The following is a 57671-nucleotide window of genomic DNA, read 5'->3' as shown; positions in this document are numbered from 1 at the left end:
TTGGTATAAAAGGCATAACATAAAATGACAAACGACACGGCTAGAAATAGGAACATCCCCCAAGACAGTGGTCTCGCGGTGTTCATTAGCATTGTGTTGTTTTTGGCTGCGCCATACAAAGGTAAAACGCTTAATAATAATGCCAAACCCAATGATAGGATCATGGCAAAATGGCCGACCTCAACGATCATTCATATGCTCCTTTTTTTTGGTCTTCCGAATATTGCAAAGGCTCATGGGTTTTCTTCATGGCTTCAGCAACTTCAGATGGCATATATTCTTCATCATGCTTTGCAAGTACTTCGAAAGCTTCGATGGTTGTTGCATCTTTTAATACACCTTGAGCGACAATACCTTGCCCTTCACGAAAAAGATCAGGGAGAATACCATCGTAAGTGATGGTAACTTTTGGACCAATATCTGCTAAATCAAAACTTACGCGTAAAGATTCTTGGTCACGTTTCACTGATCCGACAACAACCATCCCGCCAATACGTAGACGCTGCCCTACTTCAGGTTTCTTACCATCTTTACCATTTACAAGCTCAGTCGGTGTGTAGAACAAATCCATGTTCTGGTTAAGTGCATAGACCATTAAACCAATTGTCGCACTGATACCAAAAAAGATTGCTAGTACTATGCCTAACCTCTTTTTACGTCTCGGATTCATAGAGTGTTCTCCATATTTTTTGCTGCATCAATTCGCTCTTGGCGATCAATTTTTGCTTGTACTTCAGTGAGTAGCTGTTTTCCACGACGAATACTTACAATCATAAGAATAAACATCGATAAAAAGGTAATTCCAAACGCGCTCCAGACATACGAGGCATAGCCTCCCATTGCAAAGAAATCACTCAGAGATTCAAAATACATAATAATCTACCTTACTGTGCTTTTTCAGCGGCGAGTTTACGGACCCAAGGTCTATGGCTTTCTTTACTTATAATCTCGTTGCGGAAACGAATCATAGTCAGTGCACCAAAGAAGAAGGCAAAACCAAAGATATTAAGTAGTAATGGCCATAACATATCAGATGAAATTGAAGGCTGATCAAACTTGGTAATAGTTGCGCCTTGGTGAAGCGTATTCCACCATTCAACTGAGAAATGAATAATTGGTAGGTTAATCACACCAACGATCGCAAGGATGCCTGCCGCTTTGGCAGCTGTTTTTTGATCATCAAATGCGTGGTGTAAAGCAATCACACCAAGATATAAGAATAAAAGAATAAGTTCAGAAGTTAGCCGTGCATCCCATACCCACCATGCGCCCCACATTGGTTTACCCCAAACAGCACCTGTTAGTAATGCAATAAAGGTAAACACTGCACCGATAGGTGCCATCGCAAGAGCGGCCATATCAGAGAGGCGAACTTGCCAAACAAGTCCTATAAATGCTGCAATTGCCATAGACATATACACGCCCATAGACCAAATGGCAGAAGGAACATGGATATAAATGATTCTAAAGCTATCGCCTTGTTGATAGTCCGAAGGAGCAAATGCTAAGCCCCAAACAGTACCTACAGACAGGCACAATAACGCTAGAATTGAAAACCATGGCAAAAGTTTACCAGCGAGCTGGTATGAAGCCTCTGCTTTGGCGTAGGGATGTAGCCATTTCCACATTATATGTTCTCACTCTTACTTCATATTGCTCACAACAACTATTAGCTGTGATTATTATTATTTTGTATTTGCTTGTTTACCGGACTCTATGAGTCAAATAATTGTAATAAGTTCACTATCCAGAAATTAATTCACACTGACTCTCAGAGCTGCGCTGATCGCAAATGGAGTTAGAGTCATCGCCCCCATAAACATTGCCCCTAAAATGGCAAGCTGCCCATCATAAGCTACACCTAAAGCTGCAGCATCTATCGCTGATGTAGCAAAAATAAGTATAGGTATATAAAGAGGAAGTATTAACAGGCTTAATAACACCCCCCCTTTTTGCAAACCTACAGTTAAGGCAACGCCAATTGCACCAATAAAGCTTAATGCAGGTGTACCAACCAATAAAGTTAAGACAACGGCTAACCAGGTATCGAAGTCTAACGATAGGAGCACAGCCAGTAATGGACTAATTAAAATCAAGGGTAACCCAGTCAATAACCAGTGCGCTATGACTTTGGACAAGACGACCAACTGCAACGGGATGGGCATGAGCATCATTTGCTCAAGCGCTCCATCTTGGAAATCATCGCGAAATAGCCTCTCTAAAGACAATAAAGCTGACAATAAAGCTGCCACCCATACAATACCGGCAGCGATACGCGCCAGTAAGTTTGGCTCAGGACCAATACTTAAAGGGAATAAGGTAATGACAATAATAAAAAACCACAGAGGGTTAAAAATATCAGCTTGACGACGAAATGCGATAAGTAGCTCGCGTCGAATAATTGTAGTCATTGAAGAAACCATATTACTCACCCAGCTTAATTTTTCGAAGTTTAGGGCTATCTGCAAACATATCTTGGTGGGTTGTTAATAAAACAATACCACCGTTATCGGAATGTTTAGAAAAAAGTGATTCCAAAACTTTTACACCCTGTTTGTCGATTGCTGTAAGTGGCTCATCCAAAATCCAAAGCATTTGATTGCTTAGCCACAAACGTGCGAGAGCAACGCGTCGTTGCTGTCCTGCGGATAACTGTCCTGCTGGTACATCTTCTCTTCCAGCTAAACCCACTTGAGCCAATGCTCCATAGATATCATCTTTTGTTGCATTGACATTATGGATAGATTGGTAAAAACGTAAGTTTTCAAATGCACTTAGCTCACGCTTTACTCCAGTTTGATGCCCTAAAAACAATAGATTTTGATGATAAGAATCTCGATTAGACTGAATTGATTCACCTTCCCAATAAATTGAACCTTCATCTCGGTCACCTAAGCCCGCAATTATCCTGAGAAGTGTTGTTTTTCCCGTGCCATTCCTTCCTTCAACTTGAACAAGTTCACCCGATTTCAGTTGAAAAGAAAGTGATTCAAAAAGAACCCTTTCATCACGAATTGCAGTTAAGTTGGTGACTTCTAACATAGGTATTTTGGTCTAATCTGTAGGTAAATTGGATCTTATAATAAGTGGGCTATAGTAACACAGCACTCAAGGGACAAAATAGGACTAGGTCTTTACGAAACAACAATCTCGGTAAGAAACTGTAACTACACCATCACAATTTACATATTTTCTCTTATTTAAAGTAATTACTACTGATACATAGACTTATAAACATCGTTCTATAAATAGAGTGTAACAAAAACAAAAAAAGAAGCCGAAGCTTCTTAATTTTAGAGTTGTTATAGGTTCGAGAACACTAGCGTCGTTGCGATTTTCTTCTATCTTGGTGATGAGATCTTTCATGATTCGATGAAGGATCGCTGCGTAACGGTGGAACCTTTTCTTTTCCTGCTAGCTTGTTCTGTAATGACATCATCAATTCAGCTTCAGCTTTTGGTAATTCACATTCCTCAATAAGCTCATTGATACCAGCGCCAAGTTGTACCATCTTAGTCGCTCTTGTATAAAGCCGACCGTCAGTGTCTACATGTTCAAGCTCTACAATTCGTTCGCTAAGATGTTTAATAACATCTTCTTGCTCTGTCACTTTTTGACCTAAACCAATAACAACAGAACGAACTTCTAAAAGTTGTTTACTTGATTTTTGAAGTTCTTTCTCAAGATTACGAACGTGCAGTCGAGATTGATCTACTTGTTTCTGAATAACATTTTTCACACGGGTCAATAACCCGATAAGAAGTAAGCTAATCAACCCTGCTCCAATCAGTAATAAAGCAGGGCTTATTTGAAATGCATCAAACATTATAGGTGAGCCATCTCATCCCATTCGTCTTCGCTTAATAATTTGTTAAGGTCGACTAGAATAAGTAGTTTGCCGTCTCGGTTGCTCACACCTTGGATGAACTTAGCACTTTCATCAGTACCCACACTTGGCGTTGTATCGATTTCAGAAGAACGCAAGTACACCACTTCAGCTACGCTATCCACCAGAATACCAATAACTTGACGCTCAGATTCAATCACAATAATACGAGTATTATCAGTGATCTCACCTTGCATTAGACCAAATCGAGAGCGAGTATCAATAACTGTGACAACATTACCACGCAGGTTGATAATCCCTAGTACATAGTCAGGAGCGCCAGGTACAGGAGCAATTTCGCTATAACGTAATACTTCACGAACTTGCATTACATTGATGCCGTAAGTTTCCTCTTCTAGTTGAAAAGTTACCCACTGAAGCACTTCATCATTACCTTGATCTTTTCTTACTTCAACTTCGTTCATCTTTAATCCTCTTAATGTCGTGCCCGACTTATTTTTTTAATCTAATGCTTTTACATCAAGCCCTGCATTAAGCATAGCTATTAATGCTTCAACGTGAATCAAAGCACACATTTTTTCCTTCACCATACCAGCGAGCCATGGTCGTTTACCTGCCATTTCTCGCCAGCGTACTTTGTCTGCATTCAGTAGTTCGGTACCTTTGAGCTCAGTACTTGCTAAGCCCCATAAGCTTTCACCAAGCATAACGATGTATTGGTACTTTTCTTTGTACTCATCATCCGTTAATTTTTCTGGCATTACCCATTTTGCAGTATCAACTACATCAAGCTGATTATCTTTATTGGTCTGAAGACCAAGATACCACTTAGGTCTACCAATCAAATGACTCACATCACCAAGTTGATGAATACCACCTAATTCATCTAGTGGGACCGCAAAAGTGACACCATTTACATCAAAATAGAGCACTTGAAAATCTTCACTTCGTATTGTGCTTTTCCAAGTATCTAAATCACTGCCACCACTTTCAGTCTGTAATTCAGTTTCAGGTAGGCTTGGTGCTTCAATTTCTTTTTCTTCAATAACCGTAGTATCTTCAGCTATTGATGCTGCCGCAGATAGAGCTTGTTTAGCCCATAACGCTTCATCCGATATTCTTTCTTCAATTTCTGGTTCTGGTTCTGGTTCTGGTATATCCCAGCCTTGAATTTCTTCTTCAACAATCGCAGTATCATTAACAGGAATAGATTCTGGAACTGCTTCTTCCGCCTGCAAAGCTATCTGCTGAGTATTTCTATCCATGACTTCATCGAGGTTTAATTCTTCCACGATGTTAGTCGATTCCAATTGACTTAGAAGCTTTTGGACATCTTCTAAGTTTGGAACTTCAAATTCTTGAGCCCTAAGTTCAGCATACGTTGAAAACGTTTTAGGCTGAGGTTGTGGCTCTGGCTCTGGCTCTGGCTCTGGCTCTGGCTCTGGCTCTGGCTCTGCAGATGATAAATCACTCGCCTGATTAATCAGCGGATTTTCTTCATCAAATTCAGGCGTTTCATCTAATAGCGCAGTAAAGTAATCATCTAGAGCTTGTTCGCCAGATAAACTGTTAGTGATGCTCATTTATCGCCAACCTCTCAAGGTAAATAAGCAATTGTTTATACGCAAAAACACCACGGCTACCGGATGCAAAATGAGAAGCGGGGAGCCTTTTCAAACTTGCATCTCTAAATTTCGTATCTATTGGTACAGCTGATGTCCAAACTTGGTCTGGATATTCTTGCTTTAACTGAGTCAGTGTTTGTAAAGAAGCCTTCGTTCGCTTGTCATACATAGTCGGCACAATAGTTACCTGAAAAGGTGACTTTCGAGATTTCTGCATAATGGTAAGCGTTCTGATCATTCGCTCTAAGCCTTTTAATGCTAAGAATTCTGTTTGAACAGGGATCAAAATTCTGTCACTGGCTGCCAAAGCATTAACCATCATCACACCCAAAACCGGCGGACAGTCAATTAACACATAATCATATTCACCTTGCAGTGCTGTGATTGCTCTTTTTAGAATCAACCCCATACCGCTACGATTCCCCATGACACGATCAAGTGTGGCAAGTGACATATGCGCAGGAATAATATCGATCCCTTCAACTTCTGTTTTTAAAGTAAGTGGTTTAACACTTTGCTTCGAAAATTCACGAAGTTGAAAAAGATCAAATAAACTGGCTTCAACCGTATCTGAATCATAACCCAGATACGTGGTTAGTGATGCATGAGGGTCGGTATCCACAAGTAACACTCGGTGCCCTTTTTGACTAAGTAAGCCAGCTAAAGTAACCGTTGTTGTGGTTTTTCCAACACCACCTTTTTGGTTTGCAACACTCCAAACTATCATGTGCTATACCTACGATAATCCAACTTCGACAAGCATTCTTTCAGCAATTCGCTCTAATGGTAGATCTTCTGTTGAGATCCCCGCTTTCGCGACAGCTTGAGGCATACCGTAAACAACACAGCTTTCTTCATCTTGTGCCCAGATTGTTGCACCTGCCGATTTAAGCATGCGAGCACCTTCTCTGCCGTCTGCACCCATGCCTGTAAGCACCATAGATAAGACCTTATCACCGTATATTTTCGCTGCAGAACCAAATGTCACATCAACACAAGGTTTATAGTTCATTCGCTCCCCACCATCTAGAATGCGAAGACGTGAAGAACCAGCTCTGCCATCAATCATCATTTGTTTGCCGCCTGGAGCTAAATAGGCAACACCAGGCTTTAACACATCACCATCTTGCGCTTCTTTCACTTCGATTTTGCATAAAGTGTTCAAACGGCTAGCAAAAGCGGCAGTAAAGGTAGCCGGCATATGCTGAATTAGCACAATGGGATGAGGGTAATTAGCAGGTAAACGAGTCAGAATTTTTTGTAACGCAACAGGACCGCCAGTTGATGTCCCAATTGCAGTTAATTGATACTTTTTACCTGATGCTCGATATTTAGCTTTAACCACTGATGCTGGTTTTGCCGTTGTCGCTGTTTGGCGAACAGGCGCTGATGCAGTAGGAGCTGGACGAATTGGAGCTCGGCGCATCAATCCACGTTTAGAAGCGATTTCTAGAACTCGCTGCTGAAGTAAAACAACCGCATCGTCCCTATTTCGGGCAATATCTTCAAACTTCTTAGGTAAGAAATCTAGAGCACCCGCGTCTAATGCATCTAACGTTGCTTTAGCACCGTCGTGAGTCAGTGAAGAAAACATCAAAATCGGAGTTGGGCAAGCAGCCATAATTTCACGGACAGCAGTTATGCCATCCATAACAGGCATCTCAATATCCATAGTAATCACATCAGGTTTGAGCTGCTTTGCTTTTTCTACTGCTTCTTTACCATTTACTGCAACATCTAGAACTTCTAGGCGAGCCTCTGAATTAATGATCTCACTTACGCGACGGCGAAAAAAGCTCGAATCATCAACGACTAATACTTTAATCGCCATAGTCTATCCTTAATTAAATTCTTGAAGCAGCTGCATACTGCTTTAGTAGATCAGGCACGTCTAAAATCAATGCAATGTGCCCATCACTTGTAATTGTCGCACCTGCCATACCTGGCGTTCCTTGCAACAAGTTATCTAAAGGTTTGATAACCACTTCTTCTTGTCCAATCAAGGTATCAACCACAAAACCTACACGTTGACTGCCAAGTTGCACAATAACAACATGCCCATGTCCCTTACGTAGTTCAATAGTGCCAGCTTGCGGCGCTAACCAATTCTGTAGATAAAATAGTGGGATTGACTTGTCTCTAACAATAATAGTCAATTGCCCATCAACCACATTGGTGCGGCTTAAATCTAGATGGAAAATTTCATTTACAGATGCAAGTGGTAGTGCAAATGGGTGACCCGCAACACCAACCATTAACGTAGGTAAAATTGCTAACGTTAGAGGTACTTTGATTGTAATCTTGGTCCCTTTACCCAGCTCTGAATCGATATCAATAGAGCCATTTAGAGTATTGATTGCTGTTTTAACAACATCCATACCAACACCACGACCTGAGATATCTGAAATCTTTTCTTTACTAGAGAAGCCTGGAGCAAAAATTAAGTTGAAGCACTCTTTGTTTGATAAACGCGAAGCCGCGTCTTCATCCATAATCCCTCGTTTGACCGCAATCCCACGTAATACATCTGGGTCCATACCACCACCATCGTCAACGATAGCCAGTTCAATATGGTCACCCTCTTGAGAAGCTGAAAGGATTACTTTACCAGTACGAGACTTACCAACAGACAAACGGTCTTCTGGCATTTCAATTCCGTGGTCAACCGAGTTACGAACCAAGTGAATAAGTGGATCGGCAAGAGCTTCTACTAAGTTCTTATCTAAATCAGTTTCCTCTCCACGCATTTCAAGAACGATGTCTTTTTTCAAGCTACGTGCTAGATCACGTACAACGCGAGGGAATCGACCAAATACTTTCTTGATTGGTTGCATACGCGTTTTCATTACCGCGCCTTGCAAATCAGCTGTTACTACATCTAGGTTAGAAACGGCTTTCGCCATTTCTTCATCATTACTATTTAGCCCTAAGCTCACTAGACGATTTCGTACTAGAACAAGCTCACCGACCATATTCATAATGGTATCAAGTGTTGAGGTGTCAACACGAACGGTAGCATCCGCTTGAGGCTTCTTAGTTGCCGGAGCCTTCGCTTCTTGTTTTGCTGGGGCTTTCGCTACTGGTTCAGCTTTAGCTGCCGGTTTAGGGACAGGTGCTGGCGCAGGAGGCGGTGTTGGTATAGAAGCTGCTGGTGCAGAAGGAGCAGGTGCGGCTGCCGGTTTGGTTGCAGCATCCAATTCTTCAACAGATGGGCCATTACCCGAACCGTGTAATTGGTCAAGTAAGCTTTCAAATTCAGCATCCGTCATTAGATCGTCACCAGCAAATGCAGAAGTAGCTGGCGGCGGTGTAACTGGCGGTGGCGGAGGTGGCGGTGTGACATCATTAGACGTCGGGCTATTGCCGGTGCCATGCAACTCATCAAGCAACTTTTCAAACTCATCGTCTGTAATATCACCTGAATCAGACATCGCTGATACTGGAGCAGGTGCAACAGGGGCTGAATCAGCTGCTGCGGCATTTGGAGCGCCACCTTTACCATGAAGTTCGTCTAGTAATTTCTCAAACTCATCTTCAGAGATTTCATCAACTGAAGATGCGCTAATATCTGTTGCTTGTACAACAGGCTGAACTGGCTCAGGAGCTGAAACTGGGATTTCAGGAATTTCAACAGGCGCGTCAGCAGATTCTGGTTTGCATAAGCGATGAAGCTCATCAAGTAACTCTTGAGTAGCAGGAACCAAAGGCTCTCTATCTTGCACAGCTTGAAATTGAACGTTAATAGTATCAAGTGCCTGAAGCATCGTATCCATTAAACCAGCGGTTACACTGCGTTGACCATTTCGCAAAATGTCGAAGATGTTCTCAGCACCGTGACAAGTATCAACCAGCTCCGTCAATGCTAAGAACCCAGCGCCACCTTTCACCGTGTGGAAACCACGGAAAATTGCGTTTAATAAATCTTTATCATCAGGGTTATTTTCTAATTCTACTAACTGTTCTGATAGTAATTCTAGAATCTCTCCAGCTTCGACTAAAAAGTCCTGAAGAATGTCTTCATCTAATTCGTAGCTCATACGTTACCTTTAAAATCCGAGACTGGATAACAAATCATCGACTTCATCTTGCGATGCAACCGCATCTTCACGTTCTTCAGGGTTTAGAATTGGCCCCTCAGCTTCGATGGATGCTTTTTTCTCTGCATCGGTATTCTGTTCTGATTGATTTGCCCCAAAGACAGTAAGGATCTCAACTAAGCGACCTTCGACTTCATTCACTAAGGTAATCACTTTAGTAATGATCTGCCCTGTTAAATCTTGGAAGTCTTGTGCCATTAAGATTTCGGTTAATTGCCCACGTAGTTCGGTACTATCACCTTCTACTTGAACCAACAACCCATCAATGCGGTGACATAGAGCTTTGAATTTCGCAAGCTCAATTCGACCGTGCATCAGTTCATTCCATTGCGGCCTAACTTGGAGTAAGCACTCATGAAGGTTGTCTGCAATTGGCATACAACGATCGACAGCATCCATCGTTTTGTTGGCAGCAATCTCTGTCTTATCTATGACGTATTGAAGGCGATCCCTTGCGTCAGGGATTTCGTCATTCGCGATAACACTCATGCGATCGTCAAAGTTAAATTGAGTTAATGAGTCATGTAGATCACGAGTAAGCGTACCAATCTCTTGAAGCATTGGATTATCTTGAAGGGTCGTATTATCACTATCTTCATAAATGCTTTTAACAAGAGAGTCAGCTTCTTGCTGCTCGTGATTTTCAAGCAACTGCACCAGTTTTTTTGCTTGTTCTAATGAAATCATCCTGATCAGGCCTTTCTCCGCATGTTTCTTACGCTTCTTAAATAAGCCCACATAAATGGCTGTTTGCAATTAATTAGGAAGCGCCTTGAAAACAAGTATTCCGTGCTTATAAACGCTCGAAAATCTTGTCTAGTTTTTCTTTTAGAGTTGCAGCTGTAAATGGTTTAACAATGTAACCATTTACGCCAGCTTGTGCTGCTTCAATAATTTGCTCACGTTTTGCTTCAGCAGTGATCATCAGAACAGGCAAGTGCTTAAGTTCAGCATCAGCACGAACGTGCTTCAATAGGTCGATTCCTTGCATTCCTGGCATATTCCAGTCAGTTACTACGAAATCGAACTCACCTTTTTTAAGCATTGGTAGCGCAGTTAAACCATCATCCGCTTCTTGAGTGTTATTAAAGCCCAAGTCACGTAATAAGTTTTTAACAATACGGCGCATCGTTGAAAAGTCATCAACAATGAGAATTTTCATGTTTTTGTTCAAAATTGCCTCCACTGAGTAGAACCAGTGTTGTTAGTCGTTCTGAGTCCATGCACTTAGTTTAGTGCGTAGACGCTGCATAGATTGGCTTAATATTTGGCTGACACGAGATTCGCTGACACCTAATACTTCCCCAATCTCCTTCAAGTTTAATTCTTCATCATAGTAGAGCGAAAGTACTAAACCTTCACGCTCTGGAAGTTGTTTTATCGAATCAATTAATGCTTGGCGGAATGACTCATCGGCAACACCTTGAAAAGGAGTATTATCATGTGAGTCATCATTAGGAGATATCGCGTCGTCCGACACCCCTAAATCTTCTATTCCAACCAATCTTGAACAATTGATGTCAGTAAGTGCACTGTGGTATTGCTCAAGTGAAAGTCCCATATGCTTAGCCACTTCGGCGTCACTAGGGTCACGGTTGAGTACACTTTCAAGCTCTGAGATCGCGCTGCTAATTTCGCGATTATTTTTATGTACGGATCTCGGAACCCAATCTCCACGGCGGATGTCATCAAGCATCGCACCACGAATTCTTATACCGGCGTAAGTTTCAAAACTCGCGCCCTTTGAGCCATCATAATTTTGTTGAGCTTCAATCAAGCCTATCATTCCAGCTTGAATTAAATCATCAACTAATACGTTAGGCGGTAATCGCCCTAATAAATGATGAGCGATACGTTTAACCAACACAGAGTACTTCTCAAAAAAAGCCTGCTGGCTATTGAGGTTTGCATGCTGATCATAAGTAAGCGCTTTATTCACCAAACGGTTCCTCTAAGAATTCATTACGATTTAGCAATCTTTCTACAAAAAACTCCAAATGACCACTAGGTGTTTTTGGAATTGGCCAAGTTAAGGCTTTATTGGCTAAAGAGCTAATTGCCAAAGCAGCTGGCGAACGAGGGAACGCATCCACTACGATCTTTTGTCTCTTAACTGCTTGTCGTACTTTATCATCTAAAGGAATACATGCTACGAGTTCGAGGCTCACATTCAAGAAGCGCTCTGTGACCAAGGTCAACTTTGCAAATAATTCTCGACCCTCGCGGTAGCTTCTGACCATATTTGCAACAACTTTGAAGCGCTGCACCTGATGTTCTCGGCTTAATAGCTTAATTAAAGCATAGGCATCAGTAATAGATGTAGGTTCATCACAAACAACAATAACAACATCTTGAGCGGCTCTTGAAAAGCTCACTACCATATCAGATATACCAGCAGCCGTATCAATTAATAAGATGTCCATTTCATCTTCTAATGAACCAAATGCACGAATAAGACCAACGTGTTGAGCGTGAGAAAGTTCAGTCATACTCTGTGCGCCAGAAGTCGCAGGTATGATTCGAATACCATGAGGACCTTCAACAATTGCGTCTTTTAGCTCACATTCACCAGCCAGTACATGCCCTAAGTTACGTTTGGAACGAATACCTAGCATGACATCTACATTCGCTAATCCTAAATCAGCATCCAAAACCATAACCTTTTTACCTTGACGAGCCATACAAATGGCAAGCCCTAAGGTTACATTCGATTTACCGACACCGCCTTTACCACCTGTAACCGCAATTACTTTAGTAAGTGAAGGCTTTGTTAAGCGACGGAGGCCGCTAGCTTGATCATGTATCATATTTTGAGTCATATTTGTCCGCCGCCTAGAGTCCTTCGGAATCACTGTTCCAGTAATGAGGTTCATTCTCTGTTGATTTTTCAAGCAAGTCGTTAGCCTTAGCAATCATGTACTTTGGCTGTGCTATCACAATATCTTCAGGAACTCGTTGGCCATTTGCTATGTAAGCAACTGGTAATGCATTTTGAATTACTACACTGATGAATTCACCCAAACTCAATGATTCATCAAGTTTAGTCATAATGCATCCCGAAAGAGGAATGCGTCTAAAATGTTCAATTGTCTCTTGCAATACTTTGCGTTGGGCTGTAGCAGGGAGAACTAGGTAACTATGAATCACAGATCCACTCTCTTGCATTAGCGTATCTAACTGTTCCGATAAACGAACATCTCGCTGCCCCATACCTGCTGTATCGACTAAAATCAGTCGTCGATTACGTAGCTGATATATTACATCGGCTAACTCACTGGAATCTTTAGCAACTCTTACAGGACAACCCATAATTCTGCCATAAATTGATAATTGTTCATGAGCACCGATACGGTAAGTATCTGTTGTAACCAACGCGACGTTGTCTGAGCCATACTCCATAGCTGCACGCGCAGCTAATTTTGCAACTGTCGTCGTTTTACCTACTCCAGTAGGTCCAAGCAAGGCAACAATGCCACCTCGCTTCAAAATATCTTTTTGAGTAACCGTTATTTGGTCTGCAACTAGTGAAAGCAAAGCCTTCCACGCTCGGGCCGGTTTTGTATCTTCGGGAATATAGCAGGCCATTTGGTCTGCAAGCTCAGAAGACACACCCATGCGTTCTAATCGTTTGATCAACATTGCTCTTAAAGGTTCACGGCGTTCGACTTCTTGCCACATCAGTCCGGAAACTTGATGCTCTAATAAACGGCGAATAGACGTCATTTCTTCTCGCATCGTTTCCATCTCGGTATCAGAGCTTTTTTGTGGGCTTGATTCACGACCTCGGTCGTAACGAGTAGGATCAAGTCGTGGAGCGGGACGCTCAACACGACGATCTTCAGAGATAAGCTTTGCCAACCCTGATTCATGACCGAAAGCGCCGTCAACATTGTGCGAACTCTTAGCCTGTCGATTTAGAAGAGCTGAAAGTGAATCTTCATTCTCCGCTTTATGCTCTTGTGTTTCATCCGCCCCGTTACTGTATTGCTTTAGCATATTGGCAAATCGTTTTGTCATCGAACGACCTGCTTCTGAGTTCGCATTCAAGCTCACTCTGTCATCTTCTAATGAACGACGTGCAGCAGTAGCTGCGGATGAAGACATTTGTGTGTATTGAGCTTGCTGCTTCTGAGGCTGAGTTAAACGTGGGTTTGAGGAGGAATTACCCGCTTCACCATCAATAGCCGCTACTATTTCAACCCCACCAGCGACTTTTTTGTTTGACATGATCACAGCTTCCGAGCCAAGTTCTTCTTTAACTTGGAGGAGCGCCGTTCTCATATCTTTGGCAAAAAACCGTTTAATTTTCAATTCAATAATCCGTATTGTTTAGGGGATCTAATTACCGACAGCTTGCACTATTCGTATCTGTTTTTCGTCTGGTATTTCTTGATAAGAAAGTACCCTTAAGCTAGGGATCGTATTCTTAACAAATTTGGCGAGTGTAGAGCGTAATACCCCAGAAGTAAGTAGCACCGCTGGTTCGCCTTTCAATTCTTGTTCTTGTGTTGCTTGGCTAAGTGATGTTTGCAACCTTTCAGCAAGACCCGGCTCTATACCAGCCGATTCACCACCCGACGCCTGCATGGTTTGATGCAAGATTTGTTCCAACTCAGGTATTAGAGTAATTACTGGCAATTCTGGCTCTATACCATTGATTTCTTGAACAATTAATCGTTTCAAAGAAATTCTCACAGCAGCTGTAAGTATGTCAGGTTCTTGACTCTTGCTTGAATACTCTGACAACGTCTGCACAATCGTTCTTATATCTCTTATAGGTATAGCTTCATTTAACAAGTTTTGTAGGACCTTAACCACAACTCCTAACTGCAATTGGTCAGGAACAAAGCCTTCTACAAGCTTAGGTGTCGAGCGACTCAGCATTTCGAGTAAGTTCTGAACTTCTTCATGTCCAATCAACTGAGAAGCATTATTCGTCAATAATTGACTTAGATGTGTAGCTAGAACTGTTGAGGAATCTACAACCGTATAACCAAGAGCTTGTGCATGCTCTCGTTGCTCTTCACGAATCCAAACAGCTTCCAGACCAAAAGCGGGGTCAATCGTCGGTTCACCGTCAATCATGCCATAGACTTGACCTGGGTTAATTGCGAGTTCTTGATCCGGTCTGATCTCTGCTTCCCCAACGGCTACGCCCATCAAAGTAATTCGGTAACTGTTTGGCGTTAATTCCAGATTGTCTCGTATATGTACGGCAGGGATTAGGAAGCCAAAATCTTGCGAGAGTTTTTTTCTAACCCCTTTAACTCGTTCCAACAATTCACCACCTTGGTCTCGATCAACAAGTGGAATCAGTCTATAACCGACCTCAAGCCCTATGATATCGACAGGTTGAACGTCGTCCCAAGAGAGTTCTTTCTGGGAGGCTGCTTCACCACCTCCTTCAACCGCTGCGGGTAAACTCGGCTCTTTTTCTGCTTTTTTCTGTTTTCTATCTATCATGTAAGCACAACCACCCGCGATCGCAGCAAGGCTTAAGAATGAAAAATGTGGCATTCCAGGTACAATACCCATCACACCTAAGATAGCAGCGGTGATCATTAAAGCTTTAGGGTTATCAAACAGTTGGAAAACTAACTGCTGCCCCATATCTTCATCGGTATTCTGACGAGTTACCATCATCGCAGCAGCGATAGAAAGAAGTAGCGATGGAATTTGAGCAACAAGGCCGTCACCAATAGTCAGCAAAGTATAGATTTCGATTGCTTCTCTAAAACCTAAATCAAACTGAACCATACCGATACTCAACCCACCAATGATGTTGATGAATAGAATCAAGATACCGGCAATCGCATCACCTTTTACAAATTTTGATGCACCATCCATTGAGCCGTAGAAGTCAGCCTCTTTGGTTACTTCAAAACGACGAGTACGCGCTTGTTCTTGGTCGATAAGCCCAGCATTTAAATCGGCATCAATCGCCATTTGTTTACCAGGTAACGCATCTAGCGTGAAACGAGCACTTACTTCTGAGATACGACCAGCACCTTTGGTTACAACCATAAAGTTAATAATCATTAAGATTAAAAACACGACTAAACCAACTGCGTAGTTACCACCGATAACCACATTACCGAAGGCTTCGATAACGTTACCTGCAGCGTCGCCCCCTTCATGACCATGGAGCAATACCACACGTGTAGAAGCAACGTTTAACGCTAGCCTTAACAGAGTTGCAATTAAAAGTACGGTAGGGAAAGCGGCAAAATCTAATGGTCTACGGGTATAAACCGTCACTAAAAGCACAACCATTGAAAGAGCAATATTGAAGGTAAAAAACATATCCAACAGAAAAGCTGGGATAGGTAATACAACCATCGCGAGTGTTGAAAGCACCATAACAGGCGCGCCAATTGCTGGCATCGCTCGGTTAGGGATGTTGGGAAGCTTATTCGCAAACGGTAAAGAAAACTTCATAAGTTATAGCTACGTCTCGGTTAATTCGGTTAAGAGCACATTTGAGATGTCTTGCTCATGTGTGAGGCTGAAAAGAAGTGCTCATAGGTATAGCAATCTCTATACCACTGTTTTCGTCAATTTAACGGCGCTGAGTTTATATTAAAAAACGAAACGAATGAATTAAGTATTTCATTCCTATCCAATATAGCTATTAATGACAAAGCAATTAGTGACGTAAATCAGGAGGTATAGGCAAGTTAGTATCTTGTAATTTAGGGCGCTGACCACCTTTCTTTCTGTATTGTTTTAGTTGGAAAACATAGGCCAGTATTTGTGCCACTGCCGTGAACAATCCATCTGGAATTTCTTGTTCCAGCTCTGTCGTATGATACAGAGCTCGGGCTAAAGGAGGTGCCGGGACAATATATATATCATGCTCTCTAGCGACTTCTCTTATCTTCATCGCCATATGGTCAACACCTTTGGCAACAACAACTGGTGCTCGGTCTTTATCTTGCTTATAACGAAGCGCGACAGAAAAGTGCTCTGGGTTAGTGACGATCACATCAGCTTCAGGCACATCTGCCATCATTCGTCTTTGAGCCGCTTCACGCTGGAGCATACGAATACGCCCTTTTACTTCCGGCTTACCTTCCGTATCTTTGAATTCATCTTTCACTTCTTGCTTTGTCATTTTCAATTGATCGGCATGCTGCCAAATTTGAAATGGAATATCGATAGCGACCACTATCAATAAAGAGCAACTAATCAATAAAATGAAATTAAGTAAGATATCCAGAGCATGGATAATATTCTGCGGATAAACATCCAAACTCAATTGCATCAGATCAGCCTGAGAGGCTTGAATAAGATAAATCGCAACACCAGATACAAGCGCCACTTTTAATATGGATTTTAAGAGCTCAACCCAACTTTGCAGACCAAACATACGTTTAATGCCACTGAGTGGATTCAACTTAGATGCTTTCGGCATAGCGGCTTGCATTGAAAAGTTAATACCACCTACGCCAGCTGCACCAATGACAGCAGCAACAAAGAGTGTCATTAGAATAAGGAAAAGTGGGAAAAGTAGATTAACCATCGCCCCACCTGCAATTTCTAGCAATTTTGTGACATCAAAAATCTCTTCTCGACTCAGCGAAAACAAACGCCCCATCATTTCTAATAGCGCTTTTGCCATGGATTCGCCAAACCACATCAATGCAATTGCACCAACGATAAGTACTGAAGCTGACGCTAATTCTTTTGACCTTGCAACCTGCCCTTTCTCTTTTGCCTGTTGCAAGCGTTTGGGCGTGGCGTCTTCTGTGCGTTCTTGACCGTCTGACTCTGCCAATTCAGCCTCCTAACAATTCAACCGGATCAAGCGACAAATTTGTTGCTCACCCTGCATCCAGAATAGCTCATAGTGACTATATAAGCCGCCTAAAATATACCAGCACAGTAATAAACCTACTAACAATGCAAATGAAAAGCCTAACGCAAAAATATTTAGCTGAGGCGCGGCACGAGTCATAACACCAAACGATAAGTTAATGGTCAGTAGAGCAATAATGCCAGAAAGAGACATAGCCAAAGCCGTTTTGAACATAATGCCAAGCCAGCCAGCCAGCTCACGAAAATCAACCGCAGTCAAAGAACCACTACCAATTGGTAGAGTTGTAAAGCTGAAAATAACCAGCTGCAGCATTTTCAAATGACCGTCAGTAGCCAAGAAAAACATCGTCGCGAGGAACATGAATAATTGACCTAAAACGGGCGTATTTTGCCCGTTTGCTGGGTCAACCATAGAGGCAAAACCCAAACTTGATTGCATACCAAGAATTTGACCAAGCATAACAAAAGTTTGAATCATGAACTGGGTAACAAAGCCCATAGCCACACCAATGACTACTTGCTCAAAGAGCGTTAAAAAGCCTTTAAACGAAAGTAATTCAATTTCTTGAGGTACAGCAGGAATCGCAGGCATCACAGCAAAGGTTATGGCTAAACCTAAATAAAGTCGGATTCTTGGGGAAACAAAACGAGCTCCTGTCACCGTCATAACCATCAGCATTGCTGAGATGCGAGTATAAGGCCAAAAGTAATTTGCCAGCCAGTCGAGAACAACCGTAGTTGGGTATTCCATTCGCTAGTACAGAACCTGAGGTAAGCGTTCGATAAGTTCGAAGAAAAACTCCATCATCATTTGCGTCATCCAATGGGCAAACATCATGAGGGCAAGCAAAGTCACGATTAAACGAGGTAAGAAGCTTAATGTTTGTTCATTGATTGACGTTGCAGCTTGGAAGATTGCAACGATCAAACCAATCAATAAGCTTGGAATAATGATTGCGCACACCATGACAAGAACCATCCATAGTGCGTCTTGAAAGAGGTCGACAAATATCTCTGGATTCATAAATACTCCAGCTACAAGGCGAAGCTACCGGCGAGCGTGGATAATATGAGGTTCCAACCGTCCACCAGCACGAATAGCATTAATTTAAATGGCAAGGATACAATCATAGGGGAAAGCATCATCATACCCATAGCCATCAACACTGAGGCCACCACCAAGTCGATAATCAAAAACGGCAAGAACAGCATAAAGCCTATTTGAAATGCGGTTTTAAGTTCGGAAGTAATGAATGCCGGAATGAGCACCGCCATTGATACATCTTCTGGGTTCGTAACTTCAGCACCAGATATTTGCACAAAGGTTTCCAAGTCTTTTATTCGGGTTTGCTTCAACATGAAGGCTTTGATCGGCTCTTGAGCCACGTCAAATGCTTGCCTTGCTGAGATTTGTTCATTCAAATAGGGCTGAACAGCTTGCTCATTTACCTGATTAATCACAGGTGACATGATGAAAAAGGTTAAGAATATGGCGATGCCAATAATAACTTGGTTTGAAGGCGTTTGTTGCAAACCCATTGCCTGACGCAAAATCGACATCACAACAACAATACGAGTGAAAGATGTCATCAAAATAACCATGGCAGGCAAAAAGCCGAGCATCGTCATTAACGCCAGTATTTGCAGGTTTATGGAGTAATCTTCGCCACCTTGCGCATTCGTCGTCATTGTGAATGCAGGAATACCCGCGCCATTACCACTAATACTGGATGTTGATAAGGTTTGAGAATTAGCTTGAGTCTGGTTAAGAGCATTGACGGTTATCGAACTTGCTCCCGCTGTATTCGCTGGGATTGGAGTCTCTAACTCAGATTGAGCAAAAGCCGATGCCGAAAATAAAATCGACATCCACAATGAAAATTGCAGAATCAGTGCTTTGGCACGGTTACTTTTTAGCATCTTTCTTTAATAGCTGGGAAAGCTGGCTTGAAAACGCGCTTTTTTCCAGCATCTCCTGTGTGAGAGGTTTATCAAGCTTAGAAATCAATTGAATTGAATGAGCTGTAATGCCGACAAGAAATTGCTCTTCTCCTGCCTGAACAATCGCAATGCGCTCTTTAGTTCCAACAGCAATTTGTCTAACAATAGACAAACCTTGCTGATTCGTCATTGTCGGGACTTGCATACGTTTAAGTAACCAAGCAAGAAACAATATGAAGACAATAACGAAAAGTAGCGACCCAAATGTGGTCGCTAAGTCTAAAGAGTCAGCACTGGCAGCAAAAGTAGCTGGAGAGATTGATACCATCAAACTGCCAATAAGCACACGAAGACTCATGTGCTTAAAACGAGGCTGAATGCTCATTAACGCAGTTTCTTAATGCGTTCAGTCTGGCTAATTACATCCGTTAAACGGATACCAAACTTATCATTGACGACAACGACTTCGCCATGGGCAATCAAAGTACCATTAACCATTACATCCAATGACTCACCTGCAATACGGTCCAATTCAACAACAGAACCTTGGTTCAATTGAAGAAGATTACGAATGCTGATTTGAGAGCGTCCAACTTCCATCGAGATGGTGACTGGAATATCCATAATGGTATCCAGTTTACGACGTTCATCTTCAGAAATTGGGGTCGAAGAATCTGTTAGTTCATCAAGGGGCGCTGCTAGTACATCATCCACATCAATTGAAGGTGCTGCTGGGTCTTCACCAAGTGCGGCGGCCCATTCGTCTGCTAGCTTTTGGTCTTCACTAGGTTCCATTACAAATTCCTATTTAATCTTGCTTTATTCTTCAGTTTCTTCATCGCCATCAAGGTCAGACATTATATCTTTGCCAAGGAATGCGAGATCTGTTTTCACTACATGCGGTCTTTGAATTTTTTCAGAAACTTGAACCGCTAATTTTTCACCTGAACGCCCCATTTTTACACGGTAAGTCGGCAGTTCCTCAACAAACATGGTGGCATGTTCCGGCATGTCAATTGGAATAACATCCCCAGGGATCAACTCCATTAAATCTCTTAATGAAATATCACGTTCAAGTAAATTCACTCGAAAATTAACCGGAACATCCATGATTTCATCGCGAAGTGCACTACTCCAACGCACATCAGTTTCCATTTTGTCCGACTGGACACCAGCATCCAGAAGTTCACGAATAGGTTCAACCATGGAGTAAGGCATCACAACGTGAAAGTCGCCTCCACCACCGTCTACTTCGATATGGAATGAGCTAACTACAATCACTTCCGTAGGGCTAACAATGTTCGCCATGCTTGGGTTAACTTCTGAATCTAAGTATTCAAATTCAACCCCCATTACTGGAGACCATGCTTCTTTGTAATCTTCAAATACGATTTTCAGTAAAAGCTGGATAATACGTCTTTCTGTCGGCGTGAATTCACGCCCTTCGATTTTTGCGTGAAATCGCCCATCACCACCGAAGAAGTTCTCAACCAAGATGAAAACTAAACGAGCCTCCATGGTGATCAAAGCGGTACCTTTCAAAGGTCTAAAGCGCACCATATTTAAACTAGTGGGTACATATAATGTATTTTGATATTCACCAAACTTCATCATTTGTACGCCATTGATCGAAACCTCGGCTGTTTTACGCAACATATTAAATAAGCTGATTCGCATGTGTCGTGCAAAACGTTCATTAATAAGTTCAAGCGTAGGCATTCGACCACGAACAATGCGGTCTTGAGAAGAGAAGTCGAAGTTAACGGCATTTTCGTCTTCGGGTTCTAATATATCATCAACTTCATCAACGTCATCGACACCATGTAAGAGTGCATCAATTTCGTCTTGGCTTAATAAATCGGTCACGAGTTACCTATTGAATAACAAAATCAGTGAATAACACTTTTTCTATAACAGGCTTGCCTACCGCTTGGGTTAAGCTTGCTTTAATATCTTCAGTTGCTTTATCACGCAGCTCTATGCGACCTGTTGGCGAACGAAGTTGGTCAACCGTGGCAGAGGCAAATGTAGCAAGCAACGTACTTTCTACTAGTGGAGAGTGGTATTTAGCCATTTCTTCATTTTCACTACCGCGCACCATAAGCTGAGCTTTGATCTGAACTAAGCGATCTTTAGAATCTCCAGATACATTAAATAAAAATGGCTGAGGAATATTTACGTAAGCGACAGGTTCTGTTGCAGCAACGACAACTTCTTCTGTTGCATTTTCTTCACTTGAAGAATCATCAGAGCCCATTAAGAAAAATGCTGCACCACCGCCACCAACAAGTAGTACGACAACAGCTATTATGATAATGAGTAGTTTACTCTTCCCTTTTGGTGCATCTGCTTGTTGTTCATCTGCCATGATATTCTCTAAAGTAGTAATCGTTGATCTGTATGCGCTTCTTAACAAAGACATTTGTTAGTTTAAGCATAATAGCTAATTCCATCACGCTTTGATGCGACATTCAATTCAAGATTGACATCAGACTCAAGGTTTTCTCCACCTTGACCATCATTTGTGCGGTTACCGCCTGATTGTTGATCGTTTCCACCGCTGTTATATCTGTCTTGACCTTGCCCGGAACTTTGCTGCTGTACTGATGATTCAGCCAACTGTAAACCTTGCTGGGCAAGCATCTCTCTTAAACGAGGTAATGTTTGCTCGATGATATCTCTAGCTTGCTGGTTCGCAACCGTGAAATGAACGTTGGCAATATCATTGTTCATCGTCATTCGGATTTGCATGCGACCCAATTCAGGTGGGTCAAGTCGAATATCTAAGTTCTTCAAATTCTTCGACATCATCATTTGAACCTTTTCAGCAACCTGTTCATTAGCCAGTTCTTTCGTTAGCTGAAGTGGCGCTTGTTGAGCAGCTTGAATTTCAGCTCTTGTAGGTGCGGTACTTGGCATACCTTGCTGACCAGAAGCCGCTGCAATTTGCTGCGCTAGTGTTCCTTCTTTACCATCATCTTTCTGAGTGGTTTTAGATAAACCGGCCAGTGCGGCACCACTAATGCCCGCTTTTAAAACTGCCTCTGAAGGTGATGATTTTGCTGCACTTAATGCCGCATCAGGAACTGCACTGAACGGAGTTGTTTGAGCAAATGCTGCTGTATTATCTAGGCTTGTAGACGCAACTGATGCTGAAGATGCTGCCATCGTTTTATCCGCGGCTGAGGCATTTTGTGCTAGCGCTTGCTGAACGGAAGCTGCAACACCGGTTTGAGCCGTTTTTGTCGCAATTGAATTTTCCGAACTCGCTTTATTTTCAGCCGTAACTTTTACGTCAGTTGCCGAGCTTCCCCAAGCGATAGCGTTGGTCGGGAGTTCACTTTCAGCAGCTGCCGCAGCACTATCATTATTTGGGCTCCCCACTACTTGATAATATGATTCTTGGCTAAGAATACCTTTTTGATAAGCTTCAGTATAAAGCTGTTTTGCTTGCGCTGTTACAGTTACAAGTTGCTCATTCAACGCTTGAAGGTCTTGTGTTGCTTTCTCTAACAATACTTGCTCTTCAGCTACTAATTCAGTTCCACTCGCTTGTTTAACTTGTAATTCATTAACCACAGCTTCTGCCATACTAATTTGGGCATTCAGTTGATTAATTGCCTGAGTATGCTGCTCAACTTCTATAACTAACTGCGCATCACTTTCAGATAATTCAGGAGTTCTTCCTGACTGCATCATATTCGCGGTCAGTGCTGCTGAGCTGCTTAAATTTGAAGTTTGGTTAAGTTCCGCATTCACTTTTTCATTCTGTAAGCTGGCTTCAAGCTGTTGTATTGTCACGCCCTGATTAAGTAATTGCTGTACCTGTTGATCACTTAATGAAGAGACAGGCGCTCCTTGTGTCAGCTTCATGATTGCTTTTTCATTCGCTTCTACCGCTAACTGCTCCTCGGATTTAACAAGTATCTGGTCTGAGTTTGTTGAAGGAATAGTACTAAGGGGTACACCTGCCGTTCCAGCAACAGATGCAGCCTCGCCAGCACTAGAAGAACTAATAACTTGTGAGTTAGTCATAGCTTGTGGGTTCAACATAGCTTGCGCATCTAACTTACCTAATGCCGTTATAGGTACTGATACTCCCCCACCTTCAGAGCTGACTTGAGGCAAAGCCTTGCCGTTCGCTTGCGGCTGAAGTGTCTTATTCGCTTCATCGAGCTGACCAAGTAATTTATTACCTTCATTCATCGCAGCAGAGGCTTTCACCGCAGTTTCCGCTTTGATGCTTTCGCCTTGCCCTTGAGTTGTATATTTACTTAAAGGAGAAACTGAACCTTGACCTGATTTGGTCTTAGAGTCTGATTCCCCTTTAGAGTCAGATACAACTTTAGAATCTTTGCCAACAAGGCTTTCATCTACTTCGCCTTTAGTTATTTCAGAGGTCTTCAGTGCTTTATTATCAGAGGTAACCTGCTGGTTAGATGAATCTAATGCTGCTTGAGATTTAACATCACCCTTACCCAGTTCAGATTCATCATTATTTTTAGCCTGTTTAAGCAATGTTTCTTCAGATTCATCCGAAGTAAGCTGTTGTTCGCCTTTATTTTTACTACTTCCAACACCTTCAGGTTCACTTGAAGTTTGTTCGCTTTGTTTTCCTTTGGAAGCATCTGAAGCCACTTTTTCAGAGCTATCGTCTGATACTTTGCTTTCTGATTGGTTTTTTACAGATTCTACATCTGATTTAGAGCTTGTTTCCTTCGATGAAAAAGCCTCTTTGAGTGTTTCAAAGAAACCTTTAGAACTGCCACTTTCTTCTGTTTTTATATCAGCAGCATTCGACTCTAATAATGAAGAGGTTTTATGACTCGTCGAACTTGAAGGAAGGCTTATATTCATATGTCTGGCTCTATCTATTCGCGTCACTGCTAACAATTAAGTAAAGCAATGAAAAGAAAGTCGGACGCATTTAAAGTAAGAGGTAAATGCGTGTATCAAAGATAGATAAAGCAAGAAATACGCCAGAAGTTAAACAAAATGAATGTGTAGGAAGGAAGTTGGACAGAACGTCATAAAAAACGAATTCTAAAAATTGTTACGGCGACGGCTATAAAGCAATGTAGAAAACTCATCCATCTGCTTCTGTTCACGTTGGTCTTGCTGTTTCGCTTTTTCTTTCTGTTTTTTTTCAAGTAACCACTCATAAGATTTACGCTGCTTACGTAATTCCATCCAATACTCTTGGCAGTTATCAACTTGGTTTTTAAAGTGACCTTCAGCCTGTCTTTGCTTAGATAAGGTTTCATCTAACTGCGTTAGAAACCGATTCAAGTGACCATATTGACTTGCTGTTAACCCTGATTTACCACGATCAACAAGTTGCTGACAATAATCGAGACGGTATTGCTCGATTTGAGAAACTTGTTTGTAATAATCTTGAAGCTCAGAGTTCGCTTTATTCAAAGCAAGCACGGCTTGATTTTCTTTGTCTTTCGCTTGTTCTAATAAAAACTCTAAAGCATTATCCATTGTCTACTACCCTCCTAATACATGCTTTAACATATTGACGCACATATCATAAGGTACGGTTTCTTTCATTTTTTGCTGTAAGTAATCATCAAGACGTGGCTTCAGTGTAAATGCACTATCTATCGCTTGATCGGTTCCAGGCTTATAAGCGCCGATAGAAACAAGATCTTGGTTTTTACGGCATATTGAGAGAACTTGCCTCACAGCTTTTGACATCATGACGTGTTCTTCTGTTGTTATCTGAGGCATAACACGACTCACCGACTTCTCGACATCAATAGCAGGGTAATGACCTGCATCAGCCATTTCACGCGAAAGAACAATGTGACCATCCAAGATTGCTCGTGATGCATCAGCGATTGGATCTTGTAAATCATCACCTTCAGTTAACACCGTAAAGAAAGCCGTTATTGAACCTTGTTCATCACTACCATTGCCCGCTCTTTCAACCAGAGCCGGCAACTTTGCAAATACAGAAGGCGGATAACCTTTCGTTGCCGGTGGCTCGCCAACGGATAATGCAATCTCACGCTGCGCTTGTGCAAAACGAGTGAGTGAATCCATCAGCAATAAAACATCTAAACCTTGGTCTCTAAAATATTCTGCAACTGTTAAAGCGGTTTGACAGCCTTTCAATCGCATTAATGGTGATGAGTCAGCAGGGGCTGCGACCACCACAGAACGCTTACGTCCATCTTCACCTAAGATTTCTTCAATAAATTCTTTTACTTCTCGACCACGCTCACCAATCAAGCCTACAACAACAACTTGCGCGGTAGTGCCTCGTGTCATCATTCCTAGAGTCACAGACTTACCAACACCGGACCCAGCAAACAAACCAATCCGTTGCCCTTTACCAACAGTGAGCAATCCATTAATTGCCTTCAGCCCCACGTCAAGAGGTTCTGAAATAGGCTTTCTAGACAATGGATTAATAGGGTCTGAGTTAAATGACGCTCTGTGCTCCGTATAAATAGCACCTAAACCGTCTAGCGGGTTACCAACACCATCTATCACTCGTCCAAGTAGTTCCATACCAACAGGAATACCACTTTCAGCGGTTACAGGCGTCACACGTGCTCCGGGCAAAATACCGGTAATTTGCTCACTCGGCATCAGGTAAAGGTTATCACCAGAGAAACCAACCACTTCAGCTTCCATTTCTCCTGACATGGTTTCCACCAGACACAAGCTACCTATAGGTGCTTTACACCCAGTAGCTTCTAGCGTTAAGCCAACAACTCTCACTAAACGACCAGATGCGATAGGACGTGATTTAAGACCTTGAACTTTGTATTGGCTTAAGCGTTCGGCTAATTCAAGCATTACTCATGACCTTGATGACGGTTAGAGCCGCAGAAACTTTGGATAACGCTACGTACACGCTCTTCCATCCGGTAATTTACACTGGATTCTCCCGCTTCGATTTGTACATCTCCACGGTTTAATGCTGGCTCTGAAACCAGAGTCCAATTACGAGTATCAAGCTCACTTTCACCATAAGCAGAACGTATGATTTGTACATCTTCAGGGTTTAGTTTCAAGGTAATAGCATGCCCAGAAACAGGCAATGACTCGACAGATTCTTTCACGGTATCAAGAATAATTTGAGGGTTAGTCTGCACTTCAATATGCACAACTTCTTTAACCAAAGTTAATACCATATCCACCAATTGCTTTTCTACTTGAGCATTCATCAGCTCTAATGGCTGAGCAAACTGATTGGCTAGCCCCATAAAAATAGCAACTTGCTGTTGTATGTATTCTTGACCAGCGGTCACACCTTCAAGTTTTCCTGCTTCATTACCTTCAGCGTGACCTGCAGTAAAACCTTCTTCTTTACCCTTTTCAAAGCCTTGCTTAAAGCCAGCTTCTTGACCTTGCTGCATACCTTCTTGATAAGCACCTTGCTTAATCAATTCAATCTGCTCTTCCGTTAATATCAGCTCTTCATCTTCAATAGCTTCATCAACAGTCGGCATCCAGCTTGGGTCATAGTTAAAAGCTGTCTCTTTGGCATTTTTGTTGGCATCAGAGGTGTAGTCAGGTAGCCCCCACTTTTGAGGCTGTGCCACTGTGTTATCTTCATCTGGACGAAGGAAGCCGCGTTTTCGCTCACCTGACATATGAATACCTATATAGAAATGAAATGTGCTTAACTTATATCAAGCAATTGTGTGAAAAAATTGGTGTCGTTCAATACTCATTAAGTGAATTGGAATTACTTCATTCAATACAACAAGTATGGTTGTTCTGTATCTTCATAAAAAGAAAAGCCCCAACATGTGGGGCTTTGAGGTTTCTAAACTTATAGGAACTCGTCGGCACCACCAGACAGCATAATTTCCCCGCTGTCTGCCATTTTCCTCGCGATTCCAAGAATCTCTTTCTGCGCCGCCTCTACATCAGAGACTTTAACTGGAGGCATTGCCTCAATATCATCACGCATCATATCGGCTGCACGTTTAGACATGTTCTTGAAGATCTTCTCACGCAACCCATCATCTGCACCTTTAAGTGCTTTTTGAAGGACATCTTGAGGCACATCACGCAGCAATTTCTGAACACCCTGATCGTCCACTTCAATAAGGTTTTCAAAGACAAACATAAGGTCTTGAATTTGAGTCGCCATATCTTCGTCTTGATCGCGGATTTGATCCATCAACACGCCTTCAACGTTGTTGTCCATGTAGTTCATGATTTCAGCAGCCGCTTTCAGACCACCAATTTTCGCGGCTTGAGCACCAGCTTGACCAGCAAACTGTTTCTCCATGATTTCATTCAGTTCAGCAAGAGCTGATGGCTGAACTTCTTCTAAGTTCGCAATACGCATCATCAAATCTAAACGAACACGTTCAGGGAATTGAGATAAAATTTCAGCCGACTGATCGGACTCTAAGTAAGATAAAACAATGGTTTGGATCTGCGGGTGCTCATTAATGATAATGCTTGCCACCTGACGCGGGTCCATCCATTTCAATGAATCAAGACCTTTCGACCCTGTTCCAAGTAGGATCTGATCAACAAGGTTATTTGCTTTATCTTCACCTAATGCAGCCACCAATGCATTACGCATAAAGTCTTCGCTGCCCATACCAATATTTGTGTATTTTTGAATATCGTCCAGAAAAGCTCGGTGAACAGCACCCACTTTTTCTTGCGATAAGTCAGCAGCACGAGCCATCGCACTACCTACACGCTGAACTTGTTTCGGTTCAAGGTGACGAATAATGCCAGCTGCATCTTCTTCATTAAGACTCAGTAATAAAATCGCTGCGCGCTCATCACCCAATATTGAGGCGATATCGACACTTCCCGCTTCAACGACTTCACCGCCTTCCGCTTGTTCAACAATTTCGTTAGCCATCTGCCATCCAATTCTTAACTACTTGAGCCGCTAGCTCTGGTTCATTTGCTACAAGTGCTCTAACTGCTTTCAGAACATCTTCATCTTTATGCAAGTTTGGTAAATCGATGCTTGAGCCAAATTCAAATAGCTCACCACCTTCAATATCACCGCCAATTAAGCTCGTTTCTCCATCGGCACCAATTGGCATGCCATCAGGACCGTACATTTCATCGTCTTCATCGTCTGCTGGGTTAAGCAGTTTCTTCATAGCAGGACGAACCAGAACTAGAATCACAACGATGATGACTAAGGCACTCGCAAACCAACGAACCCAGTCATTAAAGTTTGGATGCTCCCAAATTGGAACATCAGCAATAATTTCAGATTCCATTGGTGCAAATTGCACGCTTAGTACATTAAGTAAGTCACCACGCCCTTCGCTGAAACCAACAGTTCCAATTAACACCTGTTTAATTGCATTAATTTCGCTGTCACTTAGTGGTGTATGGACTACCGCACCAGTATCTGGGTTTATGGATTGACGATCTTTAATGGCAACCGAAACTGTTTGGCGGTTTACCGTGCCACTTTGCTTACGTTCATGGCTAATTGTAGTATCCAGCTCGAAGTTTCGTGTAGCTTCTTTATGTACTGAACCTTGTCCCATTGCCGAGCCATCTTTCATTTGCGCGACATCTTGCGGGATAGAAGCATCAGCCGGAGGCTGGTTACTTAACGCACCAGGTACACCACCTACAGTGCTTCCATTATTGTAATCTTCTAGCGTGTATTCACTTCGTGTTGCAGGGGTTGTTGGATCAAAACGTTTTCTCGTTTGTTCCACCGCACTGAAATCGAGCTCAATATCTACTTGGGCGGTATAGTTTCCGAAACCTAGAATAGGGATAAGCACGGAATCAATTTTCTCGCGCAGCGCCTGCTCCTGATTTCGTTCCAGTTCATGCTCTTTACGGCGAGCCGAAGAAACTGGGTCTTGAGAACCAGAACTCAATAAACGTCCATGCTGATCAGTGACAGTAATGCGAGAAGTTTTCATACCAGGAACAGCACTTGCTACCATATCCACAACAGAATCAACTTCCTGCTGCTTTAGGTTAGTACCTGTTTTTAATGTTAAAAAAACAGATGCTGAAGCTTCTTGATTATGACGAACAAAAACACTTTGTTTCGGTAATGCTAATAGGACTTGAGCTTTACGAACTTGCTTCATTTGCTCAATGCCTTTAGCAAGTTGTCGCTCTCGGCTAAGTTTTAAGCGTTCTTGTTCTAAACGTTGAGAAACCCCGAAACCCATATCCTGCATTAGGATATCGTCTCCAGCATTTTTCTCTTGGTTTAGACCGGCGCGAACCATGTCTAATTTAAGGCTATTGTATTCACTCGCGGGAACAGACAGAGTATTTCCATCAAGTGAGTATTCAATTTTTTGTTGATCGAGGTAATCTAATACAGGAATAAGCTCTTCTGTTTCATAAGCACCAAGAGGGCGCATTTCTGGTTCTTTTACCCAGAAAAAAAGCATGACGATCAGTGCGACACAAATAGAAATAGAAAGCACTAATACCACTTGGCGAAGCAAATCGAGATCACCGACTGCCATATCGAATTTAGACGAGCTTCTTTCACCTAGATCAGGGTTCTGCCCTTCTCCATCGATGTCAGAACCTGCCACCAGCCCATGCTCACCAGCGTCATTTACTGCTAAATCTGTCGATTGATTATCATCTGCCACTATATACTACCCAACTTATACCGGCATATTCATTAGCTCTTTGTACGATTCCACCAATTTATTTCTAATTTGGATAGTCGCATCAAAAGCTACACCTGATTTATTTCTAGCAATCATAACATCAGACAAAGAAACACTTTCATCGCCACTATCAAAGCGCGTTTGAAGTGCTCCAGAGGCTTTCTGTAGAGAATTGACGTTGTTGATAGCACTTGTCAGCATATTGCCGAAGTCTGAGCCTGCGGCTTGCCCTGTAGCTGTCGGGCGAGTATTTGCAGCTTCGACCATCATGGCCTGCATTTCACCCTGTAAACCATCTATTCTCATCTTCTACCTCAAAGGTCAAAATTCTGACCATTTGCTTCTGTTGTATTATTGACGGAGCAATTTATGTGCCACTAATGATTGAACACACTATCGTACTACATGAATAAAATAGGTGATACACCAAGTTTACTGGCTAGTTAGGTATATCAATGCCAGCATCACGCATTTTGGCTAATTTATAGCGCAGCGTTCGAGGGCTAATCCCTAACTTTTCTGCCATTTCTTTTCTTCTACCATTACAGGCGATCAAGGTTTCCAAAATAATGGCATATTCTTGATCTCTCAACTCGTTACCAAGCCCCTCGCTTGAAGATAACCCTTTAGGTACTGCGCTAGCTTCGGCAACAGGCATAATATTAGGAGTGGCTATATCACCGCCTTCAACCACAAGTTGTAAGCTGCTAGCATCTTGCCAATCTACACCTTCAAGCAGAATATGTTCCCCAGTAATATTTGACTGCTCACATAAGATAAGTGCTCGTTGAATGACATTATCGAGTTCGCGAACATTTCCAGGCCACGGATAATTGACCAATTTAACAATAGCATCTTCAGAAATAGAAGGAACAGGTAGCCCCAATTTAGTACAGTTTCGCTCAACCAAATGTAATGCCAGTGGCTTAATATCACCTTTTCGCTCGCAAAGGGCTGGCCACGACAGTGGGAATACATTCAAGCGATAGTATAAATCTTCTCGGAAGTTTCCTTCTGAAACATACAGCTTTAAATCTCGGTTACTGGTTGCCAGAACTCTAACGTCAAGCTTTATACTTTTACGGCTACCTAACCTTTCAACTTCGCGTTCCTGTAAAACACGTAATAATTTAGCTTGTAGGTTTAAATCCATTTCACTGATTTCGTCCAGTAAAATAGTGCCGCCCTGTGCTTGTTCAAACTTACCAGGGCAAGCCTGAATCGCCCCTGTAAACGCACCTTTCTCATAGCCGAATAAAGTGGCTTCAAGCATGTTGTCAGGTATAGCCGCACAGTTGATTGCAACGAAAGGACCATTTTTTCGATTAGAAGCATTATGAATATAGCGAGACATAACCTCTTTACCTGAACCACTAGGACCAAGCACCATGACGTTAGCATCAGTTTTAGCCACTTTATCAGCCAACGCTAGAAGCTTTATGCTCTTTTCATCAGCAACAATGGCATCCCCATTATCATCTGATTTCACTGGTGCGTATCGACTTACCATATTCAGCAAGACTTCAGGAGCAAATGGTTTGGCCATGTAGTCAATAGCGCCTTCTTTCATCGCAGCTACAGCATCTTCAATATTGGCATACGCTGTCATTAATAGAACGGGGAGATTTGGCCAATGTTGTTTGATATTGCGTAAAAGAGCCAAGCCCCCCATTCCTGCCATTTGTACATCTGACACAACAATATCGACAGGGTTAGACTTCAATTTCACTAGAGCATCTTCTGCACAGTCAGCCTCCAACCACTCATAACCAGCAAGGGCTAGAGTATCTATGAGAGCTTCGCGAAGACCTTCATCATCTTCTACGATTAACACTTTGCTTTGCGCCATGTGATTCTCCAGTATTAATTCAATTAATGGGGTTACTGATTTTCAGAAGTTGAACGTTCAAGTGGTAAGCACATGGTAAAGCACGCACCATCCCCTTCTTCTGATATTAACTCTAATCGACCTTCATGAGCTCGACAGACCATTTGTACAACAGCGAGACCTAACCCTGTACCTTGAGAGCGGGTTGTGAAAAACGGTTCCATGATTTTACTTTGCAATTCTTTGGGAACACCAGGGCCACTGTCTTGTACTGAGATTTTAAGCTCTCCGTTAACCGGTCTAAAAAACACATCAATTTGTGCTTCTTTTCCTGATATTTGTATCGCATTAAGGAGTAAGTTACTTAAAGCCGAAGCGATAGCATTCACATTCCCAAAGAGCTGTGTTTCTTCATGCTCAACTTCTTGACAATAATCTATTAAGTTACTTTTGAGTGATGTTTCCACCATCGGATGAAATTCAGCAACCAAATCCGAAATAGTGAAAGGTTTCACTACTTTATTATCTCCGCCCTTTGCAAACAACAACATATCATTGACTTGCTTTTCTAAGTCATGAAGCCGATCCATTAGCTTAGACTGAAAACGTTCTTTTGTTGAAGGAGGCAAATTAGGCGCAGCTAAGTTCGATGCATAAAGCATAGCACTCGATAAAGGGGTGCGTACTTGGTGAGCTAAAGACGCAACCATTCTACCTAAAGAAGATAATCGCTGTAGATCACTGACCCTAGACTGTAATAAACGAGTTTCTGTAAGATCTGTAATTAAAATCAACTGTCCAGTTGCTGAAGCTGAAATAGCTAACCTAACTTTCCGCCCATTTTTCAACGAAATCTCATGACCATCATCATCTTTAGGATCAAAAGCACTTTGAATGACAGAGAACCACTTCTCTCCGACTAATTGCACACCGAGAATTCGGTGAGCTTCAGGGTTTGCTTCTCTTACCTCACCTTGAGTATCCAGCAAGATCACTCCAGCAGGCATTACATCCAAAACTTGCTTATAACGCTCTACCTGTTGCTCTACAGAATCTAAATGGGATTGGTTTTCTGATTCGTTCAGTTCATGCATGTCGGAAATTTGCCTCAAATACTAGAATAGCCTGACACGCAAAAAGCATACCAGGCTATTTTGTATATTTATCACAGAGTTAGCTATACGACAAGAACTTGACTATGAGTTTATTCATTCAAACTCGCTGCAGTTCTGTGCATTCGCTTCCGAAGATTAACGCTGCAAATTATACTTTCTCATTTTTTCAACCAAGGTTGTACGTCGCATACCCAGCATATCGGCAGCTCTTGCAACGACTCCGCCTTGCGCTTCTAATGCTTGATTAATCATGTTGATTTCCAAATCTGCCAATAACTCTTTCAAGTTAACACCTTCAGGTGGCAACTCTTGCGGAGCATTAACATGATCAACAAGCTCATCAGACTGATCGAAGCTAAAACTTTCAGAGAAGATATCCGCAAGTGCATCTTGCTCTAGCTCTTCCTCTGACGCAAATGCATGATGCTCTGGCTGAAATTCAGGGATATCACTGTATCGATACTTAGTTGGTAAGTGGTTTACATCCACTAAGCTATTTGGATACAAGATCACCATACGTTCAACAAGGTTAGCCAATTCACGTACATTGCCTGGCCAATCATGCTCCATCAATGAATTAATAGAACGCGGAGTAAAACAAATTGGCAAACTGCCTTCTGCTTCCATACGTGTCATCAACTCTTGTAAAAGCAGAGGTATATCTTCTTTGCGATCTTTAAGCGCTGGCATCTCTATCGGGAAAACATTGATACGGTAATATAAATCTTCACGAAAAGACTCATCATCAATCATGTTTTCGAGGTTGCGATGAGTTGCGGCAATAACACGTACGTTTGCTTTGATTGTATTGTTACCACCAACGCGCTCGAAGCTTCGCTCCTGCAAGACACGCAGCAGCTTCACTTGCATCGCCATCGGCATATCACCGATTTCATCTAAAAATAATGTGCCGCCATCTGCTAGTTCAAAACGACCTTTACGCGAGGTTATTGCCCCGGTAAATGCGCCTTTCTCATGACCAAATAGCTCACTTTCAAGTAAGTCAGGTGGAATTGCGCCACAATTCACGGGAACAAAAGGACCAGAGCGGCGAGGCGAGTGGTAATGAATATTACGTGCGACAACTTCTTTACCCGTTCCAGATTCCCCAAGAATTAAAACATTTGCTTCTGTTGAAGACACTTGTTCAATTAAATGGCGAACATCTTGAATGCCTAAGCTCTGCCCAACTAAGCTGCGAAACAACGTGTTCTTACGCGAAGAAGATACAACCTGAACACCTTTACGACCAAGAAAGTCTTTGCAATGCCTAAGGGCATCACTCACCTGAGGGTAATTTAAAGGCAGCTCTAGTTCACCAACAAAATTGGGAAGGTCATCAACCGAGTGATTATTCTTACTAACGATAAGCAAAGGTATATGGTGAGCATGAATGAGATGCTCACTAAATAGAGAATTGAACTTATTGTCCTTCATTGAGCCTATGATACAGCCAGCCCAAATATGAGACCAATCGATCTCATTAGCTTGTTCAGAGCTGATTACTTCGCAGCTCTCTCCTACAAACTCTAATATAGTGCTTAAGTTTCGACGATTGTTAGAGTCATCATCGATAACAAGCAGTTTTGCCAAACCTTGCATAAGTAGGATTTATTGCCTTAATAATTGGTGCGATGCAGAAAACATGGACAACGTTATCTATAAATTAATGAAGAAATCATAGGTTATGGTTAACGATAGACAATTTATGAAAATCAGCAACGAAAAAAAGCCATTAGGCTATCTAATGGCTTCTATTTTATTTGAATAAAAAAATAAGGCAACCAAGCAATTAGCTGATGTGAGCTTGGTTGGAACTTTAAATTTCTTTATATGCCAACTTCGGCAGATGTCAGGTTATGGAACTCGTTCGGAATTTGGTCCCATGCGCCTTTAATTTCGCGGATAATATCAATAACATCATCAATCGGCTGAGGATCGTTCTGATGATTAGCTGCTGATATTTGCGTGATCATAAATTCATATAGTTGATCTAAGTTTTTGGCGATATCACCACCATCATCCATAGAAAGGCAGCTACGTAGGCTAATTATGATGTCTAAAGCCTTACCTAAGCGTTCGCCTTTTACTGGAATATTACCAGCTTGCATAGCAGCTTTGCCTTGGATTAAACGCTCAATAGCACCAGCCATTAGCATTTGAACAATCTTATGGGGTGAAGCAGCACTTAGCTGACTATCCACTGATACCTTTTTATATGCTTGTAAAGAACCGCGCATAGTAACCCTCTTTTATAAAAACTTTTTATATTGCTGAACCGATTTATTTCCATGTCGATATTTATGGAGTGTTTTTCCCACTCGACTGGTTTCTGACTGCATCAATTCAACTAATTTTTTGGTTCGGCTTATTGCATCAAACCAATCAGAGCTTTGCTTTACTTCAGGGAATGAATCCAATAACTGAAGTACCTTTTGCAATAACTGTTCCCTGTTATCGACAAGCTGAGTAATTTCTTCAGTGTTTATTTCACTAATTTCAAACTTAGCAAATATTTGTCGATCTAGCTCACAAAGTTCTTCTAATTCACTCTTCATGCTTTACCTACATTGCACTCATCATGCTGCCAAGTTGTGACTGCATTTTACTGGTCGCATCTTGCATCGCGGTAAATTTTGAATGAGTACGGCTTTCCAAGCTATCCATGCGGCGGTCAAGTGCCCCTTGGTCATCGGCTAAGCGGTAATTTTGTTCCAGTAAGCTTTTTTCACGAGTACGAATTGAACCGGTAATCCCAGTAATGCCCTGTATGGCATCTTCGACGCGTTTAGCAAATCCATTATTGCCACCAAAAAACTCACCAAGCTTGTCAAAGTTATTGTTTAGCTGGCGATCAAGCATGTCGTGGTTGATCTCTAAAGTACCTTGACGAGTGGTTGTAATACCAAATTCAGTTAGAGACTTTAGATTTTCAGGCGCTTGTTCAATGTTAGTAGAAAATACACCTTTTAGGCGTGAATCTGCATTACGCACAGTACTATCACCAGATAGAGGTCCTTTTTGACCTGTCGCCGGATCCACTCCAGATAAGTTTTTAGATACTTGGTAAAACTGATTATAGGAGTTAACAAAGCTTTCAATATCTTGTCGAACACTTGAGCGATCGTACTCTACTCCAATTTCAGCTGGAGCCTTATCTCTGGGTGTTGTGCCTTTCACGGTAATATCAATACCATCAACGGCATCTTCAATAATGTTATTATTACTCGAAAGCTGAGCCACACCATCCATAACAACCATTGAATCTTGACCAGACTGCACTTCAGACATGCCATTGTATGTATCAAAAGATTCTTGAGCTTTTGCCAGTTCATCTTGTGCTTGATCGACTTCTTCAAGTAACTGTCTTTCTTCCGGATCTAACTTTGCACGTTCAATCTGCTTAGCTTGTTCTGGTGTTAATTCACCTTTTTCGACTTTTTCAGCAAGTTCAGCGCTTTCTTCTGCAAGTTTTTCTTCGATTCGAGCCTGCTCTGCTTCGAGCTTTTGCTGAGCTTCTTTAGGTGTGACATAAGAATCAGTTAATGTACCTGATGCGGTGTTTGACCACCCAGGGACATCAGAAGCCTTTTCAATGGCTTTTTCATCAAGTTCTAATTCAGGCGTATGATATGAATCTAATAATGTACCTGATGCCGTTTCTGTCCAGCCACCAATGTTATCTTCTGGCATAACGGAAGCAATAGCAGCAGCATCTATTGCCTGTTGACCAGCAAGTGCCGCAGCTTGACCGTAGCTAAGATCATTTGCATCACTCGCGTCGTTGAGATTAGATCCATCAGTCGGATCTGTGGCATTTTCTATCGCGTTAGGATCTTTAGGTACAGGATTGCCATTTTCGTCAACGGCATTTTCCGGAGCTACCTCGTCGATTGCATCTTTAGCAATACCCGCAGGTGTTTTTGATAGGACTTCTTGTGCAGATAAGCGCGCCTTTTCTAAATCATTAACACGCTCTTCTAGTGTTTTATACTCAAGCTTTTTAAGTGGGTTACCTGATTCAGATTCAACATTAATGCTGATTTGATGATCTTTCCCAGATAAGTTTGATGCAACAATTAAACGAGGACCATCGACGTCATTAATAACAGATGCACGGACGCCTGGATTTTCCGTAGCGCCGTTTATTCCTCTGACAATGTCGATAAGCTTAGAGCGATCACCGACTTGTACATCAAAGCTTTTTTCACCAAGCGAAACCTGCAGCTTGCCAGGACCAAACTTCGTGTCTTCAGATAACGCTTCTGAAGCCACTTTATGGCTTTGAGCAAGCTGCAACACATCGATGGCATATTTACCTGCTATCGCATCTGTAGTTGCAGTCGCTGAGACAACACCTTCATCAGTACTTTCAACCGTTCTTACTGCAAACGCTTTTTCCTGACGAAAGTTTGTCATCAGATCTTTCATCGAATCCAGAGATTCTCTGAGTCTTCCATAGGCACTAATACTCGAGTCTATTCGCGTTCTTTCATTGTCGATACGTTGCTGTTTAGGCACACGCTCCGAATCAACAATTTTGCTGACCATGGAATTAATATCCATGCCAGACGACATCCCCATAGGGCCTAAACTCATCAAATCACCTCAATTATACGACTTATACCTTAGCCGCCAATAAACCAGTATTGGCAGTTTGGGCTGCTAGGCGCCTTAATATTTCAAGCATTTCTTCATCAGGAATCTGGCGAATAATATCACCAGTAGTCGCTTCATAAATCGTAACGACATCCCTACCTGACTCTTCATCTACTTTAAATGCTACACCTTTATTGATAGAAGAAATAAATTCATTCATTTTTTCTACCATCCTAACTCGCTCTTCTTTATTTAACTCTTGTCTATTTTGAGCTAATTGAATCGCAGTTTCAGTAGAATTATCTTTCGGTTTTTCTACCTTTTCGGAAGACGTAACGTCTTTCAGTTTTGAAACACTTGGCGCACTACTACCTTCATCGCTAGCAAGTTTAGTGCCACTTGGTGAGCCGTAAGGCTGGACGTTCGATGTGTAGGATGATATTTCCATAACAATCTCCCTTCCGCCTTATGAGCTAACAATAGAAACTCATTTAATCAATTATAAGCCTCTATTGACTAGCTTACCTTAGGTAAGTTTAGCCCAATAAGCTTAGAGCTGCAGACGGTGACTGCTTAGCTTGTGCCAAAATTGAAGTACTCGCCTGTTGTAAGATCTGAGACTTCGTCATCGCTGTTGTTTCTTTTGCGTAATCGGTATCTTTGATACGACTCTTAGATGCATTAACATTTTCGTTGATGTTATCTAAGTTGCTGATCGCGTGGTCAAAACGGTTTTGGAATGCACCAAGAGAAGCTCGTTGGCTATCTACTGACTTCAATGCACCATCGATAATAGAAACCGCTTCATTAGAACCAGCAACTGATGTTACGTCAATGTCATTTACCGTTACTTCTTTCGCATCACCGATGCTCAGTTCGCCAGCAAGGCTACCGCCAAACTCAACTTCACCATCCACTTTTTGGTTAGAAGCAAACATTTGCAGTTTACCGTCTTCACCTACAGATGCTTTTACGTCTTCACTCTGACCGTTGATGTAAGTAGCAAGTTCTTCAAGATCATTGCCAGCTTTAGCATTGATAGTGATCTCTTTCTCTTCACCAAACTTATCGTTGTAAGTCATTGTCAGATCAGAACCTGCAGCTGTACGCCAAGAAGCATCTTGACCTTCTTCAGCAGCATAGCTCTTACCGCCCATAGCAGAAGTATCAGTACGCATGCTACCAATAGCAAGTTGTACAGCTTCGCCTGAGTCAGCACCGATTTGGAATGATTGGCTACCGTAAGTACCGTTTAATAGCTTATTACCACCAAAAGATGTGGTTTCAGCAATACGGTTAAGTTCTGTATTTAGGGCAGAAACTTCTTCTTGGATAGCAACACGCTCAGACTTGCTGTTTGAGCCGTTAGAGGATTGTAGAGATAGGTCACGCATACGTTGAAGAATGTTAGTAGACTCATTCATTGCACCTTCAGCTGTCTGTGCGATAGAGATACCATCATTTGCGTTCTTCACAGCCATATCCAGACCGCGACTTTGCGAGTTTAAACGGTTAGATATTTGTAGGCCCGCAGCATCATCTTTTGCGCTATTAATTTTATAGCCAGAAGACAGACGCTCCATCGATTTTTGTGTACCTTCAGCAGCGCTATTAAGAAAACGCTGTGCGGTCATTGCAGACACATTAGTGCTTACGTTTATTGCCATGATTGATCTCCTTTAGGCATTTTCATGTACTTCAGAGACTCTCACCTCTCATTCGTACACTACAATTTGTCTGATGTACCTCCGAGTCTCTCACCTCACATTGGTACATCTCATTTCTCTCAATCCCTTTAACGGCCTCTTTATTAGAAGCTTTAGAAAAAAAAGTGTTTTTTTTCGTATTATTTTTCATCAATGACTAAAGTGTGATCTTTATCTAGATAATCAATCACTCAGCCCTGAAGAAACCGATCACGCCATCTTAATACTCTTTTCTCTTATATTTATCCTAATTCACAAGCAGCCACTACTTAAATTATAGGCAATAAAAAACCCAGCCGAAGCTGGGTTCCTTTTACGCTCATCTCTCACCACGAGCTAATTCTGTGGAAAGCTTATTACTAATAGTTTTAACGTATTAGCCTAGTCAGTTTATTAACCTAGTAAGCTTAGCGCTGAGTTAGGCGCTTGTTTCGCTTGTGCAAGAATCGAGCTTGATGCTTGAGAAAGGATCTGAGATTTAGTCATCTGAGTCGTTTCTTTCGCGAAGTCGGTATCTTTAATACGGCTCTTAGAAGCATTTACGTTTTCGTTAATGTTGTCTAAGTTGCTGATAGCGTGGTCGAAACGGTTCTGGAATGCACCCAGTTCAGCTCGGTGGCTATCTACGTATTTAAGTGCCGCATCAATAATAGCTACTGATTCTTGAGCACCGCCTACCGATGTTACATCGATAGTATCAACAGTTACTTGTTTGCCATCTTGCATGCCTAGTTCACCTGCAAGACCACCAGAGAACGACACTTCACCGTCAACTTTATTGTTGCCAGCGAACATTTGCAGTTCACCTTTTTCACTTACTGACGCTTTTACTAGGTCTTGTTGACCATTGATGTACGTTGCTAGTTCTTCAATATCGTCGCCTGCTTTAGCGTTAATTTGAAGCTCTTGCTCATTACCGTAGCTGTCTGTTAGCGAGATAGTTAAATCGTTTGAGCCTGATTGAACGTTCCAGTCTTTACCTTTGCCGTTTTCAGCTTGGTAGCTAACGCCGCCCATTTCMGTGTTATCAGARCGCATATCTTTCAGTTGAAGCATTACCGCTTCACCATTATCCGCACCGATTTGGAATGATTTAGTACCGTGTGTACCGTTCAGTAGTTTGTTACCACCGAAAGACGTCGTTTCCGCGATACGATTCAATTCATCGTTTAGCGCCGTTACTTCTTCTTGAATAGCCACACGTTCAGATTTTGAGTTAGAGCCATTTGAAGATTGTAGTGACAAGTCACGCATACGTTGCAGAATGTTTGTCGTTTCATTCATTGCACCTTCAGCAGTTTGTGCAATAGAGATACCGTCATTCGCGTTACGTACTGCTACATCAAGACCACGGCTTTGAACGTTTAAGCGGTTAGAGATTTGTAGACCTGCCGCATCGTCTTTTGCACTRTTAATCTTAGAACCAGAAGCTAGACGCTCCATTGAGGTTTGTTGAGCACTGTTCGCGTTGTTTAGGTAACGTTGCGCTGTCATTGCTGATACGTTTGTATTTACATTCACTGCCATGGTGATTTCTCCAATTGATTTTTCGATATTGCGGTTTCCGACGTCTCGAAAAACCAAGTAGTTCTCTCAAAGTTACTTTTAATAACGGCTCAAAAACCCAGACCTTTAGAAAAATTTTAATAAAAATCATAAAAATTATTTAATCCTTAAAAATCAACAACTTAAAATGACGTTATTTTTAATTTAAATCTATGGATTTATCTAGAAGAAATTTTTAGGCGAGTTATCAAACAAAAATAGAAGAAATAATCGAGTAAAAAGAAGTTAACTGGGAGTAAATAGAAGTTAGCTTAGAATGAATGAAGAAGGAGAAACTTGAAAGTAGCGTATAACAGAAAGGAAAAAGCCCCTTTTCCTTTGAGAGAACCGGGGCTAGTTGGTCATCAGATCCTATGTGGAGATCATCGAGAAATGAACATATTCTCGTCAGACCGAGTGCATATCTACCGTCAAAATGACAAGCGGTGAGAGATGAGAGAGCTAATCATTCAAGTAAATATGCTTGCCAGTATCCCTTGTTGCATCGCTCACGTCTGGGCATTAGCAACAAGTTCAACCAATAACTATTGCAATAGTGACATCGCAGAGTTAGGCAACTGTTTTGCTTGAGCAAGTATCGAAGTACCTGCCTGTTGCAATATTTGTGATTTCGTCATTTGCGTTGTTTCTTTCGCAAAATCAGTATCTTTAATACGGCTGTTTGACGCTTCAACATTCTCTTGAACGTTAGCCAAGTTATTAATACTGTGGCTTAAACGGTTCTGTTTCGCACCAAGGTCAGCTCGTTGTGAATCAACATAAGTCAATGCTGAATCTAAAATGCTAATCGCATTTTGAGAGCCGGCAACACTTGTTAAGTCAATATCTTGAACTGATGTCTTACGACCTTCACTGTTAATACCCAGCTCAGACGCTAAACCACCAGATATTGACATAGAGCCTTCTAAATCAGGCTCAGCAACAAACATCTGTATTCGGCCATCATCCGTCACAGAAGCGTTAACAAGATGAGATTGACCATTAATATAAGTCGCTAGTTCTTCAATATCATCACCAGCTTTAGTGTTGATATCGAGAATAATCTCTTCGCCTGATTTGGTTTTAAACTCAAGTTTTAAATCTTGAGCATTTGCTGGAACTTGCCAGTCTTTGCCTTTGCCATTTTCTGAATCAAACGTAGTACCACCCATACGGAAATCATCCGCACGAACGCTCGTTAGACCCATGATCATTGCTTCACCAGAATTTGAACCAATCTGGAAAGAGGCTTCACCAAACGTACCATTTAGTAGTCTACGACCACCGAACGATGTGGTTTCTGCAATACGGTTTAGCTCGTCTTGAAGTGCCATAGACTCTTCATTCAATGCTTCACGTTCTGCCGGTGAGTTAGTACCGTTTGAAGATTGAATCGCCAAGTCACGCATACGCTGCATTACATTGGTTGACTCATTCATCGCACCTTCAGCGGTTTGAGCAATAGAAATACCATCATTAGCATTTCGCATTGCTACATCCAGACCTCTGGATTGAGCCGTCAGTCGATTTGATATTTGCAGACCCGCTGCATCATCTTTAGCACTGTTAATCTTATGCCCTGATGACAAACGCTCCATAGAAGTATTTAGGTCATTAGAGGCTTTATTTAAGTAACGTTGCGCTGTCATAGCCGACACGTTGGTACTTACATTGATAGCCATTTTGCTCTCCTTATGAGTTCGCAAGCTTTCTGCGAAGCGGCCAGCTTTACTCTCATATGGATAAGCACTGACCGTAAATTACTTGCTAAACCCCCAAATGAGGATTTATGAACTGTTTAATCATTTCTGATTATATAGATACAAGTTGTATGCCAAGTTTTAAATTTAATACCAATAAAAATATTAGACTTAAATTTCAACAACTTGATAGAACAAAAACAGATAACATTTCACTATCACCTGACAAGCTAAGATATATTTGTATAAAAGATTGCCGCTTTTTTTGCCACATTCACTTTAAAACAAATACCTAAGCTACTTTTTATTCATGACTTACGATTCAAACCTCAGAATTTCACATTCTCGCTAGAAGCACTTACGGCATAGCACATAAGGCAACTCTAGGTGACTCAACAAATTCTGAAGGAACCGTTAGATATAATTAAATAATGTTAGATCTTTCGTTTTACCAAACGCCTGCTGAGAAGCTTGCAGCGCTCGAGAGTTTTCATTAAATTCAATAATGGCTTTGGAGTAATCTAAATCTTCAAAATTACTCTTAGCTTTCGCTAAAGAAAGCTTAAAATCTTCATGTTGCTGTTCTTGAATATCTAAAGTACTTAACCTTGCACCCACATCTGTGCGAGCCTTGGTGATATGAATGAAGGCGGCATGAAACTCTTCAGTGACCTGGTGAAGTTTTGCCGTAGCAGAAGTATCTGACACGGATGACTCAGCTAAACGAGACGCTTCTTTAAACGTATCGAAAATACTAAAGCTACTTCTTGGTTCTAAAGAAATTGAATCGCCTTTGGTAATCTGCCCTTTAATTTGGATTTTGATATTTTCATATTCAATTCCGGTTTGAGGGTCAAACTCCTTCGCATCTACCACACTGCCATCTTTCTCTAATTGGTAGCCAAACTTACCGTTTTGCATATCTACAAATGTGACTTTGTAGTTAGATGAATCCTGAAAGGTACTGCTTGTCGCTTTCTCTAACAGTAAATCTGAACCTGTTTGTAATTCATACTGAGGCTCAAAATCACCAAATGGATTATCAATTTCCATAAAGAGCTTACTGCCAGGATCATTCATCGCCATTTCGAAGCTACTGGCGATGCGCATTTTTCTTTGGTAGTCATCACCGGCATAAGTCACGTTACCCTCATTATCTCTAAAGAAGGGCTGACTCTTAGGCTTAGTACCCGCAAAGGTATAGTTACCGGACTCATCTTGGGTATTCGCCAAGTTAAGGAAATTATTTGATAATTCTTGTATCTCACGCTGTTTCGCTAATCGATCTTCTGGCGATAAAGAACCATTAATCATTTCCATAACGGTTCGTTTCGCTTCATCAGCAAAACTTTCAGAGTTGGAAATAATCACTTCATGGTGCTCTAAACGGTTACGAACCAAAATAATCGCATCACCGTACTGCTTTAATTGTTCTGACTGCTGACCAATATTCTGAAGATAATGGGTTGCCAAAGGGTCATCACTCGGAGACATCAGCTTTTTACCAGAAGCGAGTTGAGCTTGGTTGTGATGCACCTTATTTTCTTGACGACGCAAATCATTTTGTACTGATTGATAGTTATGGAAACTAGAAATACGATTTAACATTTATCTATCTCCCTATCTCAGAGCTAAAATGGTATTGAATGTATCGTTCGCCGCTTGCATAACACGTGAAGAAGCCATATAAGCTTGCTGAAATTTCATCATGTTTGCCGCTTCTTCATCTAAGTTAACCCCCGAGATGGAAGCAATTCGCTCTTGGGCAGATTCTTTCTCTAATGTCGCAATATCGCTGAGTCTGATAGCGGTTGATGCTTTCAACCCGGTGCTGGTATTCAAATTATGATAGATATCAAGAACGGTAGATTCGCCGTTATCTAAATTTTTATCTGTCTGAATATCTTGTAATTTTCTTAAGTTACCGTTATCCCCCTCAGAAGGGACTAAGTTCGCGGTAAACTTATCGTTAGCAATAGCACCTTTGGTTAATTCAAACGTTGTGCCCTGAACCGTCACAGGTTCTGTTGGTGGATACGGTTGGGGCTGCATTAATACATTCCCTTTAGTATCTGTTACTGCAAATTGATCACCTTTAGGGGATACAATTACTTCAAACTCTCGCAAAGCACCCGCGGCTAAAATTTTAAACTCAGCAGTACCTTGCGCAAATGTGGTTGATGCTTCATAGCTTTGAGCCGCGATATTTTTTGGGTCGACGGTATTCATTTGCATTTGAGCCGCTGAATTACGAGTTGGTCGTAAAAGGACTTTTTCGCCAAGTTCTGGTGGGTTTCTTATTTCTACCCGCATACCATCAAGATAAAAGGCATTACCACTTGAGTCAGTGCTAACCTTAATAGTTTCTCCACTTGGCTTTGTTACTACATAGTCACTGCCGTCATAACGTAAACCATATTCGCCACCCTTCAATGTTGAAGGATCATCGATGAACACGGCAACCTCGGCATTAGATTGCCCACTTGTTATAGCTCGAGACTTTGCTGATATTTCTGAATTGACGTCAGAAAAAATATTACCGCCAACTTGTCCACGTAAGTCCAACCCCTGTGATTGGTAGGTATTCACTTCATGTGAAAAAGAAACCGCTAAACGCCCCAATTCATCCATCACTTCCGGGATTAAGTTGTCACGCATATCTAGCATGGCACCAATTTTCCCATCAATATCTTGGCTAGTAATCGGCTTAACCACTTGCCCTTCAACTATTGCCAGTCGGCGTTGATGGGTATCCGGGATGCCGTTCACCAAACGTAGTTGGCTGGCTTCGGTTCCCGACACTAATGTATGGCCGTTACCAATATGGACATTAAAACCTTCAGAGTTTGAACGTGGAGTCACAGTCACTTTGGTGTAGCCCGATAATTCATTGATCAGCTTTTCATGCTCATCTCGTAAATCATTATGTGGACCTGGTGCTCTCATCATTAAGCGTTGAACATCACGAATCTCAACCGCAAGTTGATTCACACGCTCGATACCCATATCTAATTTTTTATTCGACACATCAGATTGCTTACGAATCGTTTCGTGGAATTCATTTAATGTTTGAGTAATCAAGCCTGCTTTTTCTAGTACTACTTTACGGGCACCTACATCATTTGGAGTGTCCGCAAGGGTTTTTACTGCATCGAACCACTCATTTAAGTGTTCTGGAATTTTTTGAGATGCAACGGAAGACAACATGCTAGAAAGCATATCGATATTAGATTCAGCATCACTTTTATTGGCGGCATTGGTTGTCGATAGGTTCAGTTCGTTAACGGCAAACTGATCCCACGAGCGGCGAACATTTTCCACGTGAACGCCCATACCATAAGTTTGTCCACCAAACTGGCGTGGGTCATTAACGCCTTGAATAACAGATTGACGGCTATAGCCTTCTGTATTCGCGTTCGAAATGTTATGACCTGTGGTGTTTAACTGTCTCTGAGCGGTAAGAACACTTTGTGTACCTACATTCAGAAGATCCGACGCCATAATGCCCCCAAAAAACTTAATATAATCAGGATTAACTGATTCAACTAACAATAGAAAAGCAAAATACATGCCACTATTTAAATTAAGCTTTTAAAAGGTAAGTGTCTGAATAGATGAAAGATATAAAATAGGAAGGTTTAGCTGAAATAAAAAAGAGCTTCGATAAGAAAGCTCTTTTTTATCTTTTATTACATTTGGTCAATCTTAGCTTTTACACGTAAGACTTTATCAGCATAGTTTGGATCGGTCGCGTATCCAGCCTGATGAATTCCATTAATAAAGGAGCTTGAATCACCTTTATGCTGTAGAGCCGTTTCATACCTTGGATTTTCATTCAAGAATTTCACATAATCGTTAAAACTGTCTTCAAACGAAGAGTACGAACGGAAAGAAGCTGACTCTTTAACCGGAGTTTTGCCATGAAACTCTAGAGTTTGAGTGGCAACCTTCTCACCTTTCCAACTGCGATCTGCTTTGATATTAAACAGATTATTACTGTTGCCCAAAGAGTTTTTTACCATCTTAGAGCCCCAGCCAGTTTCAAGCGCAGCTTGAGCTAATAACAACGATGAATCCACACCCAAAGCTTGGGCTGCTTTTTCAGCGTAAGGTTTCATTGAGGTCACAAAAGACTCTGGAGAATCAAAAGATGTAGGCTGAGGTTTATTATTCATCGCCGCAATTTCAGGCGATGCAGCTTGAGTCTCAGAACGAGCGGAAAACTTCGGTCTTTCTAAAGCAGGATCAAAACCATCTGTACGGACTTTAGCTTCAGTGCCATCAGCCGCCTTGCCTGAGCTCAATTGAGCAACAATCATATCGGCTAAACCTAAAGAGCCTGAAGCACTTAGTTCACTCGACATTTGGTCATCCAACATTTGACGGTAAAAATTTTCATTTTCACTGCTTAACATGTCAGACTTAAAGCTGGAGTTTGCATCACGCATTGATTTAAAAAGCATTGAAGTAAAGATAGATTCAAATTGCTTAGCCGCGGCTTGCAATGCTGCTTCTTCACCGCCTTCTTCACCATTAACAGCCTGCTGACGTAACCGGTCTAAGCTGCCAATATCATGAATAAATCCGATGTCATTATTATTCTTAATCATGTCATCGCTCCTAGATAACGATCAGCTGACCTTCAATCGCACCAGCTTGTTTCAGTGCTTGAAGTATCGCCATTAAATCAGAAGGAGCTGCACCAACCTCGTTTACTGCTCGAACAAGATCATCAAGCGTTAAACCAGGTTCAAATTTAAACATCTTGCCGTCAGCTTCAGTTACCTCAATATCGGTATCAGGAACCACTGCCGTTTGCCCACCAGCAAAAGCATTAGGTTGGCTCACATTAAGATTTTCTTTGATCGCAACCGTCATACCACCGTGAGTAACAGCAGCAGACCTTAGGCGAACATTTTTACCAACAACAATAGTGCCGGTTCGAGAGTTAACAATAATTTTTGCCGCCCCTTCTGCTGGATCGAATTCCACATTCTCGACAGCTGATAAGAAAGCAACTCGTTGGCTAATTTCACGAGGAGCGCGAATACGAACAGAAGTAGCGTCTACTGCTGATGCCATTTGAGGACCGAGGAAATTATTTACTGCATCAGCCAAACGTTGAGCGGTAGTAAAATCTGATTCAATTAAGTTAAACGTAATATAGTCACCACGACCAAATGGTGTAGGTACTTCTTGCTCAACCATCGCGCCACTAGAGATGATACCCACATTTGGGTTGTTACCTACAATTTTAGAACCGTCATTACCTTCTGCACTAAAACCACTTACGACAAGGTTACCTTGTGCGATGGCATAAACTTGCCCATCCAAACCTTTTAGAAACGTTTGTAGAAGCGTACCGCCACGTAAGCTTTTTGCAGAACCAATAGAAGAAACAGTTACATCAACTTGTTGACCTTGCTTAGAAAAAGCCGGCAGTTCTGCTGTAACAATCACCGCTGCAACATTCTTTGTTTTTGGTTTAGTACCTGGCGGCAATTGAATGCCAAAGTTTTGCAGCATCGCGTTAAACGTTTGATCGGTAAAGGGAGTTGTTTCACCTGTACCTGGAAGACCGGTTACTAGACCATAGCCCACTAATTGGTTACTACGAACACCAGCAACTTTTGCCACATCTTTGATGCGAGCGGCATGCACACTGGTGGCAAGGAAAATCATGCTCAGTAGTATTAATGTTAGCTTTTTCATAGTAGTAACCTGTCTTTGAAGTGTTCGTGTATTTCAAAGTAAATGCTAAAAGTTCGACATTTACCGAGTTGCTATAAAGCTACATTAAAGAATCGTGCCAAGAATCCAGGCTCTTGCATATCTTGTTGTACGCCGGTGCCTGAATACTGAATTCTTGCGTTCGATACTCGGTTAGAAGCGATGGTATTATCGAAAGCAATATCATCAGGTCGAATCGTGCCACTTAGACGAATATATTCATCACCAGTGTTTAGTGTCATCCATTTTTCACCACGTACTACCAAGTTACCATTCGCCAGCACTTCAATAACTTCTACCGTGATATAGCCACTAATACTGTTACTTTGATTAGCCGATGCATCACCAGCAAACGTGTTGGTATTACTTAAATCATAAGAGAAGTTGTATTTGTCTATCGTCAACTCTTGACCACCAACCGCTAGAGGTTCCATGGATGAATCATTTGATTTAGACATATCTGCATTAGCTTTTTTAGTCGCGCGGGTATTTTCATCTAATGCCACTGTAATAATGTCACCAATACCGTGTGGTTTTGAGTCATCGTACATGCTGCCAATATGGTTCACATTAAATAAAGACCCAGTCGCTGCCGCATAGTGCTCTGGCTTCTCTTTGGGATGAATTGGCGCCCAAGCAGGGTCACCAGCAATTGGGTCGGTACGCCCACGTAAAGTATCAACAATACCTGAACTCTCTTCACTCGACTTATCACCTTCGACCGCATCGACAACCGTCGTTGCGTTTTCTTCGGCTGGAGTTTCTATCGGCTCAAGCATACTACAGCCCGACATCGAAGCGATTAAGGTTAATAAAAGGATACGTTTCATGTTGATACTCTCTCAATTACCATTAAGTAAACGGGTTAAACTTAAAGTTGTTGGTTAACAAAGCTCATCATCTTATCCACGGATGAGATCACTTTAGAGTTCATTTCATATACACGCTGAGCTTCAATCATATTAACAAGCTCCTCGGTTACGTTTACGTTTGAAGTTTCTAGCATAGACTGTCGAACATTACCTAAACCGTCGAAACCCGGGACACCTTCTTGAGGGTCACCACTTGCACCAGTTGGCAAGTAAAGGTTTTGTCCAATCGGCTCTAGACCGCCTGGGTTCACAAAATCTGTAATTGTAATCTGACCAACCACAACGTTATTTTGTTCGCCACGCATTCTTACTGATACTTCACCATCGTTACCAACTGTGACTGAGATTGCATCATCAGGAATTACAATTTCTGGTTGTAAACGGTAGCCCTGACCGGAAGTCACGATAGCTCCATCACCATCTAGCGTAAATTGACCATTACGGCTGTAACCGGTTTCCCCATCTGGCATTTCGATTTGGAAAAAGCCGTCACCTTCGATCATCATATCTAGGCTGTTTGTCGTTGTTTGTGCATTACCATGCGTGTGTACTTTTTGTGTTGCCACAACTTTTGCACCTGCACCTAGCATCAAACCACTTGGAAGTTCAGTATTCTGCGAAGACTGACCACCAGGTTGGTTAATATTCTGATAAAACAAGTCTTCAAATACTGGGCGGCTTTTTTTAAAACCAATTGTTGATGCGTTAGCTAAGTTATTTGAAATGGTTGAGATATTGGTTTGTTGGGCATCTAAACCTGTTTTACTTACCCATAATGCTGGATGCATAGCAATCCCCTTAAAAGTCTATTAGCTCATACGAAGCAGTGAATCAGACGATTTGTCCATTTCTTCTGCTGTGCTCATCATTTTGACCTGCATTTCAAATTGACGCTGTAAGTCAATAAGGCTGGTCATTTCACCAACGGCATTTACGTTACTGCCTTCTACAGCGCCGGTAAGTATTTTTACCGCGGCGTCTGCTTCGTATGCCTGATCTGGGTTTTTCGAACGAAATAGACCATTCGTGTCTTTAAATAACGTTTGATTATCTGGACGGACTAACTTGATCCGATCAACCACTGCGAGTTCTTCTGCTGGAGCGCCTTGAGGAATCACAGAAATTGTACCGTCAGAGCCAATCTCAATTTTACTAAGTGGAATAGGAAGAGTAATAGGTGCGCCATTATCACCAAGAATTAGGTGACCACTGCCATTTGATAGCATACCGTTTTGGTCAATCTTTAGATTGCCATTACGAGTTAAGCCTTCACGACCAGTTTTATCCATAACCGAAATCCAACCGTCACCTTCAATCGTAACGTCAAGATCACGACCGGTTGTTACTACGCTTCCTTGAGAGAAATTATGACCCGGGCGTTCTGTCATGCTGAATACGCGAGTAGGTAAACCTTCACCATACGCTTGCATTGAACGAGCTTGTGCTAAATCGGCACGAAAACCTGTTGTACTCACGTTAGCAAGGTTGTTTGCGCGTAGCTGCAAAGCTTGCATATTTTGCTTAGCGCCGCTCATGGCAAGAAACAGTGCACGATCCATAATTTGCTCCAAAAAATCACATCTGGATCAATTAAAGCAATTGGCGTGCCAACATTAAAATTACTTATTTATCAAGTAATTAATTAAATTAGAGGGGAGGTTGATAACCGATATTAATCGGTAATGAAAGGATATTGCCTGCGGCAAAGGTAAAGTGGCAATTCAAACGGCAAATACATACACAGCAATAATACCCAACTCACATCTATGAATTGGGTATTATTTCGATTCAGAGCAGAACTAATTATCGAATCTGAAGGATATTTTGCTGTAGCTGGTTATGTACTTCAAGAGAACGGGAGTTCGCTTGGAAGTTACGCTGAGCGGAGATTAAATCTACCAACTCTTGAGTCATATCGATGTTCGATTGCTCAAGTGAACCATTGTTGATGCCACCAAATGAACCTTTATTCGATTCGCCCCAGATTTTATCGCCTGAGTAATTGGTAGAATCCCACTGAGTACCACCTTTTTTGTCTAGACCTTGTTCATTAGGTACACGAACCAAGCCTACACGTCCAAGCATTACATTCTCACCATTCGAATACGTACCTAGTACTGTTCCGTATTCATCAAAGTCGATCTTGGTAAGGAAACCCGTTGTTGCACCATCTTCATCAAACTTTGTCAGCTCAAATGGAGCAGCAAACTGAGTTGAAGAGTCTAAACCAAGTTTTAATACTTGTGTTGGATCGGCACCATTTAGATCCACAGGTGTTGGATTTGTAGGGTCACCAAGAGCAACAGATGTGATCGGTTGACCGTTATTCAGGCTCGCCAATGTACCATCATTGTTAAACTTCATAGTGTGACCAACGTGACCTGTAGCATTTGCCGCATCACCTGCATTGATATTTAGTGGTTTTTCACCTGCGTCATCAGTCATGGTGTAGTACGTTTGCCACGTATTCGGCTGTGTTTGATCTTTTAGGTAGTATGTCGTTAATTTGTACGACTGACCCATTGAATCATAAACGGTTGAAGAGGTTGCACGGTTATAAGTATCCGGGTCTTCAAAGTCGAATGCAGCAGGATCTTTCAAATCACCGTTAGCAGGAAGGTTTACACCGACATCGATGTTTTCTGTCTGCTTAGGCTTACCAAACTCAGCTGGAATGTCTAACGGCTTTGGCGCATAAGAAAGAACTTCACCGCTATCAGGATCAACATCGTAACCTAAAAGAAACTCATCGTTAGACGTAACCATGAAGTTATCTTTATTTAAATGGAAGGCACCATTACGTGTTAATTCATTAATCTCAGGGATCATTTTGTCTTTAGAAACAGCAAAGAAACCAGTACCACTTACACGTAAATCCATTGGATTATTCGTGTAAACGCTTGAACCTTCGTGGAACTGCTGAGCAACTTTTGCCGCCTGAGCACCGCCACCTGGAGTGGTTTTACCGTTTGTAAATAAAGAGCTTGAGTACACATCACCGAATTCAGCTCGAGACTCTTTAAAGCCAAAGGTGTTTGCATTCGCAATGTTGTTACTCGTTGTGTTCAAATCTAATTGAGCTGCGGATAAACCGCTTAAAGATACATATGACATTCCAATATTCTCCTAATCTAGCTAGCTTAATTACTCAATAAAGAGCGACTACGCTTTGCCAACTTCTAATACTTCGGCAAGTCGAACTGGCGAAGTGAAACCAGCCAGATTGAGTAGTACGTTGCCATCACCTTTACCAAGAAGCACACTATTCACGTTCGCATAAGTCGAAACTGGGAATTCTGTGTTCTCACCATCAAGTAAACCCGCCGCTTTCACATTGTATTTACCCGCCGGCAATGGATTACCGTCTTCGTCTTTTCCGTCCCATTCAACACGAGTGTCACCAGCAGGTTTTGCACCAACATCCAATGTACGAACTAATTGCCCAACTTCGTTTTCAACTCTAACCATAAGGTTATCCATTGCTTGAGGAAGTTTAACCATTGCCGCCATTCCGCTGTTGCCTGCTTTCACACCTGCCGCTCCAGGAACCAACACATCTCGACCGACTAAAGAAGAAGCCTGAAGTGCTTGGTTAGATGTCATTGATGAATTCAAGCTTTCAAACTGTGTATTCATTTTCTCAATGCCATCAACGGTCGCAAATGAAGCCATTTGCGCAATCATTTGGTCGTTTCCAACCGGCTTGAAAGGGTCTTGCTGAGCAAGTTGCTTCGTTAACAAAGATAAGAAGTCTTCTTGCTTAAGCTCTTGCTTACCTGTTGTTTCATCCGGCTTCTTGTTGTCTTGAAGACTCTTTAGTTGGTCAACATAGGACAAGCCGCTTTGACCAACATTATTGATTCCAGCCATATGCTACCTCCTTATCCTTATTGACCCATCTGCAGCGTACGCAGCAGCATTTGTTTACTTGAGTCTGCTACTTGTACGTTGGTTTGGTACGCGCGAGATGCAGAAATCATATTAGCCATTTCTTCCATAACGTTAACGTTAGGTTTGTAGATGTAACCTTCGTCGTTCGCTAGTGGGTGATCAGGGTTGTACTCTGCATTAAGTGGTTTATCACTTTCTACAATACCCATGACCTTTACAGGAACGGTGTGCCCACCAGCATTACGAGCCTGACTTAACTCGGCACCAAATACGGCGTGACGAGCTTTATAAGTATCTTCAGCTGAGCTGCTGATACTATCGGCATTTGCCAGGTTACTTGAGGTGGTATTTAGACGAATAGATTCAGCGCTCATAGCAGAACCAGTCACATTGAATACATTAAATAAGCTCATCTAATTACTCCCCTTTAAGTGCTTTCGTTAAGTTCTTGAATTTACTTCCTAAGAAGTCAAGAGATGCTTGGTGTCTAATTTGGTTTTGCATAAATAAGTTTCTTTCCAAATCCAAGTCCACCGTGTTGCCATCTCCTGTATCTGGTTGAGTAGGAGTTCGATACATCGTTTCTCCATTCACCGTAGTTGAGGCAGAAATATGCCGACCATCTGTTCGGCTAAGACCAATACTTGCCCCAGAACTTGCCGCCTGCAGTGATTTCTGAAAGTCTAATCCTTTTGCTTTATACCCAGGTGTGTTTGCTTGCGCGATATTGGTGGACAACACCTCAGCGTTTCGCTCACGTACACCAACAGTGTGCTGGTGAATACCTAATGCATTATCAAAAGAAATAGCCATGTAAACCTCAACTCAAGAACTGACTTTCATAAAATTATTAAAGCAATATATATACCAACTTTAAAATACTAAGTGGTTTTATATAAATTATACCGTTTAAATGCATTTYCATTGCTGTAGGAGCTAGCAATAAATACGCCATAGTTAGAGATCTTTGGAATGTCACTCTCTCTTAAAGATATCTGTTCTTCCAGAAAAAGAAAACCCAGCACTAGGCTGGGCTTTAATAATTCTGCATGACAGAGACGCTACTTAATTGGTAACCGCTATTTTAATTTAGAGCTACTTTAATTTGTAGATAATGCCTGGGTTACAACGAACCATTTCAAATCGGTCGGTTAAACCAGTTAAAGATTCTGACGCACCAAGTAGTAAATAACCGCCAGGATTTAAACTATTTGCCATTTGATTCAACACTTTTGATTTCATATCAGGTGAGAAATAAATCAAAACGTTACGACAAAAAATGATATCGAATTTACCAAGTAACGCATAACTATCCATCAAATTTTGAGGGCGGAAGTTAACCATACGCTTTACATTATCTTTTACCTTCATTCGACCATCGCCTGCATCTTCAAAGAAAGTGCGACGACGTTCAGGAGAAAGACCACGTCCAAGAGCTAAATTGTCATAAACACCAGCACGACACATATCCAGCATACTCGCTGAAATGTCAGTCGCCGTTATTGAGACGTTAGGCAGCATTCCTGGCTTACGAGATTGAGTTTCTAAAATAGTCATCGCCATAGAATACGGTTCTTGACCTGAAGAACTTGCCGCCGACCAAATTTTAATTGGGCGTTTATTTGCCGCTACTTCCGGTAAAAGCTTATCTGCTAATACAGCAAACGGATAAGTATCTCGGAACCAAAGTGTCTCATTTGTCGTCATGGCGTCTACAGCCGCAACTCTTAGTTCACGATTTCTGCCTGAAACCACATCTCTTAGTAAATCTGATAACGAAGCTAATTTAAACTTCGTTACTAATGGGCTGAGCCTACTACGCACTAAGTATTGCTTACTGTCGCCCAGTACAATGCCACATTGAGATTCTAAAAAACGGCTGAAATCGCGATATTCTTGATCACTTATTGTTATAGCAGTCATTAATGTCTCTTTTAGTTAGTTAGAGCAGCTTTCACCGCTGCACCAAGCTCATCTGGGTTGAATTTCGCGATAAAGGAGTTTGCTCCTACTCGCTCAACCATTGCTTGGTTAAATACACCACTTAATGAAGAGTGTAAAATTACATACAAATTCTTAAGCTCTGCATGTCGTCTAATTTCGGCAGTTAAAGTATAACCGTCCATTTCTGGCATTTCGATATCCGAAATCACTAATGAAATTTGATCGTAAATGCTGCCTTCGCCTGCCATTTCAAGCAGTTTTTCATAAGCTTCTTTACCATCTTTAGCCGAAACTACTTCGAAGCCGATTGATTCAATCGCGCGTTGAACTTGCTTACGTGCCACAGTAGAGTCATCAGCTATCAGTATACGACGAACAATTTCTTTTTCTGTTTCAACTTGAGCGATAGATTCGCCAATTGAAGCATCCATTGTTTCATCTACAGGTGATATTTCAGCAAGAATTTTTTCTACATCTAGAATTTCGACAAGTTCATCGTCGATATTCGTCACGGCAGTTAAGTAATGTTCTTTGCCTGAACCATCTGGCGGTGGAAGAATTGCTTCCCAGTGCATATTAACAATTCGATCAACTGAACTCACTAAGAATGCCTGTATAGTTCGGTTAAACTCTGCAATCACGACAAAGCATTTATCAATATCAGTCGTTGGTCGACCACCAACTGCTAAACTCAAATCTATAACCGATACAGTTTGCCCACGGATATGAGCCACCCCTTTCACTAAGTGGTGCAGATTTGGCATTAAAGTAAGTTTAGGGCACTGTAGTACTTCTTTTACTTTAAATACGTTGATGCCGTAGCGCTGACGCCCCATCAGGCGAAAGGTTAATAATTCCAATCGGTTTTGACCGACAAGTTGCGTACGCTGATTCACTGAATCAAGAATACCCGACATAAGCTCATCTCCATATCAAACTTTTAATAATAAAAAGTGTTAGTCTACTACAGGCTACGAACCATCAGAGAAACAGAATGATGTATTATAATTTAAATCTACATCTTTTTTCTATAACTAAGTGTAGAGCTTTCTATAAAACTTTTGCTAAGTCTATCGGCATTTTAGCAATTTTGTTTAGTTTTTTTGCTAAAGCTGCAACATATGAACAGATAGAAATGATCCAAACTGCGGCTGAAACCCATATTTCGAATACGGTTGAACAACCTATGGGCGGAGAATTGGTCATTAAAGCAGCCAATATAGATTCTCGTGTTAAGGCGACCGATTGCCCGATTCCTTTAGAAACCAGTGCTTCTACTACCAGCAATAAGCGAAGTAGCATCACCGTATTAGTTCAGTGTGTCCCAGATGAATGGCGCATCTATGTTCCAGTGCGTATGTCAATGTCTGTCCCTCTAGTCACAGCCACACGTTCTTTATCTCGTGGTGAGCTTTTAGGTCAATATGATGTGACGATCACTATGATTGAACTCAATAAATTTCGCAGACAAGGGTTCACTCAGGCCAAGCAAGTGGTTGGCGCTAAAGTGAAAAAGAATTTAAGACCTGGAGATGTCGTTGAGCGAGGTGATATTTGCGTAGTATGCCGTAATGAAAAAGTTGTGATTCAAGCAATAAAAGGTGGGATGGTTATCACAACTAAAGGTACCGCCCTCACTGATGGCTCTACAGGTGATCAAGTCAGGGTGAAAAATGACAAATCACAACGTATAATCGAAGGTGTTGTAACTGATATTTCAGAAGTTACGGTTTATTTCTAACCATTTTACTGAAAGCTTAGCCTGCCTGCATACAATATGATTTGCATGAGTAAGTAAGGATATCTATTACGTTCATTTTTTGATTACGAAGCAAAAAAATTGCTAAAGTAATCACACCTAAGGTCGATATTGACTGTACAGGTTCACATAATTGTAGAAAGGCATAGATATGGCAGGCATTGATAACATACGTTCGGGGCAAACTTTTACAACGACTAATCGTTCTTCTACCGCACGTTCTGATTCTAATACTCAGGCGTCTAGCTCTGAAGTTAGCTCAAAATCATCAGCGAAAGATGCTGTTTCACTGAGTCAACAAAGTAAAGCTCTTGGTCAATTGCATCAAGATATGGCTTCTCAACCTAGTTTCGACACTGCAAAAGTGGCAGCAATAAAAGAAGCGATCGCAAACGGGTCTTACACTGTCGACCCAGAAAAACTGGCTGACAACATGATCAAAATTGAGAGTGAACTAAAAGGTCTTTAAGCTTTAACTAGCTTAAGCAGGTTTCATTTATGGCGGCATTAGTAGATTTAATCAATTTTCAACTACAAAGCGCACAGTCTCTTTCTGAACTTTTAGAATTAGAGAAAGTTGCGATCACAGGTCGAAAATCTGGTGATATCGAACGCTTAGCTAAAGAGAAAGTGGTTTTAATTAATCAGCTCAATCAAACAGATCAAAGAATAGCCTCTCATAGTAATGTGAACGAATTGCGAGAAAAGCCTGAACTCGCCGATCTTGTATCGAAGATACAATCAATAGTACATGACTGCCAACAAGCAAATTTAACCAATGGTGAAGCTCTGAATCGTGCTCAACTCAGCTTTAATAAACTGAGCAACTTAATGCAGCAAAGTCAGGGTAAAATTGGGATGACTTACAATGCCGGAGGTCAAACCCGCACCATTTCCACACTAGGTACAAACCTCAAAGCCTAGTGATCGTTTATAATTAATATTAATCGCCTCTTCTTATCTTCTTATCTTCTTATCTTCTTATCTTCTTATCTTCTTATCTTCTTATCTTCTTATCTTCTTATCTTCTTAAAACAATGTAGC

The 57671-nt window shown here is 41.7% G+C and carries 58 protein-coding genes and 1 pseudogene (1 of these 59 running past the window's edge); 3 read left to right on the top strand and 56 right to left on the bottom strand.

All coding sequences use genetic code 11. From position 1 onward, the window contains the following. From L4C37_RS05235 to L4C37_RS04960, 56 genes and pseudogenes are all read right to left on the bottom strand, one after another. Nucleotides 1-191, bottom strand: partial view of a heme lyase CcmF/NrfE family subunit gene (locus L4C37_RS05235; RefSeq protein WP_137372329.1) — the start only. 1783 nt of this gene lie to the left of the window's left edge; 191 of the gene's 1974 nt are visible here — the first part of the coding sequence; the start codon lies at nucleotides 189-191; its stop codon lies off the left edge, out of view. Continuing rightward, nucleotides 188-670, bottom strand: coding sequence for a cytochrome c maturation protein CcmE (gene ccmE, locus L4C37_RS05230; RefSeq protein WP_137372328.1), 483 nt, complete (start codon nucleotides 668-670; stop codon nucleotides 188-190). Before ccmE ends, L4C37_RS05235 begins: the two co-directional genes overlap by 4 nt. Next, the gene (gene ccmD, locus L4C37_RS05225; protein WP_137372327.1) at nucleotides 667-873 is read right to left on the bottom strand and encodes a heme exporter protein CcmD; all 207 of its coding nucleotides are present in this window, start codon (nucleotides 871-873) and stop codon (nucleotides 667-669) included. The genes ccmE and ccmD overlap by 4 nt, the downstream gene beginning before the upstream one ends. 11 nt (nucleotides 874-884) lie before the next feature. After that, nucleotides 885-1628, bottom strand: a complete 744-nt coding sequence (locus L4C37_RS05220; RefSeq protein WP_137372326.1) for a heme ABC transporter permease — start codon at nucleotides 1626-1628, stop codon at nucleotides 885-887. Between the two features lie 126 nt (nucleotides 1629-1754). After that, the gene (gene ccmB, locus L4C37_RS05215; RefSeq protein ID WP_137372325.1) at nucleotides 1755-2423 is read right to left on the bottom strand and encodes a heme exporter protein CcmB; all 669 of its coding nucleotides are present in this window, start codon (nucleotides 2421-2423) and stop codon (nucleotides 1755-1757) included. 1 nt (nucleotide 2424) lies between these two features. Next, entirely contained in the window at nucleotides 2425-3042 is a 618-nt protein-coding gene (ccmA, locus tag L4C37_RS05210; RefSeq protein ID WP_429768053.1) for a cytochrome c biogenesis heme-transporting ATPase CcmA, read from the bottom strand. Between the two features lie 277 nt (nucleotides 3043-3319). Further along, on the bottom strand, nucleotides 3320-3826 hold the full coding sequence (locus L4C37_RS05205) for a DUF2802 domain-containing protein (RefSeq protein WP_429768052.1): 507 nt from the start codon (nucleotides 3824-3826) through the stop codon (nucleotides 3320-3322). Then, nucleotides 3826-4311: a chemotaxis protein CheW gene (locus tag L4C37_RS05200; RefSeq protein ID WP_137372322.1), complete on the bottom strand. Its 486-nt coding sequence runs from the start codon at nucleotides 4309-4311 to the stop codon at nucleotides 3826-3828. Before L4C37_RS05200 ends, L4C37_RS05205 begins: the two co-directional genes overlap by 1 nt. Nucleotides 4312-4347: 36 nt before the next feature. Continuing rightward, nucleotides 4348-5430: a chemotaxis protein CheW gene (locus L4C37_RS05195; RefSeq protein WP_429768051.1), complete on the bottom strand. Its 1083-nt coding sequence runs from the start codon at nucleotides 5428-5430 to the stop codon at nucleotides 4348-4350. Next, nucleotides 5417-6199 carry a ParA family protein gene (locus L4C37_RS05190; RefSeq protein WP_273294830.1) on the bottom strand — a complete coding sequence of 261 codons (783 nt, stop codon included), beginning with the start codon at nucleotides 6197-6199 and terminating at the stop codon, nucleotides 5417-5419. Before L4C37_RS05190 ends, L4C37_RS05195 begins: the two co-directional genes overlap by 14 nt. A gap of 9 nt (nucleotides 6200-6208) precedes the next feature. Then, nucleotides 6209-7303 (bottom strand): protein-glutamate methylesterase/protein-glutamine glutaminase, encoded by a 1095-nt coding sequence (locus L4C37_RS05185; RefSeq protein WP_137372319.1) that lies wholly within the window; start codon nucleotides 7301-7303, stop codon nucleotides 6209-6211. A gap of 13 nt (nucleotides 7304-7316) precedes the next feature. Then, entirely contained in the window at nucleotides 7317-9509 is a 2193-nt protein-coding gene (locus L4C37_RS05180) for a chemotaxis protein CheA (RefSeq protein WP_429768050.1), read from the bottom strand. 9 nt (nucleotides 9510-9518) lie between these two features. After that, a complete protein-coding gene (locus L4C37_RS05175) occupies nucleotides 9519-10256 on the bottom strand; it encodes a protein phosphatase CheZ (protein ID WP_137372317.1) in 738 nt (245 codons plus the stop codon). Nucleotides 10257-10362: 106 nt separating this feature from the next. Then, nucleotides 10363-10731, bottom strand: coding sequence for a chemotaxis response regulator CheY (cheY, locus tag L4C37_RS05170; RefSeq protein WP_012603445.1), 369 nt, complete (start codon nucleotides 10729-10731; stop codon nucleotides 10363-10365). A 42-nt stretch (nucleotides 10732-10773) separates the two neighbouring features. Then, nucleotides 10774-11508, bottom strand: coding sequence for an RNA polymerase sigma factor FliA (locus L4C37_RS05165; RefSeq protein WP_137372316.1), 735 nt, complete (start codon nucleotides 11506-11508; stop codon nucleotides 10774-10776). Further along, nucleotides 11501-12388 carry a MinD/ParA family protein gene (locus tag L4C37_RS05160; RefSeq protein ID WP_137372315.1) on the bottom strand — a complete coding sequence of 296 codons (888 nt, stop codon included), beginning with the start codon at nucleotides 12386-12388 and terminating at the stop codon, nucleotides 11501-11503. The genes L4C37_RS05165 and L4C37_RS05160 overlap by 8 nt, the downstream gene beginning before the upstream one ends. A gap of 13 nt (nucleotides 12389-12401) precedes the next feature. After that, the gene (flhF, locus tag L4C37_RS05155) at nucleotides 12402-13880 is read right to left on the bottom strand and encodes a flagellar biosynthesis GTPase FlhF (RefSeq protein WP_137372314.1); all 1479 of its coding nucleotides are present in this window, start codon (nucleotides 13878-13880) and stop codon (nucleotides 12402-12404) included. Nucleotides 13881-13907: 27 nt separating this feature from the next. Beyond that, nucleotides 13908-16007: a flagellar biosynthesis protein FlhA gene (flhA, locus tag L4C37_RS05150; RefSeq protein ID WP_137372313.1), complete on the bottom strand. Its 2100-nt coding sequence runs from the start codon at nucleotides 16005-16007 to the stop codon at nucleotides 13908-13910. Nucleotides 16008-16215: 208 nt separating this feature from the next. Next, a complete protein-coding gene (flhB, locus tag L4C37_RS05145) occupies nucleotides 16216-17346 on the bottom strand; it encodes a flagellar biosynthesis protein FlhB (protein WP_137372312.1) in 1131 nt (376 codons plus the stop codon). A gap of 9 nt (nucleotides 17347-17355) precedes the next feature. Next, nucleotides 17356-18138 (bottom strand): flagellar biosynthetic protein FliR, encoded by a 783-nt coding sequence (fliR, locus tag L4C37_RS05140; protein ID WP_273296934.1) that lies wholly within the window; start codon nucleotides 18136-18138, stop codon nucleotides 17356-17358. Between the two features lie 3 nt (nucleotides 18139-18141). After that, entirely contained in the window at nucleotides 18142-18411 is a 270-nt protein-coding gene (gene fliQ, locus L4C37_RS05135) for a flagellar biosynthesis protein FliQ (protein WP_137372310.1), read from the bottom strand. A gap of 11 nt (nucleotides 18412-18422) precedes the next feature. Further along, nucleotides 18423-19256, bottom strand: a complete 834-nt coding sequence (fliP, locus tag L4C37_RS05130) for a flagellar type III secretion system pore protein FliP (protein ID WP_429768143.1) — start codon at nucleotides 19254-19256, stop codon at nucleotides 18423-18425. Nucleotides 19257-19293: 37 nt separating this feature from the next. Beyond that, entirely contained in the window at nucleotides 19294-19686 is a 393-nt protein-coding gene (gene fliO, locus L4C37_RS05125; RefSeq protein ID WP_429768142.1) for a flagellar biosynthetic protein FliO, read from the bottom strand. Between the two features lie 26 nt (nucleotides 19687-19712). After that, nucleotides 19713-20123 carry a flagellar motor switch protein FliN gene (gene fliN / locus L4C37_RS05120; protein ID WP_137372307.1) on the bottom strand — a complete coding sequence of 137 codons (411 nt, stop codon included), beginning with the start codon at nucleotides 20121-20123 and terminating at the stop codon, nucleotides 19713-19715. A 24-nt stretch (nucleotides 20124-20147) separates the two neighbouring features. Continuing rightward, entirely contained in the window at nucleotides 20148-21194 is a 1047-nt protein-coding gene (fliM, locus tag L4C37_RS05115) for a flagellar motor switch protein FliM (protein WP_137372306.1), read from the bottom strand. 7 nt (nucleotides 21195-21201) lie between these two features. Continuing rightward, a complete protein-coding gene (gene fliL, locus L4C37_RS05110) occupies nucleotides 21202-21696 on the bottom strand; it encodes a flagellar basal body-associated protein FliL (RefSeq protein ID WP_429768049.1) in 495 nt (164 codons plus the stop codon). A gap of 62 nt (nucleotides 21697-21758) precedes the next feature. Further along, nucleotides 21759-23549, bottom strand: a pseudogene (locus tag L4C37_RS05105) (flagellar hook-length control protein FliK); the annotation flags it as partial. Nucleotides 23550-24371: 822 nt separating this feature from the next. Continuing rightward, nucleotides 24372-24815 carry a flagellar export protein FliJ gene (gene fliJ, locus L4C37_RS05100; protein ID WP_429768048.1) on the bottom strand — a complete coding sequence of 148 codons (444 nt, stop codon included), beginning with the start codon at nucleotides 24813-24815 and terminating at the stop codon, nucleotides 24372-24374. A gap of 6 nt (nucleotides 24816-24821) precedes the next feature. Beyond that, nucleotides 24822-26141, bottom strand: a complete 1320-nt coding sequence (fliI, locus tag L4C37_RS05095; RefSeq protein WP_137372302.1) for a flagellar protein export ATPase FliI — start codon at nucleotides 26139-26141, stop codon at nucleotides 24822-24824. Next, the gene (gene fliH, locus L4C37_RS05090; protein ID WP_137372301.1) at nucleotides 26141-26941 is read right to left on the bottom strand and encodes a flagellar assembly protein FliH; all 801 of its coding nucleotides are present in this window, start codon (nucleotides 26939-26941) and stop codon (nucleotides 26141-26143) included. Before fliH ends, fliI begins: the two co-directional genes overlap by 1 nt. Nucleotides 26942-27123: 182 nt before the next feature. Beyond that, on the bottom strand, nucleotides 27124-28182 hold the full coding sequence (gene fliG, locus L4C37_RS05085; protein WP_137372300.1) for a flagellar motor switch protein FliG: 1059 nt from the start codon (nucleotides 28180-28182) through the stop codon (nucleotides 27124-27126). Continuing rightward, entirely contained in the window at nucleotides 28175-29917 is a 1743-nt protein-coding gene (fliF, locus tag L4C37_RS05080) for a flagellar basal-body MS-ring/collar protein FliF (protein ID WP_372267273.1), read from the bottom strand. The genes fliG and fliF overlap by 8 nt, the downstream gene beginning before the upstream one ends. Nucleotides 29918-29932: 15 nt before the next feature. Next, on the bottom strand, nucleotides 29933-30244 hold the full coding sequence (gene fliE / locus L4C37_RS05075) for a flagellar hook-basal body complex protein FliE (protein ID WP_137372298.1): 312 nt from the start codon (nucleotides 30242-30244) through the stop codon (nucleotides 29933-29935). Nucleotides 30245-30377: 133 nt separating this feature from the next. Then, nucleotides 30378-31787 carry a sigma-54-dependent transcriptional regulator gene (locus tag L4C37_RS05070; protein WP_137372297.1) on the bottom strand — a complete coding sequence of 470 codons (1410 nt, stop codon included), beginning with the start codon at nucleotides 31785-31787 and terminating at the stop codon, nucleotides 30378-30380. A gap of 32 nt (nucleotides 31788-31819) precedes the next feature. Beyond that, on the bottom strand, nucleotides 31820-32860 hold the full coding sequence (locus L4C37_RS05065; RefSeq protein ID WP_137372296.1) for a sensor histidine kinase: 1041 nt from the start codon (nucleotides 32858-32860) through the stop codon (nucleotides 31820-31822). A gap of 156 nt (nucleotides 32861-33016) precedes the next feature. After that, nucleotides 33017-34483, bottom strand: a complete 1467-nt coding sequence (locus L4C37_RS05060) for a sigma-54 dependent transcriptional regulator (protein WP_137372295.1) — start codon at nucleotides 34481-34483, stop codon at nucleotides 33017-33019. A 227-nt stretch (nucleotides 34484-34710) separates the two neighbouring features. Next, a complete protein-coding gene (gene fliS, locus L4C37_RS05055) occupies nucleotides 34711-35121 on the bottom strand; it encodes a flagellar export chaperone FliS (protein WP_137372294.1) in 411 nt (136 codons plus the stop codon). A gap of 12 nt (nucleotides 35122-35133) precedes the next feature. After that, nucleotides 35134-35439 carry a flagellar protein FliT gene (fliT, locus tag L4C37_RS05050; protein WP_273294890.1) on the bottom strand — a complete coding sequence of 102 codons (306 nt, stop codon included), beginning with the start codon at nucleotides 35437-35439 and terminating at the stop codon, nucleotides 35134-35136. Nucleotides 35440-35446: 7 nt separating this feature from the next. After that, nucleotides 35447-37480 carry a flagellar filament capping protein FliD gene (fliD, locus tag L4C37_RS05045; RefSeq protein ID WP_429768047.1) on the bottom strand — a complete coding sequence of 678 codons (2034 nt, stop codon included), beginning with the start codon at nucleotides 37478-37480 and terminating at the stop codon, nucleotides 35447-35449. A gap of 22 nt (nucleotides 37481-37502) precedes the next feature. After that, on the bottom strand, nucleotides 37503-37928 hold the full coding sequence (gene flaG / locus L4C37_RS05040; protein WP_137372291.1) for a flagellar protein FlaG: 426 nt from the start codon (nucleotides 37926-37928) through the stop codon (nucleotides 37503-37505). An 88-nt stretch (nucleotides 37929-38016) separates the two neighbouring features. Beyond that, nucleotides 38017-39147 carry a flagellin gene (locus L4C37_RS05035; protein ID WP_137372290.1) on the bottom strand — a complete coding sequence of 377 codons (1131 nt, stop codon included), beginning with the start codon at nucleotides 39145-39147 and terminating at the stop codon, nucleotides 38017-38019. Nucleotides 39148-39579: 432 nt separating this feature from the next. Beyond that, complete coding sequence (locus L4C37_RS05030; protein WP_261856023.1) at nucleotides 39580-40713, bottom strand: flagellin; 1134 nt, start codon at nucleotides 40711-40713, stop codon at nucleotides 39580-39582. A 563-nt stretch (nucleotides 40714-41276) separates the two neighbouring features. Continuing rightward, on the bottom strand, nucleotides 41277-42413 hold the full coding sequence (locus tag L4C37_RS05025; RefSeq protein WP_137374800.1) for a flagellin: 1137 nt from the start codon (nucleotides 42411-42413) through the stop codon (nucleotides 41277-41279). Nucleotides 42414-42845: 432 nt separating this feature from the next. Further along, a complete protein-coding gene (gene flgL / locus L4C37_RS05020; protein WP_137374801.1) occupies nucleotides 42846-44039 on the bottom strand; it encodes a flagellar hook-associated protein FlgL in 1194 nt (397 codons plus the stop codon). Nucleotides 44040-44051: 12 nt separating this feature from the next. Then, the gene (flgK, locus tag L4C37_RS05015; protein ID WP_429768046.1) at nucleotides 44052-45932 is read right to left on the bottom strand and encodes a flagellar hook-associated protein FlgK; all 1881 of its coding nucleotides are present in this window, start codon (nucleotides 45930-45932) and stop codon (nucleotides 44052-44054) included. A gap of 188 nt (nucleotides 45933-46120) precedes the next feature. Further along, nucleotides 46121-47041, bottom strand: coding sequence for a flagellar assembly peptidoglycan hydrolase FlgJ (gene flgJ, locus L4C37_RS05010; protein WP_137374803.1), 921 nt, complete (start codon nucleotides 47039-47041; stop codon nucleotides 46121-46123). Between the two features lie 10 nt (nucleotides 47042-47051). Next, complete coding sequence (locus tag L4C37_RS05005) at nucleotides 47052-48143, bottom strand: flagellar basal body P-ring protein FlgI (protein ID WP_137374804.1); 1092 nt, start codon at nucleotides 48141-48143, stop codon at nucleotides 47052-47054. A 71-nt stretch (nucleotides 48144-48214) separates the two neighbouring features. Beyond that, on the bottom strand, nucleotides 48215-48991 hold the full coding sequence (flgH, locus tag L4C37_RS05000) for a flagellar basal body L-ring protein FlgH (RefSeq protein ID WP_372265235.1): 777 nt from the start codon (nucleotides 48989-48991) through the stop codon (nucleotides 48215-48217). A 41-nt stretch (nucleotides 48992-49032) separates the two neighbouring features. Continuing rightward, entirely contained in the window at nucleotides 49033-49821 is a 789-nt protein-coding gene (flgG, locus tag L4C37_RS04995; protein ID WP_137374806.1) for a flagellar basal-body rod protein FlgG, read from the bottom strand. A 21-nt stretch (nucleotides 49822-49842) separates the two neighbouring features. Next, nucleotides 49843-50592 (bottom strand): flagellar basal-body rod protein FlgF, encoded by a 750-nt coding sequence (gene flgF, locus L4C37_RS04990; protein ID WP_137374807.1) that lies wholly within the window; start codon nucleotides 50590-50592, stop codon nucleotides 49843-49845. Between the two features lie 244 nt (nucleotides 50593-50836). Next, nucleotides 50837-52147, bottom strand: a complete 1311-nt coding sequence (gene flgE / locus L4C37_RS04985) for a flagellar hook protein FlgE (protein ID WP_137374808.1) — start codon at nucleotides 52145-52147, stop codon at nucleotides 50837-50839. Between the two features lie 48 nt (nucleotides 52148-52195). After that, on the bottom strand, nucleotides 52196-52903 hold the full coding sequence (gene flgD / locus L4C37_RS04980; protein WP_137374809.1) for a flagellar hook assembly protein FlgD: 708 nt from the start codon (nucleotides 52901-52903) through the stop codon (nucleotides 52196-52198). A gap of 17 nt (nucleotides 52904-52920) precedes the next feature. Beyond that, on the bottom strand, nucleotides 52921-53337 hold the full coding sequence (gene flgC / locus L4C37_RS04975) for a flagellar basal body rod protein FlgC (RefSeq protein WP_137374810.1): 417 nt from the start codon (nucleotides 53335-53337) through the stop codon (nucleotides 52921-52923). Nucleotides 53338-53341: 4 nt separating this feature from the next. Continuing rightward, nucleotides 53342-53737, bottom strand: a complete 396-nt coding sequence (gene flgB, locus L4C37_RS04970) for a flagellar basal body rod protein FlgB (protein WP_137374811.1) — start codon at nucleotides 53735-53737, stop codon at nucleotides 53342-53344. Nucleotides 53738-54019: 282 nt separating this feature from the next. Beyond that, the gene (locus L4C37_RS04965) at nucleotides 54020-54847 is read right to left on the bottom strand and encodes a protein-glutamate O-methyltransferase (protein WP_137374812.1); all 828 of its coding nucleotides are present in this window, start codon (nucleotides 54845-54847) and stop codon (nucleotides 54020-54022) included. 11 nt (nucleotides 54848-54858) lie between these two features. After that, a complete protein-coding gene (locus tag L4C37_RS04960; protein WP_137374813.1) occupies nucleotides 54859-55785 on the bottom strand; it encodes a chemotaxis protein CheV in 927 nt (308 codons plus the stop codon). Between the two features lie 77 nt (nucleotides 55786-55862). Here L4C37_RS04960 and flgA point away from each other — a divergent pair, with 77 nt between their 5' ends. From flgA to L4C37_RS04945, 3 genes are all read left to right on the top strand, one after another. Next, nucleotides 55863-56609 (top strand): flagellar basal body P-ring formation chaperone FlgA, encoded by a 747-nt coding sequence (flgA, locus tag L4C37_RS04955; protein WP_429768045.1) that lies wholly within the window; start codon nucleotides 55863-55865, stop codon nucleotides 56607-56609. Nucleotides 56610-56778: 169 nt separating this feature from the next. Further along, nucleotides 56779-57096: a flagellar biosynthesis anti-sigma factor FlgM gene (gene flgM, locus L4C37_RS04950; protein ID WP_137374815.1), complete on the top strand. Its 318-nt coding sequence runs from the start codon at nucleotides 56779-56781 to the stop codon at nucleotides 57094-57096. A gap of 29 nt (nucleotides 57097-57125) precedes the next feature. Beyond that, a complete protein-coding gene (locus L4C37_RS04945; RefSeq protein ID WP_273296852.1) occupies nucleotides 57126-57551 on the top strand; it encodes a flagella synthesis protein FlgN in 426 nt (141 codons plus the stop codon). Nucleotides 57552-57671: the final 120 nt, after the last annotated feature.

Origin of the sequence: Vibrio kagoshimensis, assembly GCF_050337535.1 — a bacterium.
GTDB classification, from domain to species: domain Bacteria; phylum Pseudomonadota; class Gammaproteobacteria; order Enterobacterales; family Vibrionaceae; genus Vibrio; species Vibrio gallaecicus.
This window is presented reverse-complemented; position numbering and strand designations above follow the sequence as displayed.

Excerpts from the sequence above, each read along its gene's own strand:
- ccmE (WP_137372328.1), bottom strand. The coding sequence starts at position 670 with ATGAATCCGAGACGTAAAAAGAGGTTAGGCATAGTACTAGCAATCTTT.
- ccmD (WP_137372327.1), bottom strand. The coding sequence starts at position 873 with ATGTATTTTGAATCTCTGAGTGATTTCTTTGCAATGGGAGGCTATGCC.
- L4C37_RS05220 (WP_137372326.1), bottom strand. The coding sequence starts at position 1,628 with ATGTGGAAATGGCTACATCCCTACGCCAAAGCAGAGGCTTCATACCAG.
- ccmB (WP_137372325.1), bottom strand. The coding sequence starts at position 2,423 with ATGGTTTCTTCAATGACTACAATTATTCGACGCGAGCTACTTATCGCA.
- ccmA (WP_429768053.1), bottom strand. The coding sequence starts at position 3,042 with ATGTTAGAAGTCACCAACTTAACTGCAATTCGTGATGAAAGGGTTCTT.
- L4C37_RS05205 (WP_429768052.1), bottom strand. The coding sequence starts at position 3,826 with ATGTTTGATGCATTTCAAATAAGCCCTGCTTTATTACTGATTGGAGCA.
- L4C37_RS05200 (WP_137372322.1), bottom strand. The coding sequence starts at position 4,311 with ATGAACGAAGTTGAAGTAAGAAAAGATCAAGGTAATGATGAAGTGCTT.
- L4C37_RS05195 (WP_429768051.1), bottom strand. The coding sequence starts at position 5,430 with ATGAGCATCACTAACAGTTTATCTGGCGAACAAGCTCTAGATGATTAC.
- L4C37_RS05190 (WP_273294830.1), bottom strand. The coding sequence starts at position 6,199 with ATGATAGTTTGGAGTGTTGCAAACCAAAAAGGTGGTGTTGGAAAAACC.
- L4C37_RS05185 (WP_137372319.1), bottom strand. The coding sequence starts at position 7,303 with ATGGCGATTAAAGTATTAGTCGTTGATGATTCGAGCTTTTTTCGCCGT.
- L4C37_RS05180 (WP_429768050.1), bottom strand. The coding sequence starts at position 9,509 with ATGAGCTACGAATTAGATGAAGACATTCTTCAGGACTTTTTAGTCGAA.
- L4C37_RS05175 (WP_137372317.1), bottom strand. The coding sequence starts at position 10,256 with ATGATTTCATTAGAACAAGCAAAAAAACTGGTGCAGTTGCTTGAAAAT.
- cheY (WP_012603445.1), bottom strand. The coding sequence starts at position 10,731 with ATGAAAATTCTCATTGTTGATGACTTTTCAACGATGCGCCGTATTGTT.
- L4C37_RS05160 (WP_137372315.1), bottom strand. The coding sequence starts at position 12,388 with ATGACTCAAAATATGATACATGATCAAGCTAGCGGCCTCCGTCGCTTA.
- flhA (WP_137372313.1), bottom strand. The coding sequence starts at position 16,007 with ATGAAGTTTTCTTTACCGTTTGCGAATAAGCTTCCCAACATCCCTAAC.
- fliR (WP_273296934.1), bottom strand. The coding sequence starts at position 18,138 with ATGGAATACCCAACTACGGTTGTTCTCGACTGGCTGGCAAATTACTTT.
- fliQ (WP_137372310.1), bottom strand. The coding sequence starts at position 18,411 with ATGAATCCAGAGATATTTGTCGACCTCTTTCAAGACGCACTATGGATG.
- fliP (WP_429768143.1), bottom strand. The coding sequence starts at position 19,256 with ATGTCGATTTTATTTTCGGCATCGGCTTTTGCTCAATCTGAGTTAGAG.
- fliO (WP_429768142.1), bottom strand. The coding sequence starts at position 19,686 with ATGAGTCTTCGTGTGCTTATTGGCAGTTTGATGGTATCAATCTCTCCA.
- fliN (WP_137372307.1), bottom strand. The coding sequence starts at position 20,123 with ATGGAACCTAGTGAAGACCAAAAGCTAGCAGACGAATGGGCCGCCGCA.
- fliL (WP_429768049.1), bottom strand. The coding sequence starts at position 21,696 with ATGGCAGATGAACAACAAGCAGATGCACCAAAAGGGAAGAGTAAACTA.
- fliJ (WP_429768048.1), bottom strand. The coding sequence starts at position 24,815 with ATGGATAATGCTTTAGAGTTTTTATTAGAACAAGCGAAAGACAAAGAA.
- fliI (WP_137372302.1), bottom strand. The coding sequence starts at position 26,141 with ATGCTTGAATTAGCCGAACGCTTAAGCCAATACAAAGTTCAAGGTCTT.
- fliH (WP_137372301.1), bottom strand. The coding sequence starts at position 26,941 with ATGTCAGGTGAGCGAAAACGCGGCTTCCTTCGTCCAGATGAAGATAAC.
- fliG (WP_137372300.1), bottom strand. The coding sequence starts at position 28,182 with ATGGCTAACGAAATTGTTGAACAAGCGGAAGGCGGTGAAGTCGTTGAA.
- fliE (WP_137372298.1), bottom strand. The coding sequence starts at position 30,244 with ATGAGAATAGATGGTTTACAGGGTGAAATGCAGGCCATGATGGTCGAA.
- L4C37_RS05070 (WP_137372297.1), bottom strand. The coding sequence starts at position 31,787 with ATGGCGCAAAGCAAAGTGTTAATCGTAGAAGATGATGAAGGTCTTCGC.
- L4C37_RS05065 (WP_137372296.1), bottom strand. The coding sequence starts at position 32,860 with ATGCATGAACTGAACGAATCAGAAAACCAATCCCATTTAGATTCTGTA.
- L4C37_RS05060 (WP_137372295.1), bottom strand. The coding sequence starts at position 34,483 with ATGCAAGGTTTGGCAAAACTGCTTGTTATCGATGATGACTCTAACAAT.
- fliS (WP_137372294.1), bottom strand. The coding sequence starts at position 35,121 with ATGCGCGGTTCTTTACAAGCATATAAAAAGGTATCAGTGGATAGTCAG.
- fliT (WP_273294890.1), bottom strand. The coding sequence starts at position 35,439 with ATGAAGAGTGAATTAGAAGAACTTTGTGAGCTAGATCGACAAATATTT.
- fliD (WP_429768047.1), bottom strand. The coding sequence starts at position 37,480 with ATGAGTTTAGGCCCTATGGGGATGTCGTCTGGCATGGATATTAATTCC.
- flaG (WP_137372291.1), bottom strand. The coding sequence starts at position 37,928 with ATGGAAATATCATCCTACACATCGAACGTCCAGCCTTACGGCTCACCA.
- L4C37_RS05035 (WP_137372290.1), bottom strand. The coding sequence starts at position 39,147 with ATGGCAATAAACGTAAGCACTAATGTGTCTGCAATGACCGCACAGCGT.
- L4C37_RS05025 (WP_137374800.1), bottom strand. The coding sequence starts at position 42,413 with ATGGCTATCAATGTAAGTACCAACGTGTCGGCTATGACAGCGCAACGT.
- flgL (WP_137374801.1), bottom strand. The coding sequence starts at position 44,039 with ATGTTAAATCGTATTTCTAGTTTCCATAACTATCAATCAGTACAAAAT.
- flgK (WP_429768046.1), bottom strand. The coding sequence starts at position 45,932 with ATGGCGTCGGATCTTCTGAATGTAGGTACACAAAGTGTTCTTACCGCT.
- flgJ (WP_137374803.1), bottom strand. The coding sequence starts at position 47,041 with ATGATTAAGAATAATAATGACATCGGATTTATTCATGATATTGGCAGC.
- L4C37_RS05005 (WP_137374804.1), bottom strand. The coding sequence starts at position 48,143 with ATGAAAAAGCTAACATTAATACTACTGAGCATGATTTTCCTTGCCACC.
- flgH (WP_372265235.1), bottom strand. The coding sequence starts at position 48,991 with ATGAAACGTATCCTTTTATTAACCTTAATCGCTTCGATGTCGGGCTGT.
- flgG (WP_137374806.1), bottom strand. The coding sequence starts at position 49,821 with ATGCATCCAGCATTATGGGTAAGTAAAACAGGTTTAGATGCCCAACAA.
- flgF (WP_137374807.1), bottom strand. The coding sequence starts at position 50,592 with ATGGATCGTGCACTGTTTCTTGCCATGAGCGGCGCTAAGCAAAATATG.
- flgE (WP_137374808.1), bottom strand. The coding sequence starts at position 52,147 with ATGTCATATGTATCTTTAAGCGGTTTATCCGCAGCTCAATTAGATTTG.
- flgD (WP_137374809.1), bottom strand. The coding sequence starts at position 52,903 with ATGGCTGGAATCAATAATGTTGGTCAAAGCGGCTTGTCCTATGTTGAC.
- flgC (WP_137374810.1), bottom strand. The coding sequence starts at position 53,337 with ATGAGCTTATTTAATGTATTCAATGTGACTGGTTCTGCTATGAGCGCT.
- flgB (WP_137374811.1), bottom strand. The coding sequence starts at position 53,737 with ATGGCTATTTCTTTTGATAATGCATTAGGTATTCACCAGCACACTGTT.
- L4C37_RS04965 (WP_137374812.1), bottom strand. The coding sequence starts at position 54,847 with ATGACTGCTATAACAATAAGTGATCAAGAATATCGCGATTTCAGCCGT.
- L4C37_RS04960 (WP_137374813.1), bottom strand. The coding sequence starts at position 55,785 with ATGTCGGGTATTCTTGATTCAGTGAATCAGCGTACGCAACTTGTCGGT.
- flgA (WP_429768045.1), top strand. The coding sequence starts at position 55,863 with ATGATGTATTATAATTTAAATCTACATCTTTTTTCTATAACTAAGTGT.
- flgM (WP_137374815.1), top strand. The coding sequence starts at position 56,779 with ATGGCAGGCATTGATAACATACGTTCGGGGCAAACTTTTACAACGACT.
- L4C37_RS04945 (WP_273296852.1), top strand. The coding sequence starts at position 57,126 with ATGGCGGCATTAGTAGATTTAATCAATTTTCAACTACAAAGCGCACAG.